General features: G+C 45.9%; 47 protein-coding genes and 3 pseudogenes (2 of these 50 cut by a window edge). 13 read left to right on the top strand and 37 right to left on the bottom strand.

Translation table 11 applies throughout. From position 1 onward, the window contains the following. From MKY97_RS13950 to MKY97_RS13915, 8 genes and pseudogenes are all read right to left on the bottom strand, one after another. A pseudogene (locus MKY97_RS13950) lies at window positions 1-218 on the bottom strand (glycoside hydrolase family 30 beta sandwich domain-containing protein) (its annotated part extends 655 nt beyond the left edge of the window); the annotation flags it as partial. 36 nt (window positions 219-254) lie between these two features. Beyond that, window positions 255-656, bottom strand: a pseudogene (locus MKY97_RS13945) (carbohydrate-binding protein); the annotation flags it as partial. Window positions 657-1058: 402 nt separating this feature from the next. Then, window positions 1059-1979: a carbohydrate ABC transporter permease gene (locus MKY97_RS13940; RefSeq protein WP_342555996.1), complete on the bottom strand. Its 921-nt coding sequence runs from the start codon at window positions 1977-1979 to the stop codon at window positions 1059-1061. Between the two features lie 15 nt (window positions 1980-1994). After that, entirely contained in the window at window positions 1995-2936 is a 942-nt protein-coding gene (locus MKY97_RS13935) for an ABC transporter permease subunit (protein ID WP_342556328.1), read from the bottom strand. A 163-nt stretch (window positions 2937-3099) separates the two neighbouring features. Continuing rightward, the gene (locus MKY97_RS13930; RefSeq protein WP_342555995.1) at window positions 3100-4776 is read right to left on the bottom strand and encodes an ABC transporter substrate-binding protein; all 1677 of its coding nucleotides are present in this window, start codon (window positions 4774-4776) and stop codon (window positions 3100-3102) included. Between the two features lie 120 nt (window positions 4777-4896). After that, a complete protein-coding gene (locus tag MKY97_RS13925; protein WP_342555994.1) occupies window positions 4897-6639 on the bottom strand; it encodes a histidine kinase in 1743 nt (580 codons plus the stop codon). Continuing rightward, window positions 6636-8204 carry a response regulator gene (locus tag MKY97_RS13920; protein ID WP_342555993.1) on the bottom strand — a complete coding sequence of 523 codons (1569 nt, stop codon included), beginning with the start codon at window positions 8202-8204 and terminating at the stop codon, window positions 6636-6638. The genes MKY97_RS13925 and MKY97_RS13920 overlap by 4 nt, the downstream gene beginning before the upstream one ends. A gap of 397 nt (window positions 8205-8601) precedes the next feature. After that, a complete protein-coding gene (locus tag MKY97_RS13915; RefSeq protein ID WP_342555992.1) occupies window positions 8602-10932 on the bottom strand; it encodes a glycoside hydrolase family 95 protein in 2331 nt (776 codons plus the stop codon). 289 nt (window positions 10933-11221) lie between these two features. On the opposite strand from MKY97_RS13915, the gene MKY97_RS13910 reads away from it, so the two are divergent. Together MKY97_RS13910 and MKY97_RS13905 are read left to right on the top strand one after the other, a co-directional pair. Continuing rightward, a complete protein-coding gene (locus MKY97_RS13910) occupies window positions 11222-12103 on the top strand; it encodes an AraC family transcriptional regulator (RefSeq protein WP_342555991.1) in 882 nt (293 codons plus the stop codon). Window positions 12104-12223: 120 nt separating this feature from the next. Next, a complete protein-coding gene (locus tag MKY97_RS13905; protein ID WP_342555990.1) occupies window positions 12224-13513 on the top strand; it encodes a glycoside hydrolase family 27 protein in 1290 nt (429 codons plus the stop codon). A gap of 107 nt (window positions 13514-13620) precedes the next feature. Here the strand turns inward: MKY97_RS13905 and MKY97_RS13900 are convergent, their stop codons facing one another. The 6 genes from MKY97_RS13900 to MKY97_RS13875 all read right to left on the bottom strand — a co-directional run bounded on the left by MKY97_RS13900 (window position 13621) and on the right by MKY97_RS13875 (window position 20907). Next, window positions 13621-15033 (bottom strand): MFS transporter, encoded by a 1413-nt coding sequence (locus tag MKY97_RS13900; protein WP_342555989.1) that lies wholly within the window; start codon window positions 15031-15033, stop codon window positions 13621-13623. Window positions 15034-15105: 72 nt separating this feature from the next. Beyond that, window positions 15106-15696: a TetR/AcrR family transcriptional regulator gene (locus MKY97_RS13895; protein ID WP_342555988.1), complete on the bottom strand. Its 591-nt coding sequence runs from the start codon at window positions 15694-15696 to the stop codon at window positions 15106-15108. A gap of 111 nt (window positions 15697-15807) precedes the next feature. Then, on the bottom strand, window positions 15808-16179 hold the full coding sequence (locus tag MKY97_RS13890; RefSeq protein WP_342556327.1) for a hypothetical protein: 372 nt from the start codon (window positions 16177-16179) through the stop codon (window positions 15808-15810). A gap of 155 nt (window positions 16180-16334) precedes the next feature. Then, window positions 16335-17063, bottom strand: a complete 729-nt coding sequence (locus tag MKY97_RS13885) for an amino acid ABC transporter ATP-binding protein (RefSeq protein WP_342555987.1) — start codon at window positions 17061-17063, stop codon at window positions 16335-16337. Next, window positions 17056-18504: an amino acid ABC transporter substrate-binding protein/permease gene (locus MKY97_RS13880; protein WP_342555986.1), complete on the bottom strand. Its 1449-nt coding sequence runs from the start codon at window positions 18502-18504 to the stop codon at window positions 17056-17058. The genes MKY97_RS13885 and MKY97_RS13880 overlap by 8 nt, the downstream gene beginning before the upstream one ends. Before the next feature lie 330 nt (window positions 18505-18834). Next, the gene (locus tag MKY97_RS13875) at window positions 18835-20907 is read right to left on the bottom strand and encodes a serine hydrolase domain-containing protein (RefSeq protein ID WP_342555985.1); all 2073 of its coding nucleotides are present in this window, start codon (window positions 20905-20907) and stop codon (window positions 18835-18837) included. A 253-nt stretch (window positions 20908-21160) separates the two neighbouring features. Here MKY97_RS13875 and MKY97_RS13870 point away from each other — a divergent pair, with 253 nt between their 5' ends. Then, entirely contained in the window at window positions 21161-22591 is a 1431-nt protein-coding gene (locus MKY97_RS13870) for a PLP-dependent aminotransferase family protein (protein ID WP_342556326.1), read from the top strand. Between the two features lie 69 nt (window positions 22592-22660). Here the strand turns inward: MKY97_RS13870 and glyA are convergent, their stop codons facing one another. The 9 genes from glyA to MKY97_RS13825 form a co-directional block, all read right to left on the bottom strand. Continuing rightward, window positions 22661-23920, bottom strand: coding sequence for a serine hydroxymethyltransferase (gene glyA / locus MKY97_RS13865; protein ID WP_342555984.1), 1260 nt, complete (start codon window positions 23918-23920; stop codon window positions 22661-22663). Between the two features lie 25 nt (window positions 23921-23945). Then, window positions 23946-25151: a benzoate/H(+) symporter BenE family transporter gene (locus MKY97_RS13860; RefSeq protein ID WP_342555983.1), complete on the bottom strand. Its 1206-nt coding sequence runs from the start codon at window positions 25149-25151 to the stop codon at window positions 23946-23948. A gap of 20 nt (window positions 25152-25171) precedes the next feature. After that, window positions 25172-25915: a YggS family pyridoxal phosphate-dependent enzyme gene (locus MKY97_RS13855; protein ID WP_342555982.1), complete on the bottom strand. Its 744-nt coding sequence runs from the start codon at window positions 25913-25915 to the stop codon at window positions 25172-25174. 230 nt (window positions 25916-26145) lie between these two features. Then, complete coding sequence (gene rbsB, locus MKY97_RS13850) at window positions 26146-27078, bottom strand: ribose ABC transporter substrate-binding protein RbsB (protein WP_342555981.1); 933 nt, start codon at window positions 27076-27078, stop codon at window positions 26146-26148. A gap of 15 nt (window positions 27079-27093) precedes the next feature. Continuing rightward, window positions 27094-28065: a ribose ABC transporter permease RbsC gene (rbsC, locus tag MKY97_RS13845; RefSeq protein WP_342555980.1), complete on the bottom strand. Its 972-nt coding sequence runs from the start codon at window positions 28063-28065 to the stop codon at window positions 27094-27096. Between the two features lies 1 nt (window position 28066). Beyond that, entirely contained in the window at window positions 28067-29548 is a 1482-nt protein-coding gene (locus tag MKY97_RS13840) for a sugar ABC transporter ATP-binding protein (protein WP_342555979.1), read from the bottom strand. A 14-nt stretch (window positions 29549-29562) separates the two neighbouring features. After that, the gene (rbsD, locus tag MKY97_RS13835; RefSeq protein ID WP_342555978.1) at window positions 29563-29964 is read right to left on the bottom strand and encodes a D-ribose pyranase; all 402 of its coding nucleotides are present in this window, start codon (window positions 29962-29964) and stop codon (window positions 29563-29565) included. 45 nt (window positions 29965-30009) lie between these two features. Next, on the bottom strand, window positions 30010-30888 hold the full coding sequence (gene rbsK, locus MKY97_RS13830) for a ribokinase (protein WP_342555977.1): 879 nt from the start codon (window positions 30886-30888) through the stop codon (window positions 30010-30012). Further along, on the bottom strand, window positions 30881-31870 hold the full coding sequence (locus MKY97_RS13825; protein ID WP_342555976.1) for a LacI family DNA-binding transcriptional regulator: 990 nt from the start codon (window positions 31868-31870) through the stop codon (window positions 30881-30883). The genes rbsK and MKY97_RS13825 overlap by 8 nt, the downstream gene beginning before the upstream one ends. A gap of 266 nt (window positions 31871-32136) precedes the next feature. On the opposite strand from MKY97_RS13825, the gene MKY97_RS13820 reads away from it, so the two are divergent. Next, window positions 32137-33171, top strand: a complete 1035-nt coding sequence (locus MKY97_RS13820; RefSeq protein WP_342555975.1) for a DMT family transporter — start codon at window positions 32137-32139, stop codon at window positions 33169-33171. Window positions 33172-33418: 247 nt separating this feature from the next. Here the strand turns inward: MKY97_RS13820 and MKY97_RS13815 are convergent, their stop codons facing one another. Beyond that, window positions 33419-34552: a serine hydrolase domain-containing protein gene (locus MKY97_RS13815; protein ID WP_342555974.1), complete on the bottom strand. Its 1134-nt coding sequence runs from the start codon at window positions 34550-34552 to the stop codon at window positions 33419-33421. Window positions 34553-34754: 202 nt separating this feature from the next. Beyond that, window positions 34755-34946 (bottom strand): hypothetical protein, encoded by a 192-nt coding sequence (locus MKY97_RS13810; protein WP_342555973.1) that lies wholly within the window; start codon window positions 34944-34946, stop codon window positions 34755-34757. Between the two features lie 177 nt (window positions 34947-35123). Here MKY97_RS13810 and MKY97_RS13805 point away from each other — a divergent pair, with 177 nt between their 5' ends. After that, the gene (locus MKY97_RS13805) at window positions 35124-35795 is read left to right on the top strand and encodes a cyclase family protein (RefSeq protein ID WP_342555972.1); all 672 of its coding nucleotides are present in this window, start codon (window positions 35124-35126) and stop codon (window positions 35793-35795) included. A 98-nt stretch (window positions 35796-35893) separates the two neighbouring features. Here the strand turns inward: MKY97_RS13805 and MKY97_RS13800 are convergent, their stop codons facing one another. Next, on the bottom strand, window positions 35894-36766 hold the full coding sequence (locus MKY97_RS13800) for a YitT family protein (RefSeq protein WP_342555971.1): 873 nt from the start codon (window positions 36764-36766) through the stop codon (window positions 35894-35896). Window positions 36767-36908: 142 nt separating this feature from the next. Next, complete coding sequence (locus tag MKY97_RS13795) at window positions 36909-37265, bottom strand: MerR family transcriptional regulator (protein WP_342555970.1); 357 nt, start codon at window positions 37263-37265, stop codon at window positions 36909-36911. A 112-nt stretch (window positions 37266-37377) separates the two neighbouring features. Between MKY97_RS13795 and MKY97_RS13790 the strand changes: the two genes are divergently transcribed. Continuing rightward, window positions 37378-38160, top strand: coding sequence for an SDR family NAD(P)-dependent oxidoreductase (locus MKY97_RS13790; RefSeq protein ID WP_342555969.1), 783 nt, complete (start codon window positions 37378-37380; stop codon window positions 38158-38160). A gap of 94 nt (window positions 38161-38254) precedes the next feature. Here the strand turns inward: MKY97_RS13790 and nspC are convergent, their stop codons facing one another. Both nspC and MKY97_RS13780 read right to left on the bottom strand, forming a co-directional pair. Beyond that, window positions 38255-39382 carry a carboxynorspermidine decarboxylase gene (gene nspC / locus MKY97_RS13785; RefSeq protein ID WP_342555968.1) on the bottom strand — a complete coding sequence of 376 codons (1128 nt, stop codon included), beginning with the start codon at window positions 39380-39382 and terminating at the stop codon, window positions 38255-38257. 1 nt (window position 39383) lies between these two features. Beyond that, window positions 39384-40628: a saccharopine dehydrogenase family protein gene (locus tag MKY97_RS13780; RefSeq protein ID WP_342555967.1), complete on the bottom strand. Its 1245-nt coding sequence runs from the start codon at window positions 40626-40628 to the stop codon at window positions 39384-39386. Window positions 40629-41820: 1192 nt separating this feature from the next. Between MKY97_RS13780 and MKY97_RS13775 the strand changes: the two genes are divergently transcribed. Both MKY97_RS13775 and MKY97_RS13770 read left to right on the top strand, forming a co-directional pair. Beyond that, window positions 41821-42438 (top strand): TetR/AcrR family transcriptional regulator, encoded by a 618-nt coding sequence (locus MKY97_RS13775; protein ID WP_342555966.1) that lies wholly within the window; start codon window positions 41821-41823, stop codon window positions 42436-42438. A 66-nt stretch (window positions 42439-42504) separates the two neighbouring features. Next, a complete protein-coding gene (locus tag MKY97_RS13770) occupies window positions 42505-44826 on the top strand; it encodes an MMPL family transporter (RefSeq protein ID WP_342555965.1) in 2322 nt (773 codons plus the stop codon). Between the two features lie 149 nt (window positions 44827-44975). Here the strand turns inward: MKY97_RS13770 and MKY97_RS13765 are convergent, their stop codons facing one another. From MKY97_RS13765 to MKY97_RS13755, 3 genes and pseudogenes are all read right to left on the bottom strand, one after another. Further along, a complete protein-coding gene (locus tag MKY97_RS13765) occupies window positions 44976-45401 on the bottom strand; it encodes a MarR family transcriptional regulator (protein ID WP_342555964.1) in 426 nt (141 codons plus the stop codon). Window positions 45402-45521: 120 nt separating this feature from the next. Further along, a pseudogene (locus tag MKY97_RS13760) lies at window positions 45522-45635 on the bottom strand (helix-turn-helix domain-containing protein); the annotation flags it as partial. 135 nt (window positions 45636-45770) lie between these two features. Beyond that, complete coding sequence (locus MKY97_RS13755; RefSeq protein WP_342556325.1) at window positions 45771-46121, bottom strand: DoxX family protein; 351 nt, start codon at window positions 46119-46121, stop codon at window positions 45771-45773. Window positions 46122-46445: 324 nt separating this feature from the next. On the opposite strand from MKY97_RS13755, the gene MKY97_RS13750 reads away from it, so the two are divergent. Next, window positions 46446-47171, top strand: a complete 726-nt coding sequence (locus MKY97_RS13750) for a DUF981 family protein (RefSeq protein WP_342555963.1) — start codon at window positions 46446-46448, stop codon at window positions 47169-47171. Window positions 47172-47280: 109 nt separating this feature from the next. On the opposite strand, the gene MKY97_RS13745 is transcribed toward MKY97_RS13750, so the two are convergent. Next, window positions 47281-48039, bottom strand: a complete 759-nt coding sequence (locus MKY97_RS13745; protein ID WP_342555962.1) for a gamma-glutamyl-gamma-aminobutyrate hydrolase family protein — start codon at window positions 48037-48039, stop codon at window positions 47281-47283. A gap of 259 nt (window positions 48040-48298) precedes the next feature. Further along, window positions 48299-50719 carry an RNA polymerase recycling motor HelD gene (helD, locus tag MKY97_RS13740; RefSeq protein WP_342555961.1) on the bottom strand — a complete coding sequence of 807 codons (2421 nt, stop codon included), beginning with the start codon at window positions 50717-50719 and terminating at the stop codon, window positions 48299-48301. A gap of 411 nt (window positions 50720-51130) precedes the next feature. On the opposite strand from helD, the gene MKY97_RS13735 reads away from it, so the two are divergent. Continuing rightward, entirely contained in the window at window positions 51131-51262 is a 132-nt protein-coding gene (locus MKY97_RS13735) for a hypothetical protein (protein WP_342555960.1), read from the top strand. A gap of 120 nt (window positions 51263-51382) precedes the next feature. Here the strand turns inward: MKY97_RS13735 and MKY97_RS13730 are convergent, their stop codons facing one another. Further along, complete coding sequence (locus MKY97_RS13730) at window positions 51383-52423, bottom strand: NAD(P)-dependent alcohol dehydrogenase (protein WP_342555959.1); 1041 nt, start codon at window positions 52421-52423, stop codon at window positions 51383-51385. Window positions 52424-52630: 207 nt separating this feature from the next. Between MKY97_RS13730 and MKY97_RS13725 the strand changes: the two genes are divergently transcribed. Further along, window positions 52631-53086: a MerR family transcriptional regulator gene (locus MKY97_RS13725; protein WP_342555958.1), complete on the top strand. Its 456-nt coding sequence runs from the start codon at window positions 52631-52633 to the stop codon at window positions 53084-53086. 102 nt (window positions 53087-53188) lie between these two features. Here the strand turns inward: MKY97_RS13725 and MKY97_RS13720 are convergent, their stop codons facing one another. After that, the gene (locus tag MKY97_RS13720; protein ID WP_342555957.1) at window positions 53189-54229 is read right to left on the bottom strand and encodes an ABC transporter substrate-binding protein; all 1041 of its coding nucleotides are present in this window, start codon (window positions 54227-54229) and stop codon (window positions 53189-53191) included. A gap of 299 nt (window positions 54230-54528) precedes the next feature. Between MKY97_RS13720 and MKY97_RS13715 the strand changes: the two genes are divergently transcribed. Further along, complete coding sequence (locus MKY97_RS13715) at window positions 54529-55341, top strand: undecaprenyl-diphosphate phosphatase (protein WP_342555956.1); 813 nt, start codon at window positions 54529-54531, stop codon at window positions 55339-55341. A gap of 87 nt (window positions 55342-55428) precedes the next feature. Here MKY97_RS13715 and MKY97_RS13710 read toward each other — a convergent pair whose 3' ends face one another. Then, window positions 55429-56118, bottom strand: coding sequence for a hypothetical protein (locus tag MKY97_RS13710; protein WP_342555955.1), 690 nt, complete (start codon window positions 56116-56118; stop codon window positions 55429-55431). 285 nt (window positions 56119-56403) lie between these two features. On the opposite strand from MKY97_RS13710, the gene metE reads away from it, so the two are divergent. Beyond that, on the top strand, window positions 56404-57671 hold the 5' portion of the coding sequence (metE, locus tag MKY97_RS13705; protein WP_342555954.1) for a 5-methyltetrahydropteroyltriglutamate--homocysteine S-methyltransferase. It continues 1030 nt past the right edge of the window; only the first 1268 of its 2298 coding nucleotides appear in the window; its start codon is at window positions 56404-56406; its stop codon lies beyond the right edge, outside the window.

The following is a 57671-nucleotide window of genomic DNA, read 5'->3' as shown; positions in this document are numbered from 1 at the left end:
GATTCAGGAGCAATTACACGATTATGGATGGAACCTGCATTTTCTTTCATAAAACGCAGCATTTCCTCTGGAGACCACCAGGTCCAGTCATGTGCATAGTCCGGTTCGTTCTGTACGGAAATCGCGTAAAGGTTAACCCCATTATTTTTCATAAATGCATCAAATTCATTCAAATATTCAGCGTAGGCTTCATACTTGTCATATTTAAGACGTTTGGCCTGGGTAACCTGCGTATATGCAGTGACGTTGATATTGTCGATGTTCGGGCCACCCGTTCCCGTAGTAACCAGCTTTAACGTGCTTGTACCGTTCACCATCGGCACCTGAATCGACTTATCCTTCCATGTGTTTCCACTTCCAGTCGCTTCAAATGGTACGCCGCTAAGTGCTAATGAACCGTTCACGTAGACATCCAGATTACTGGTTCCTGATGGGAGTGAATATCGAATCTTGATGTTTTTGGTACCTGTGCTGCCAATCAGGATCGTATTCCATTGGACTGCCGAACCGCTTGCATTCTGGAAGGAAGCATAACCCGATCCGGTATAACCGGTAAACGTACTGCCCACTGCAGCATCCGTCAGCGTTGTTGAGGTTTCTGCTTCATAGGTTGAACCACCGCCTGAAGTGATCCCCAGTGTAACCAATTCCGTCATGTCCGCTGGCGGATTCCAAGGAGATGCAAATACAATCGCTCCGTGTTCAATAGCTTTTTTGGCCGTATCCACTTCCCGCTGCCAATTGTTCTTGTTCTCGTCAATCGGAATTCGCAGCACGGAGAACCCAAGCTGATTATCCCCATTGCCAAAAGCCGTCTCACGCTCAGCCGGTGTAAGATCGCCAATCCAGCCGGAATGAGTCATGCCGCCAAAACCACGAATCACTTGTTTGGGCGAAGTTACATTAATAACAGCATCGTTTGCTGCCATCACTTTGGATGAGGCAGGAACATACAACAAGGGTAGTGCTGTCAACGCTGCAAGCATCGTACATAGTGATTTTTTGATCAAAGAATTCACGATTGCTCATCTCCCAACATGTATGATTCGAATGAAGCCTTATCCCTTTACGCCTCCAATAGTCATACCTTGTACAAAATATTTCTGCAGGAACGGATAGACCATCAGGATTGGCACACTCGCTATTATGGTCATCGTTGCTCGAATGGAAGTCGGCGTCACGGATACGCCGCTGTTCTCGGCAGCCTGATACACATCACTTGCTGATGAAGTTGCCGCTGTCGTAGAAGTTTGCAGAATCTTCATCAATTCATACTGCAGCGTGCTGAGTTCCTTATTGGAAGAGTTGTACAGGAAGACGTCAAACCAGGAGTTCCACTGACCGACTGCCACGAAAAGTGAAACGGTAGCCATGGCTGGAATCGTTAATGGCAGCACTACTCGAATAAACGTCGTAAATTCCCCGGCTCCGTCAATCCGGGCTGACTCCAGGATGCCTTCAGGCAAACCTTCTATAAAGGAACGAATGACAATCATATTGAACACACCGATGACACCCGGAATGATATAGACCCAGAAAGAGCCAATCATGCCGAGATCACGGATCAACAGATAACCCGGAATCAATCCTCCGCTGAAGTACATCGTGAAGACAAAAAACATCGTCACGAACTTGCGAAGCACAAATTCCTGCCTGCTGAGAGTATAGGCAAGCATCGCCGTACAGAATACAGACACGATCGTTCCGATAATCGTACGGAGCGCCGAGATCAGCGTGGCATGGTAAATGTCGGATTCCCCAAAGATGTATTTGTAGTTATCCAGTGTCCACTCTCGCGGCCACAGATATATACCTCCGCGAATCGCATCATTCGCATTATTCAGCGAAACGGCAATCATATTAATAAACGGATAAATCGTAACAATCATCAAACAGATCATGAAAGTGATATTGATGGCATCAAACGCCCGGTCCCCGGCACTGCTGTTCCGCAAGCGGGATGATTTTGCTTTTGGCATGGCCTAGGCCTCCTCTTAGAATAGTCTGCTTTCTCCCATTTTTTTGGCGATATAGTTGGCGGTGAAGAGGAAGATGAAGCTGACCACAGTTTTGAAAATCCCTGCCGCTGTACCTAAAGAGAAGTTCCCCATTCCCAAACCATACTTCAATACAAAGATATCCAGGTTCTCTGAATAATCCATATTCATTCCGTTGCCCAGCAAATATTGAGGTTCGAATCCTGATTCGAGGATGCTTCCCATGTTCATAATCAGCAAAATCACGATAACCGGTTTCAAACCTGGCAGTGTAATGTACAGCATGCGTTTGAAACGACTGGCTCCGTCGATCTCAGCTGCCTCATACTGAGCAGGATCGATGGCTGTAATAGCCGCCAGATAGATGATCGTGTTCCAGCCGACATCTTTCCATACTTCGGTGGCTCCCAGTATGCCCCAGAAATACTCCCCTTTTCCCATCCACAGCACTGGACTGTCGATCAAGTGCAGCTTCATAAGGATGAGGTTGATGATACCATCAGGTGAAAGTACGGTAAGCACAATACTTGATGCAACAACCCAAGAGATAAAGTGAGGCAGGTAACTTACCGTTTGTACAAAACGTTTAAAAACGATATTTTTCAGCTCGTTTAACAGAAGTGCCAGCGTAATAGCTGTAACAAACCCGAGTACCAGCTTAATGGAACTCATCACCAGCGTATTTCGCAGCACCCGATAGAACGTATTATCTTCAAACAGGGTTTGGAAATGCTTCATTCCTACCCACTGCTGATCCGCGAAAGCTCTTGCCGGTTTGAAGTTCTGGAACGCCATCGTCCAGCCCCATAACGGCAAATATTTAAATACAAACGCCCAAATTACAAAAGGAATACACATAAATGCCAAGCTGCGCTGCTGCAGCAGTCGTCTGTAGAAGCTGTTTCCTCGATCACCTTTTGGACGGGAAGCCCGCGGAATCGATTGAAGGGGTACATTAGGTTCCTCCACGATGCAGATACTCCTTTCCCTTTTCTGTTATTCGTGCGCGGAGAAAGGTAGTTATAGAGGGCTGTTCCCCTTTTTCTCCAGCGCACGTAACAGTTTGTTTTATATTTTTATATTTTATATTTTTTGGATCTCATCACCACTTGCCAGCAACCCGATTTTGAATGACTTCAGTCATTTTTTTCTCGTAACCTGCTTTATCCAGCTTGCTGAATTCGGCCATGTAAGCATTCCAAATATTGTCGAAGTTGGATGGCGCGCTCAGAATCATCTCAGGCAAATATTTGCGCTGTATATCATCTGATTTGGTGGTGAATACCTGTTCAGGTGAACCCTGCTCAAGAGCAATGGACCATGCCGGGAACCATGGACGCTCTTCCGGCTTGTTGAACAGTTCGCTGAATGTTTTGACGCCATAAGCATCGAGGAGTTTTTTATCTCCTTCGGTATAGGTTGCTGCGACAACTTCCGGCTGATTACCTGGACTGTATGCGTTCCCATCCGACAGCGTGGATTCTGTACCATAACGCGGCCAGTCATTGGCGAAATAAGCAAAGCCGAATTTGCGGCTCAGTTCTACATCGTCATGCATCTTCCGCTGCTCATCATTGGCGTAATAGAAGCGGCCCTTTTCATCTACGCTGTATGTTTGATCCTTGATCCCCCATTGCACGAGGATCTGATTCTCTTCTTTGAGCAAATTATCAAAATACTTAATGATCCGTTCCGGATCTTTCGCATTCACGCTGATTCCGGTTGCATAGTTGTTTACGAAGCCGGGAGGATCAATGTATTGATCCTTGATGTTTTTGTCAAAGACGATTGGCAGAGGTGCGTAACGCTTCTCGTCAATGCCTGCCGCTAGGAGGTTATTGGTTGCATCTCCAACCTGCCATGCGTAGTTAAAATAACCGAGAACCCGACCCGAGGTCAGTTTGGCCAAATACTGATCCTTGTTCATCGTGAATGATTCCGGATCTAGTAAACCTTTTGCGTTAATTTCATTCAGTTTTTTGATCCAGCGTTTCTGTTCCTCTGTGCCCGAAACCGTTCTTGCGACATGGGTTTTCATATCTACCATAACGCCGCCGTCGTTAGGATATCCTGCAAGGTGCATGGCCGGATTCTGCAGGGTGAAGAAGTTATTGGCTACACCAGCAAGGGACACAAAACCGATGGTCTCTGCTCCGTCAACCTTCGGGTGCTTCTCTTTGTAATCCTCGATCAGATCAAAATATTCATCCAGCGTCGTAATTTTAGGATAGTTAAATTCCTTCAGTACAGAACGTTGAATCCAGAAAGCTCCTCCGCCAATGTTAGGGCTGCCTGAATATTCGCCCTGATTGGCCGTATACGGGAGTGCATAGATTTTTCCGTCTTCCGGGTTTCTCATTTTGTCAAAGTAAGGTCCGTATACTTTTTTGATATTCGGACCATATTTTTCAATCAGATCATCCAGTGCAATGTAAGCTCCGGCATCGAGCAGCTTGGACATTTCTCCGCTGGAAGCGATAACATCTGGATAGTCGCCGCTGGCAATCATAACCCCTGCCTTAGTGGCGCTATCGCCAACCAGATATTCCATTTTAAAGTCCACACCCGTCTGCTTCTGCAGCTCTTTACCAATCGCTGTTTCACTTGCCAAAATGTCCTTCTTGCCAGAAGAAAACATATAATACGAGAATGTGACAGGGCTGTTATCATCTTCTTTTGCTGCAGAGTCCCCTGGAGATGAGCTGCCTGAAGTACATCCAGCAAGAAGGGATGCCAGTAATACAGCTAGTCCTGTCGTTTTCAAAAGCGGTTTTAACATGTGTTCTATTTCCCCCTTTTTAATTAAGCGGTGTCTGTAAGCACTCTCAATATATCAAGATAACGCTTTCATAGTTACCCACGAAACTGTACATTGTTCTTTAAAAAGTATATCGGACCATCATTTCCCTTCCATCATTTCGTCTTCATCCAGCGGCAGCCGAATCTGTATACAAGTCCCCCTGCCTTCTGCTGTCTGGATCGAAAAAGAAAAGCGGTCCTTGTAACATAGTTTCAAACGGCTGTAGGCATTCTTCATTCCTACATGCTCGCCCATGTCCGTATTTTGATCCATATATTGCAGTAATTCCTGCAGCTTGGCATCCGACATGCCGATCCCGTTATCCTCCAGCCGGATTTGAAGCTCCTGACCATCTTTTATCACGACCAGTCGAATGATGCCTTCACCTGGCGTGGATTCAATGCCATGAATGCTGGCATTTTCCACAAATGGCAGGATGACCATTTTGGGAATCCGGTAGTTTAAAGCGGTCGGGTCTGCTTCAATATGCACCTGCAGCTTTTCACCAAAGCGGTATTTCTGGATCTGCAAAAAGCTCTCAATCAGCTCCAGTTCCTCTTTCACGGTTACATCGTGCTGGTTCCAGCTGATGGACTTGCGAAACATTTTAGCCATGTGGTGTACAATTTTGGCGGTTTCCTTCTCGCCTTTGATCAGGCTGCGCATCCGAACGGATTCAAGCGTGTTAAACAGAAAATGCGGATTAATCTGACTATGTAATGCATGAAGCTGAGCCTGCTGCTGTTTAAGCTCCAGGTCTTTTTTCTGAATATCTGCCAGGTATACCTCATCAATCAGGCTGCGAATGGTCTCGGTCATCCGGTTGAATTCGGTCGTTAATTGGCCTATTTCATCCCTTGCATCTTCAGGAGGAATGGTCTGAAAATTTTGAGTTTTTACTTTTTTCATATGTTTCAGAATGCGTACCAGCCTGACATGGATCGATCTGGACATCGCCGCGATAATGATTGAAGGCAGCACAAAGTTGATACACGCCAGCCAGACGACAAAGGATCGTGATTTACGCACCTCTTGAAGCACAATCTCTTCATCCATCACCCCTTGCAGCGACCAGCCTTCCAAATAGTTGATGCCGGAATAGACACGTTCAAACCGAATCGTTTTGTTCGGAAATTCTAAATTGCTGTACACCTCTCCGATCGGCGCATCTGCTGACTTCGGATCATTCGAAAACCGGATGTGTCCTCCCGGATCGACCAGATACACTTTGCCATCAAACCCGCTGTTGCGAAATTGTTCTTTGAGCAGATCCATATTAAAGTCAATCTTGAGCAGCTGTTCAACTCCGCCGGTATCCATATTGTTTAATCGCTGTACAAGACTTAACATCTGATCTGTCGCGATCAGCGTCGGGTAAGGTACCGATGTATCCTGCAGCTGCTTGTACCAGCTGGACATGCGAACGGCCTCGGTTAAATGCTCGATGTATCCCGAGGACAAAATGGTTGGATTATCCGTATATACTTGGTACCAACGAATTCCCTGGCTAAGCTGGCCGGAGAACTCTCCTCTGAGATATGAATTGTACGCACGAATGTACTCCGAATGACTGGCGAACGAACGGGATAACGTATCATTAAATACGGGGTCAACATAGAGCGAATAAGATAACCCGACGCCCTGATCAATCGTGACGCGCAGCTCGTTCTTCAAGTTTTGTAAAGCTACACCCGCGTCCCGTGTTTTCTGGCTTCGGATGTTAGCGGTTGTCACTTGATAAAAAACGACGTTTGTCACAACAATCGGAATAAACACCGATAAAACGTACATCAGCAGCAGCTTGTCCCGAAGTTTCATGTAATTCAGATTCCACCTTATCATTGGGCACCCCGCTGTCCATCCTCTTTCAGAAGATTACGATAGGCAGTCGGGCTCATGTTCACGATTTTCTCAAACTGCGTCACGAAATAGTCCGCATTCTGAAAACCGATCCGGGCGGCTACCTCATACATTCGCAGATCCGTCTGGCGGAGCAGCTTCTGTGCCTCTTGAATCCGAAGATTGAGCAGGTACTCATTAAAATACTGGTTGTAACTTTTGCGGAATAGTCGACCAAGATAGACCGGATTCATATAGAACTGGGCCGCTATACTTTTGAGACTGATATTCTCCATGTAATGGGAATCGATATACCGTTTGATTTTGTTAATATCCCCTTTGGACTGCTCCGTCCGCAGCTGCGCAATATATTCCTCGGCTTCCTCCAGTGCTTCCAAAAATGCTCCTTTCAGCAGTCGCAGATTCCAGCCATCCTGATCTTGTTCGGCCAACAGTTTAAGCTGCTGCAGTCCTGCATCTGTACCTCCCATCTCATGAACAACAGACAATATCCCCGTAATACAGCGCAGCAGAGAACCCGTGACAGCCTGAGGCGAAAAACGTCGGGAATGGAACGTATTGAACATTTCGTCCACAATGGTATGACAAGCCGCTCGATTTCGTTCTTCCAGGCTGAGAATCAATGGGTCAACCTCTTCTTGATTAATGTTGAATACGTATAAAGGTCGATCCCTCACTTCGACATAACGTACGATACTTCCCGGTTCAGCAAATTTATGTCTCGAGGCCTCATCCGCTTCTGCATAAGACCGAGGCGCATCGAACAAGTTATTTACCACTGTACCTGCATACAGCCCTATATCTGCATCCAGCTTTTCCATTAGTATTTTCTGAATTGATTGAATTTTGTCTTCGATCTGGCGCTGCGGATAGGGTTCCTTCCATAGAAGAATCAAGGCAAATCTGCTCAACTGTTCCTCAATAACGTATACATCAAAACGATCATCCTTTATGGTTTGAAGCGTATGACTAACCTGCTGCACAGTAACTTTTCTCCGCTCCGAGCCTGTCTGCAGTTCAAACAGCACAATCTTCAACGCCGTCTCGCGGTCAATACCGAGCATTTCGGCATAACGGATCTCATCCTCTGTTCGCACTTGACCCTTAATCATGTCTTTGAGCATAATACGGTTTGCTTGTTCCTCTGCCAGAAAGGCATGTTTTCGCTTGTTTCGAATCGAATGAGCAGCTTTCTGCAGCGTAGCAGTCATTTCCTCGTCATCAATCGGCTTGAGTATATAATCCTGAACACCGTACCTTATCGCCTGCTGCGCATATTTGAAATCATGGTAACCGCTGATGATAATAAAAACAGGCTCCAGAGTAGGAGACTTTTCTACAGCACGGATTAAATCTAAGCCATCCAGAATAGGCATTCGGATATCCGTAATAATAATATCAGGATTCATACATTCCGCCTTGTTCAGCGCTTCCAGTCCATTCTCGGCCTCCCCTGCAATCTCCATGCCCAGGCTCTGCCAATCAATCAGCTCGTACATCCCTTTGCGGATATACATCTCGTCATCGACCAGCAATACTTTTAACATGTTATCTTCCCCTTTCCTTATAACGAAAAATATCCCGCCCGCAGTTGATCAGCTTCAGGCAGAATCCGTTTAAACTACAGTCATATGCTGTGCTGTACTGTTGTTGAACAAATCAACAAATAAACGGTATGCTCTAATTATAATTAGAAACCGCTTACAAATCTGCAGCTGTTTTCACCAGGATTCTTTCCATTCTAAAGTCTGCAGTTTGCAAATTCATTGCACGAATCGCCAAATTTATTGCGCGAAAATACAGCCGGCATGATGGAGATATAAAAAAAGCGAAAGCGTACCGAGTCTAAACCCGGACGTTTCGCTAATGAGATCATTATGAATCAAGTACAGTCTGACGTGTCGTTTGATCCTGATTATGTTTTACAAAAGCATGATTTTCAGCTTAGTTGGCTGCAGATGCTGCTGTCCAGTCCTTCCCTTCTAAAACAATCGAGTTGTGAACATTATGGAACTCCAGTTCCATCTGCTGCTCCTGATAAGAAACACTGATTTTACCCGCCTCACCTGCACGTATGCTGGCATGAAGCAGCTTCCCTCCGGACCACTCCATATCAATCTCGAACCCGCCGCGGGCACGCAAGCCCCGGACCGAACCTTTCGGCCATGCTTTGGGCAGCGCAGGGAGTAAACGAATCTCCCCGCCATGACTCTGAAGCAGCATTTCAGCTATGCCCGCAGTACCTCCAAAGTTACCATCGATCTGAAACGGGGGATGATCACAGAATAAATTAGGCAGTGTTGAGGAACGCAGCAGCTCTATTACGTTATCATAAGCCAGTTCAGATTGTTCCAATCTTGCCCACATATTTAGAATCCAGGCCCGGCTCCAACCCGTATGACCGCCGCCATGCTGAAGTCTGCGATCCAGCGTGATCCGGGCGGCCTTGGCCAGGTCGGGAGTCGATTTCGGGGTGATCTGTGATCCAGGATGAAGTGCAAACAGGTGTGAGATGTGCCTGTGGCCTGGTTCAAGCTCAGCATAATCTCTGCTCCACTCTTGAATCTGTCCATGCTTTCCCACAGCGATGTCTGGAATACGAGTTAACGCTTCGCGCAGCTGTGATGCAAATAATTGATCCTGCTGCAGAATTTGTGAACTTTCGATACAACGTGTGAACAGCTCTCGAATAATCTGGTTATCCATCGATGCTCCATAACAGAGTGCTCCTGACTCGCCATTATCCAAAATGTAAATATTCTCTGGTGAAGAAGAAGGACAAATGGCAAGGTTCCCTTCCGGGTCTTCCACTAGAAAGTCCAGAATAAACAAGGCTGCCTCTTTCATCGTTTCATACACTTTTCTCAAAAAAACCTTGTCCCTGCCGTATTCATAATGGTCCCACAAGTGAAGTGACAACCATGCGCCTCCCATGGTCCAGAAAGTGGACGTCAGACATACATCCTGAGGTGCAGAATCAGCCCATATATCCGAATTATGATGCGCCACGAATCCGCTGCACCCATACATCCTGCTCGCAGTTTCCCTTCCGCGCGCCTGCAGTCTTTCGATAAAATCAAATAGCGGAATATGACACTCCGGTAGATTACAGCTCTCTGCAGGCCAATAGTTCATCTCCGTATTGATATTAATGGTGTACTTGCTGTCCCATACCGGAAGCATATCTTTGTTCCATATGCCCTGCAGATTGGCAGGAAGCGAACCTGGACGACTGCTGGAGATAAGCAGATATCGTCCAAATTGGAAATACAGACTAACCAGTTCAGGATCATCACCGCCTGCCTGAAGCTCTGCCAAACGCTTATTCATCGGTAGATCGATGCAGCTTGTATCGTTATCTTTGCCCTCCAGGTGAAGCTCCACTCTCTTGAACAGTGTTTGATAATCTAATATGTGATTCTGCAGCAGATCGTCATATGACTTGGTTGAAGCTGCATCTAATCTCCGCACGCATTCCGTCTCCAGCTCTTCCATGGCATAGCGAAAATCCGTACATGCAGCAATCAGTACCGTGGCCGCATCCCCCTGAGACAGGGACAGTTGACCACTCGAATACTGCAGCTCTCCTGCTTCATGCATGATCCGGATCGCACAGCAGAAACGGACTCCTTCTTCTCCTCCGCTTCTTCCCCGGATAATCACATCTCCATTGCTGTGCTGCTCGATTCGATCGATCAAAGATTGAAAACCAACCGGATGCCGCAGTGCACCGGTTAACGGAGACCAGTTCAGCACCGAACCTCTCCCGAATAAGGCAGTAAATGATAATTCGCCAGGCTTGCTGGTAGATAAACGAACAGTCAATACCTGATCGACATAACTTGAGAAATATTGACGAGTATATGTAGTCTTGCCTGATGTATACTGGACTTCAACTATTCCCTGTTCAAGGTCAAGATTTCTCCGGTATGCCGCTGTTTCCTCTTCTGAATGATGCATGGCGAGATAAAAATCACCAAGCGGTTCATAGTGCCTCTGCCCATCGGGAACACCTACCAACGACGCAAGTGCAAGCTCCTCTGCTTGACGAATCTGTCCGTTAAACAGCAGTTCACGGATCGTATCCAATGATTGGATAGCCATAGGGTTGTTTCGCTCCATCGGTCCACCGTACCACAAGCTGTCTTCATTTAACTGTACTCTCTCCAAATGAGTTCTCCCAAAAATCATGCCTCCAAGGGTGCCGTTTCCAATCGGAAATGCTTCTTCCCACTGCGATGCAGCGCAATCAAACCAGATTTGATTCGAATTCATCTTATACCTCCAACCGAAATATGTTAAGGTTTGCTGCAGCACCATTAAGATCGACGGTATTACCAAAAGGACAGTATATTACAAAAGTGCAGGCTGCACTATCAGTCTAGCGTGTTCACAGGATGCGCTGAATGCAGAATACTAACCTAAAACTTCACAATTCTAACCACTTGCTCACATCCTGAAGTAAACGCTTGCATTCCTCAAATTAACATGCTAGGATAATACCATTTTATGCCCAAATCTACGATAAGAACACCTAAGTATGATCAGAATCAGGGGGACATCTATGGATATTTCAAAAGGCACCTACGGGTTCCGATTTGCTGAAGATCGTGCACTGGAACTGTGCAAGCTATACGCCGTAGGGTGTGATGTGATCACCGATTCGTCATATCACTGGGACGGAATGGAACGTACCGACGGCCCTCTTCTGTTATTTCAGTATACCTTTTCAGGCGAAGGCATTTATGAAATCAAGGAACGTAAATACCGCATTCATTCGGGACAGGCTTTTCTTGCGGAGATTCCGGGACCCCATCGATATTATTATCCTCCTGCCGCTTCCGAACCGTGGCATTTCATTTTCCTGTTATTCAGGCCCGACCTCATTATGGCCCATTGGCAGCAGTTCATCAGAGAGGCAGGCGAAATCCCTTTTCTTCCTATGGACTCCGCTCCCATTCGACTGCTTCGGATGATTGTAACGGATGCCGCTGCTGGACGAATTACGGACTCGCTGATCGCTTCATCCAGTGTATATCAGTTCATGACTGAGCTGGTCCGGCTGCAGTCCACGACAAGGAATAATCGTGAGAACTGGTCTGAACAGATTCGACTGGCCGCCGCGTACATAGAGAACGATTATGCCAGCATGATCAGCATGGACCAGCTTGCAGAGCATGTTTCCTTGTCCAAATATCACTTCATTCGCAGATTTTCGTCATCCACAGGCCTCACACCAGGAGCTTATCTTACAAGGGTTCGGATCGAGAAAGCGATGGAATTGCTGCGTGGAACGACACGAAGCATTGAACAAATTGCCGCGCAGGTCGGATATTCGAGCGGCAGCTATTTTATCAAAGCTTTCCGGGGCTTAACCGGACTTACACCCGGAGAATTCCGAAGCGGCGGTGAGAGTCTTGTATATCGCAGGTTGTTTTTTGATTGACTTACCGCAATATATTGCTATTGAAGGTTCAACATTACTGTAGATTATTATATTTCTCCTGCTTATGATGAATATAATTGGAGCAATAATTTAAATCAATTACAGTAAAGGAGCATTCAAATGAACCATACCCATGCGGCACCAACGCCCCCTCTCGGCTGGAACAGTTGGGACTGTTACGGCGCTGCCGTTACTGAAGAAGAGATTCGCGGGAATGCCGAGTACATGGCTTCACATCTGAAAGAATACGGCTGGAACTACATCACCGTTGACATTCAATGGTATGAACCTCTAGCCGTATCCTCTCAATACCGTCCCTTTGTTCCGCTTATTATGGATGAATACTCTCGCCTCATGCCTGCCGAGAATCGTTTTCCCTCAGCTGCAGGGGGCCGCGGATTTAAACCTCTAGCTGACTATGTACACAGCCTTGGACTGAAATTCGGCATTCACATTATGCGCGGAGTTCCAAGGCAGGCGGTCCATGCAGGTACAGATCTGCTGGGTTCCAAGGCGACCGCTCGCGAGATCGCTCATACCAACTCCATCTGCCCGTGGAATACGGATATGTATGGCGTGGATCACAACAAAGAAGGGGCACAGGCCTATTATGATTCGCTCTTTGATCTATATGCCTCATGGGGCGTTGACCTGGTTAAAGTGGATGATATCGCAGCCTCCAGATTATATGATACACATCAGCCGGAGATCGAGATGATCTCGAAGGCGATCAAGCGTGCAGGGCGGCCCATGGTTCTTAGTCTTTCCCCGGGTCCTGCTCCGGTAGAATATGCTGAATTCTTCGCCGAACAAGCTAACATGTGGCGTGTCACCGATGATTTCTGGGATCAATGGCCGCTGCTGCGGGACATGTTCGAAAGGTGCCGCACTTGGCAGGGGATTCCTAAAGAAGGATGCTGGCCGGATTGCGATATGCTGCCGCTCGGCCATATTGGCATTCGCTCTGTCGATGGGGACGGAGCCGACCGCTGGACAAGGTTCACTAAGGATGAGCAGTTGACAATGATGTCGTTGTGGAGTATTTTCCGTTCTCCTCTGATCTTTGGCGGCGAGCTGCGAGATAATGATGACTGGACGCTGTCTTTACTGACGAACCGTGAGGTTCTGCGCATGCATCGTGAAAGTTACGGAGCAAAAGAACTACTGCGTCAGGGAGATCTCATCGTATGGACCGCAGCACATGCGGATGGATCAACTTATGCGGCAGTGTTTAATGTAGGCGAGCAGCAGATGCTTCCTGTGGAACTTAATCTTGAACTTGTCGGTTCAAGCACTTCAGTTGTAAAACAGGGTACTGAATTATGGAGCGGTCAAGCGGCAGTAGTGGACGGGAACACATTACGTACAGATGTCCCCTCTCATGGTGTTCGTCTGTACCGTTTCAGCTGAACCCATTCATGTAAAAGAGGCCTGTCATTGAAGACAGACCTCTTCTTTTTTATTTTTGCAATTCTACGGATGTAAATGATTGGATGGAGAATGCACTTTGGGCTTCATCAGACCCAAGTGCCCGGTTCATTCACCTGCGCATGGGATTTACGATCAAACTGCCACCGATACAGAAAAGTCATCAATACAATCAATACAGCAAGCAAAATAAACAGATTACTATATACAAATGCAGATGACAGGCTGATAAAAGGATTGAAATGCAGCTGCGGCGCTCCCCCGTCGATGACCTTGCTAAGAACGGTTGTAGATACTGAAGCCGCGATGAAATTGAACATGGATAGCAGCCCCATGCCAACGCCAACCTGTTCTTTGGAAAGCGTCTGTGCGATCGTATTAGAAAGCGCAATTTGCATATAGGATTGACCAAGAACCGCCAAGATTAGAAAAGATGAAATATAAAACAGAGCCAAGCCGGCTGCAAACGATAGACTTATAAAGCCGATAACAAGCATCGTCGAAGCCGTATATATCAAATATGCATTTCCTTTCTTATCAGCCAATCTTCCTCCACGCCTTCCCAGTAGTGCTGCAGTCAGCGCAGACGGCAGCATGGTTAGACCTGCCAGAGCCGGATAAGCATCATACACATGGGTTAACAGCTGCGGGATAATAAATGGAATGCTGAATCCACACGCCACCAATATAAATGAGATTAACATTCCCCACGTATAAGATCGGTTGCGAAATACAGCCGGCTCTACAAACGGTGATGCTGCATGGAGAATCCGAAGGATAAACAGGATCAACACGGCAATGCCCATAAGCAAGTACCACCAATTCAAATTCGTCAGTGCAAGCAGCATGGCTCCAATGCTTCCCGCGAGCAGCAATCCTCCGAGATAGTCCATCTTATCGTAGACTCCCTCTTCATGATTTAGATACTTTCGATAGAAGGGCAGAGTCAACAGTGACAGCAGCGGTATCGCAAATAAAAACTTCCAGTCAAGTGCACTGGAGATTAGTCCGGCAGCGATGGGACCTAGAGCAGATCCCAGGGCAATGCCGATCGCAGAAGTACCCAGTGCCTGACCACGCTTGTTCGGTGGAAAATATCGAACCGGTATAATCATTGCAAGAGCTGGAATAACAGCAGCTCCGGCGGCTTGAATGAGCCGTGCCAGAATAATCATAAAGTAGGACGTCGAAATAATGCCCACAATGGAACCTAAACCTAACAATAGGAGTCCAAAAGTGATTAGATTTTTAATGCTGTATCGATCGGTTAGTTTTCCGTATGTGACTGTAGCGACGGCGTATACGATTAAATATCCGGTGACGATCCAACTCGTCTCCGAAGCGGATCGTTCAAATTGTTCCCCTATGACCGGTAAAACAACATTAAACATCATCCCGTTCATTACAGAAATGATAAGTGTAAAGACCAGCACGCGAAGCAGTGCCGTTTCTTTACCTGTTGAAGGTGTATCGTGGGTATCCACGCTCTTTGTAAGCTTCATGTTTTTTCCTCTTTTCAAGTGAACTGTCATTTTGTCTGTCAGTACTTACTGACATCCATTTGCTTAAAAAAACTAGGGCGTTAGAGCCCTAGTAAAGGTCCATACACTTTCGGCAATCACATCTTCCAAAGAAATCCACGGAAAATGTACATGATCCTCCATATGATTAATAAACAATCCATAATTTAATGCCATGAAGGAAAAAGCCTGTATTTCAGCGTTGATCTGAACCACCTTTCCCTGCTCGTACATCGTCTGTAAATATCCGGTTAAAAGCTCAAGCAACTGCTGCGGATGTCGTACCGTTCGTGTTCTTAAATCCGGCAAATGATTCATTTCCTTCAGACTGATCATAAACAATTTGCGATTTTTATGCATAATTTCATGATAGGTTCTGCTAACCAGCAATAAATCTGAATGCAGATTCCACACCAGTTTTTCTTCGAAAAGACGTGTCATTTCTGCTGCATAATGATATTCATCGAATGCGCTCTCAAGCAAATTTTGTTTCGTACCAAAGTGGCGAAATAGAGTTTTCTCACTTACGCCCGCGGTTAAGGCAATCTCCTGCGTTGTAACACTTTTATATCCTTTTACCGAGATCAGATCAATCGCCGTTAACATCAGCTTTTCTTTTGTGCTCCGTTTAATTGAATTGGACATGAAGCTCTCCTTTTACCAATGTCAGTGACCACTGTCATAAATGAAGACTACCTTTTGAATCAGTCCTTGTCAAGTATAAATTTGAAAGTTCGTAATTGGGGGGTATGCGTTTTAGAGAATGCGCCCAACTTCATCCATCGCCTGCACGGCGAGCTGAAACGCTCGAATTCTTCTCTCGAGCAGGGTGCGCTGAGGTGTTCCTGCTGCAGTCTTTTCTATCATTTTCTCCACCGATGCCAGAAGTTTGTTCATCACCTGACGTGCCTCGGTAATCTCCAGCCTACTGTATACTTGTTCAGGTATCCTGTTCCAGATATATTCCAGAACATGCAGACTCACGCATAGAGCATGAAGTCTTTTCTCAAGAACAGACGTATTTGCCCCTTTCTCGGTCATATTCTGCAGCGCGTTCTCCGATTTGCGAATCACCGATTGGAAGGCTTCAATGGATTGCATTTGTTCCGTTTCAGATACCGTTTCCATCATGGATACACTCTCCTTCTGTTCAAATAAGTATACTGCATGTTCATGCCTGCGCCGCGTTCCGAAAACCTATTATAGTGTCTTCAGCTTAAATGTACCAAACAAAAAAACCGCAGTTCGCGGCTTTTTGTGCTGCACCAAATATTTGCTTGTCGTTAAAGTACCTTTTCCAAAAAACTGATCGTCCGTTCATGCCGAGGTTGGCCGAATATTTGCTCAGGATTACCTTCTTCCACGATATATCCGCCATCCATAAAAATAACCCGATCCGCAACTTCGCGGGCAAAGCCCATCTCATGCGTAACAATAATCATCGTCATACCTTCGCGGGCGAGGTCCTTCATAACACCAAGCACCTCTCCAACCATCTCCGGGTCAAGGGCCGATGTCGGCTCATCGAACAGCATGACATCCGGGTTCATCGCGAGTGCACGTGCAATGGCTACACGCTGCTTCTGTCCGCCGGAGAGCTGGCTTGGGAAACTGTCTGCTTTATCTGCCAGACCGACGCGATCCAGCAGACGAAGAGCGGTCTCTCGTGCCTGTGCTTGATTTAATTTGCCAAGTTCCATTGGCGCAAACATTATATTTTTAAGTACGCTAAAATGCGGAAACAGATTGAAATGCTGAAATACCATGCCGATGTTTTCACGGGCTTTGTTAATATTGGTATCTCTGCTGTTCAAGTCCTGATTATCGACAATCACGTGACCTGCCGTAATCTCCTCCAGACAATTGATGCAGCGCAGAAATGTACTTTTCCCCGACCCGGACGGGCCTATGACACATACGACTTCTCCTTCGTTTACCGCAACGTCGATGCCTTTCAGTACCTCATTCGATCCAAAGCTTTTTTTAAGACCTTCTACTTTAATTTTACCCACGGCGCAACTTCACCTCCAGATAATCAGCAATTCTTGTCAGTATAATAATGACGATAAAATACATTGCCGCAACCGTTAACCAAATGTCAAATGAAGCAAATGTTCTGGCAATAATGATTTTACCCGACTGTGTAAGCTCAACCAGCCCGATGACAGAGAGGATTGACGTATCCTTCAGCGTAATCACCATCTGATTAATAAATGACGGGATCATTACACGGATCGCCTGTGGCACGACAATTTTCATCATGGCTTTACGATATGGAAGACCCAGTGAACGAGCTGCTTCCATCTGTCCTCGGTCAATCGATTGAATCCCTCCGCGGATAATCTCGGTGACATATGCTCCGGCATTTAAACTCAGCGTCAGAATTGCTGCAAGGAACAGCGGCATCGTAAAGCCAAACGCTTGAGGAACACCGAAGTATATGAAATAGGCGAGAACCAGCAGCGGAATGCCTCGGAAAAAATCGACGAAAACCATAGCGATGCCGCGCAGTATTTTATTACGTCCCACTTTCATGAAGGCAAAGATCAACCCGAGAATAAAGGCAAAGAACAGCGACACAAGGGTATACCAAAGCGTCTTGCCCAACCCTTTCAGCAGTGCTGGTAGAGATTTGACTATAAGTTCGAAGCGTCCCAGACTTTCAGCAGTCTCCGCATTTTCATCCAGATATTTGTCTCGAATGCTCTGGTACTCGCCACTTGCCTTGATGTTGGCAAGTCCTGCATTAAACTTCTGCAGCAGCTCCTCATTTTTACCTTTGCTGACGGCAAAACCGTAGGGTGCACCTTCTTCTGGTTCAGTTACAACTTTCAGTCCGTTGTTCTGCTTCTCCCCATATCTCAACACAGGATAATCATCGAAACATGCGGCGGAATTCCCCGTTTTTACATCATCATACATCTGCACGGATTCATCAAAAGGTACGATGGTGAACCCGTATTTGGACGCGTTCGCTTCAGCAAAACGGTATCCTTCCGTCCCCGTTTTCACAGCTACTTTTTTGCCGCGAAGATCCTCGTAACTTTTAACGGAATCATTGTTCGCTTTGACGCCCATAACGACACCTGATTCAAAATAAGTATCCGAAAAGTCGAATTTGGCCTTCCGCTCATCGGTGATACTCATGCCCGCTATAACGCCATCCACTTGGTTCGATTCCAGCGCCTGGACGGCAGCATTAAATCCTAAAGCTTTGATTTCATATTTAAAATTTTGATCCTTCGCGATGGCTGCCAGAATATCCATATCGATGCCGACAAAATCACCGTTTATATCCTCAAATTCAAACGGCGCAAAGGTAATGTCGGTACCGATCACATAGGTTTTGCCCGAGTCCGATTGTGCCTGCACACTTCCCGTCCAACCTGTAAAACCGGACACCAGAAGCAGCAGCATGGTAAGTATAAGTAATGTAATCCTGTTATTCTTCATATGTCCTCCTCGTCTTGACGTCATGCCATACTTAAGTTTCCAAACTTGCTCCAGTTATTATTCTCAGCACTTAAACAATCAATGCTCTTTCTACCCACCTTCATCTTTTGTTTCCATGGCATTTCTTCAATGAACTTGTAAAAGTCCTCTTATACTTACCCTGGAGGCCAAGCTCGCGAAACCTGAATTTAAAATTTGAAATATTATACGCAAAAAAAGCCGCAAAATGCGACCTTTGAGCGATCTCGTTAATGAGCTGTGTTTATGTTTCATAAAAATTCTGTTTCTTTTTTGAAAAGTTCCTATCGTTTTTGAATGAAATTTAAGCGTTTATTTTAACGTAATTTCAAAGGTGGATCCCGCTTCACCAGCAAATACGATACTGCCTTTCTCCGGGAGTATCATTGTCGTTTGACCACTGACTAGGCTGTGATTCAGGCTGACACCGTACTGGTCGTAGACAACAAATGAGGCATTTGACGGCACGTTCACGTTCATTTCTTTCCCTCCAGCAGAAGACGGGATGGAGTACCATTTGGCGTAACCATTCGACTGAATCGTCGTCTTCGATTGCTGACCTGCATAGATCGGTTTAATGATGTCCTGGCTGGCATATACATTGCCTCCTTGAGACACATACTCCACACCATCTTGTTCATAAAAGTTGAATTCCATCGTGTCCCGTCCTGCGACACCAGGGATTTGCAGGTGATTCACAGCCTGGTCCGCATCCGTGATGGCATTTGTGTAAATATAACCTGGCAGCTCACTGGGCAATTGAATTGGAATAAGCGGCATGGCCGTATTATATAGAGTCGAGGTATGTTTCTCATTCACGAGCACATACGCTTTGCCCACTCTTGCCTGCCACGCAGCTGCGGTCTCTTCCGACAAAGGATTAGCTTCCAGCTTCTCTGCCTTGTATTCCGAGGAAGCCAGCTGCCCGAGTCCAGGCACCGATTGATATGAACGTGTCCAAAGATACGTATTTCCGTTACTCTCTTGAACAAACTTCACTTTCTCCGTACCTGCTTCATTCACAAACGAACCATCCGCAGTGTAGATGTACGTCTGTTTCGGGCTGTTTGGAACGCCCAACATCGTCGTCGTGAGCTGTCCGTTCTCCTGCACATCCAGTTTCAGCAGCATGTTGGCACCGCCGCCATAAATTCCCGAATGATCCATCTCTTCCTTCGGCATTTCCGCTTTCACGGGAATCCCGTGTGACTTCTCCGGTTTACGCTCAGGAATCAGCTTCTTTTCTTCCAGCGCACGGAGTAACAGCTCTGATGCAATCAGTTGATTCGTTGAACTGGAACCTCCAGAAGAAGTAACGGCTGCGGCCATGTTATGCTCAGGCAGTACAATTAGAGAAGAATGATAAGCAATCGTATTGCCTCCTTTGGCCCATGCCTTGATCCCGTATTGATTGAAAGGGAACAGATTCACGCTGTCCCATCCAAGTCCGTAAGCAATAGAGGAATCTCCATCCTCCGGCCACATTCCCCGCTTGTATTCTTCCTGTCCGGCAGCTTCCGCTGATTCTTTGGATAGAACACCATTCTTCTCGTTCGTAAATACTTGTGACAGCTTCACCAAATCTTCGGCTGTGGAATAGATGCCGCCCGAAGCAATCATATTGGTTGTCTCCAAAGGCTGCTGTTCCTTCTTGGCGGAGTACGTCGCTGCCATTTGTTGAAGATTTAACGGATCTTGTGGCGTTTTGGTATGATTCATGCCAAGAGGTGTTGTAATATTACGGTGCATAAACGCTGTAAAACTCAAGCCGCTGACTCGCTCCACCAGAATCTCGGCTAAAGAGAACCCGTCATTGCTGTAGACCGAATAAGCTCCCGGGTCTGCTTTCAGATGCTGTGATGCCAGTTGTTCCAATAAAGTATCATGTGCGTATGTATCCGGGTCTTCAAATAGAATCGCACTGTTACTGGATGTGCCCAGCAGTCCGGATGAATGATTCAGCAGCATGCGTACTGTAATCTGAGTATAGCGATTGTCCTTCATTTTAAATTCAGGAATATAGCCCACTACAGGATCGTCCAGTTTCACTTTGCCCTCGTCGACCAGTTTCATAACTGCGGTTGTCAGGAACATTTTACTGGTTGAACCGATGCCATACATGGTGTCTGACGTGAGAGGCACGTTCTCCGCAGGATCATTCATACCCGTTTGTCCGGAAAGAACAATATTTCCTCCATCGATAAGCGCGTATTGAACACTGGTAACACCGTAATTTTCGGTCAATGTTTTCGTTTTTGCAGTGACGGCTTTTTGAGTTATTGCCAAACTTGATTTACTCGGAATCTCGGCTGCATATACAGCCGTGGGAGTTAACATCGCCAGCACCAAGGTCATAGCGATTATAGACGTTCTTTTTTTTCTCATCTTCATCTTCTCCTATTCTGCTGTGTGATCGTCATGTTGTGCTGTTTCCTAACTCAGTATAGAAAATGAAAATGAACTACCCACGAACTTCATATGAACTTAAGATGAACAGTCAAATTAATATATTAATCGCGATTTATCGTTGCAGTTTGAACCGTTGTCATGATAACATTCCCTACAATGGAACGCCCGAAATTTTATCATGTTCAAGTATTATGCAATCCATAATTTCAACAACAACGGAGTTGTTATGATGTTAAAAGTGAACCGAAATGATGACCGTCCGATCTGGCAGCAGCTGCTCGACCAGGCTATTCACAACATTACAACCGGGAACTGGCCACCAGGTGAACTGCTTCTTCCGTCACGTGAGTTAGCCGGACGGATCGGTGTTTCACGGTCTACAATTCAGATCGTTTATGAGGAATTATTCAGCCGGGGTTATACGGTAACCTCACGTCGCGGTGGAACAAGAGTCAGCAGCTCGATCCAGGTGCTCCGTTCTTTAGAAGAGGAGCCGCCGTCCGGGCCTGTACCTCCCGCACTGCCCGTAGTAAACGAATCCATTGCCAAACTACAGAGCTGGTTTGGAGATCAAGATGCACCGCAGGTGGACATAGATTTCAACCCGCACGAGCCTTATATCGATGAGACGTTCACCCAATCCTGGAGAAAATCATTTTTGCAGGTGTCTGCTGAACCCGACCTTGATATCTGGTCGTATGGGGATGCCAGAGGTTTCCTGCCGCTGCGAGAACAGATTCAGCGTTACCTGTCCCTAGAACGAGGAATTCATATTGAAGCTGATCAGATTTTGTTAACTTCAGGCGCACAGCACAGCATTGATTTAATTACTCAGGCACTTCTGAGCGAAGGGGACAGAGTATCCGTGGAGGACCCGGGCTTTCCTGCTGCCTGGACCACCATGAAATACCGCAAAATGCAGATCGATGCCGTACCTGTTGATGAGCAGGGACTATGTGTTGATCGCATCCACCCCGAATCCAGGCTCGTATTTGTGACTCCTTCGCACCAATGCGCCACGGGAATCATCATGTCAGAGCCGCGCAGACAGCAATTCATGCAGTTAGCCGGAAAACATGGAATGTGGATTATCGAGGACGATTACGATAGCGAATTCAGATACCGTGGAGACCCGATTCCTACCCTGTTCAGCCAGCTGCCTCAGAATACGCTTTATATGATGAGTTTCTCCAAAATGATTGCGCCCGGTATACGTTTATCCGCAATTATAGGACCTCAGGCAGCGATTGAGCGGCTTACCCAGATTCATGAACTGACTTATCGCCATTTACCCATCATGGAGCAGTTAACGCTGAATCATTTTATTGAGCGGGGGCAATTTATGCGCCATATGAGAAGGGTTCGTAACATTTATCGCCGCAGACACGAGGTCATGACCAAAGCGATCCATTCTTCCGGTCTTAGTTCACGTTATAGATTAAGCGGAGTAGAAACCGGCTTACATATTCTTCTTGAAGCAGATGCGTCATGTGATGAAACAGCAATAACCTCTGCCGCCCGCAGGCAGGGGGTCTGTGTTTATCCGCTGAGCAGATACTGTCTGGAGAGTGATCGTAAGGGGTGGGTGTTAGGTTTTGCAAAAGTAGATGAGGAACGAATCGAAGAAGGCATCTCCCGATTTGCCCGGACCGTATTATAACAATTGAACAGAGCCCGTCAGCATTGCAAAATCGATAAGAAGATTGCAATGCTGACGGGCTGTATCTATTTATGAGGTGAACGAGGCCCCTGCTTCGTACAGAGGAAATCGTGATGTGATCTCGCGCACACAACCGGATATGTGCTGCTTTACTTTAGTATTCGCTGGATTTTTAAATGCAAGTGCGATCAGCTCGGCAATTTCTTTCATCTCCCCGGCGCCAAGTCCTCTGGTTGTCATGGCCGGAGTGCCGAACCGAATACCGCTTGTAACTAACGGACCTGCTGTATCATGAGGAATCGAATTTTTGTTTGCCGTGATGCCTGCTTCATCCAGCATGATTTGTGCGTCTTTACCCGTAAGGCCAACACTGCGCAGATCAACGAGAATGAGATGATTATCGGTACCTCCAGAAACAAGAGAAAGTCCTTCATTAATTAGCGTTTCCGCCATTACTTTGGCATTATTCAGAACGTTTCTCATATAAACAGTGAAATCAGATTGCATGGCTTCCCCAAAAGAGACCGCCTTTCCCGCAATAATATGCATAAATGGACCACCCTGCGTTCCCGGAAAAACGGCTTTATCGATGGCCCTTGCCCAGGATTCTTTACACAAAATAGCACCTCCGCGCGGACCACGCAGCGTCTTATGTGTCGTCGTGGATACAATATGTGCGTGCGGTACAGGGTTAGGGTGTAATCCTGCTGCAACAATGCCCGCGATGTGTGCCATATCTACAAAAAGTAAGGCTCCCACCTCGGAAGCAATTTCAGCAAAAAGTTCAAAATCAATACGCCTCGGGTATGCACTTCCGCCTGCAACGATCATTCGCGGACGATGTTTGTGAGCCAGTTTTCGAACTTCGTCAAAATCAATAAGACCTGTTTCTGGATCAACACCATAGGGAACAAAGTGATAAAATCTTCCTGAAAAATTAACAAGATTTCCATGTGTCAGATGACCGCCATGAGAAAGATTCATTCCAAGAATCGTATCACCCATCTCTACTGAGGCAAGATATACAGCCATATTCGCCTGTGAACCGGAATGCGGCTGCACATTCGCATGTTCAGCACCGAATAGTTGTTTCAGGCGATGATTAGCAATATCCTCTACCGTATCAACATGCTCGCATCCACCATAATATCTTCTGCCCGAATAACCCTCAGCGTATTTATTGGTTAATACGCTGGCTGTGGCCTCCATTACGGCTTGGCTCACAAAATTCTCCGAAGCAATGAGTTCTATCGTATCCCGCTGTCTCGCAAGCTCGTGACGGGCTGCTGCTGCCAAAGCTTTATCTTGACTCTCTATATGTTTTAACATCCTGATCATCATCCCTTCCGGTTTCTTAACCATTCGTTCCAAGTTGTTTTTTTGCAAATTTATGATGAATGAGAAGATGCGCCATAACTCCAGCCACAAGTCCCCAAAATGCACCGCCGATGCCAAACAAAGTTACATTAGCCGCTGTTGCTAAAAATGTAATCAATGCCGTTTCCCGTCCGTTCGGGTCCGCCAGAGCGTTAGCCAGGCTGCCGCCGATCGTTCCAAGCAAAGCCAGCCCTGCTAGTGTGGCGATAAAAGCTGCTGGAAGAATTAAAAATAACGCTGCTAAGGTTACCCCAAAGATTCCGACAGTTATGTAGAAGACTCCGCAGGCAATGCCTGCTATATAACGCTTGGATGCATCTTCATGCGCATCTTTCCCCGTGCATATGGCTGCGGTAATGGCTGCCACGTTAAATGCATGTGAGCCGAATGGTGCAGCGATAAGTGAACCCAGGCCGGTTACCGTTAATATAGGGTTGGCACTCGTTCGAAAACCATCATTGCGAAGAACCAGCATACCTGGCATGTACTGTCCCGTCAGCGTAATAATAAATAACGGCAGAGCCACACCGAGCAGGGCCTGAATTGAAAATTCGGGAGCTGTGAATACGGGTAAAGCGACCGCGAGCTGAATGGAGCTGAAATCGGTTTTCCCCATAATCACCAGGTAGATCAGGCCGAGAACCAATATACCAACGATGGCATAGCGAGATGTAAACCGCTTTAACACGATATAGGCGGTGAACAATAGAATAACCAGTGCAGGTTCGACCTTGGCCCCTTCAAACGCGGAGATACCAAACTGAAGTAAAATTCCTGCAAGTAAACCAGAAGCGATCCCTGGCGGAATTAATCGGACGAACCGTTCAAACAAGCCAGACATGCCCAAAATGACAAAACCAACGGCGGATATCATATAAGCACCTATGGCTTCAGAATAAGGAGTTACAGCCAGCATGGAGACAAGGAAGGCTGCAGCTGGAGTAGACCACGCTGTAATGATAGGTTCTTTATAGCGGTAACTAAGCCAAATCCCCGTGATCCCGACCCCTATCGATATGGACCATATCCAGGAAGCGGTCATTTCCGGGCTTAACCCTGCTGCTTTAGCCGCTTGAAACACAAGAATGAAGGTCCCTCCATAATTGACAATGACAGAAATTAAAGCCGCAGTCACTGGCGATATCAAATCGCGCCCACGAATCCTATAAGATGCTTTTTTCAATGTAAACCCCTGCCCCTCAACTAATCTTCTATCTTTGTATGTTCGTTCCAGTAGTATTCATCGGGCAGATAACGTGGGCCAAATACATTGGTTCCCACACGAACGATGGTCGCTCCCTCTTCAATCGCCATACTGAAATCACCCGACATGCCCATCGATAACATTCCCATGTCGACACGCGGGATGTTTCTCTCTCTAATCTGTATACTGAGCTGTTTCAACAACCGAAAACATTGACGGGTCTCTTCAGCTGATGCATGGAGTTTCCCAATCGTCATTAACCCTTTTACATGCAGCGTTTCAAATTGAGACAATTGTTCAACGAGCTCCACTGCTTGCTCTGGAGAAGCACCGAATTTACTTTCTTCATAGGACGTATTGATTTGTACTAGAATGTCCATTGTGCGCTGTTCTTTGACAAGCTGGTCATGTAAGACCTGCCCGAGCTTCAGACGATCCACCGAATGGATCATGGTCACATACTTAATAACCTCCTTTACTTTATTCGTCTGCAGATGTCCGATAAAATGCCATTCCACCGCTTTGGACTGCTCCATAAGAGGATATTTATCTCGCAGTTCCTGCACCTTGTTTTCTCCAAACAGCTGTTCACCTGCCTGCACAGCGATCTGTAACTTCTCAAGCGGCACCGTTTTCGTCGCTAAAAGCAGCTGCACATCGGTAACGTTTCTCCCAGAAGCCTTGCAGGCCAGAGCCATTTGTTTTCTAACCATTTTCAAATTTTCTTCAACCGGATAATCCAAGCAAGATACCCCTTTCTACTCGCCATTTGAATGACAGTATAACAACCTATGGACTGAATATGTATATCCAAAGATATTGTTTTTGTCCAATCCAAAACGTTGTGATGTGCAATTGGATTCAGGTACGAGTCTGGTTCGAGCTCAATCAACTATGATTTCCACGAAAAAAAAATCCCGTTCCGGCTTTTTCGCCAGAGCGGGATTCATATATTACTTATTAAATATTGAATTTATTGATTTACGTTTTCCTTGGTAACCAGCTTCAATTCAGCCGGGATGGATTTCTCAACCTGTTTACCGCTCAGCACATCCAATGCCGCCTGCAGCGCAAGCTGTCCGATTAGTTCGGGCTGCTGAGCTACGGTCGCTGTAAGTTTGCCATCCTGAATCGATTTAATGGCATCATCGTTACCGTCAAATCCGATTACCGGGATATCTTTACCTGAGCTTTGAATCGCTTCGATGGCACCCAGAGCCATCTCGTCATTGTGTGCAAATACGGCTTGTACTCCCGGATTCCCCTGCAGCAAGTTCTCCATAACATTCAGACCTTTGGAACGGTCAAAGTCAGCAGATTGTTTGGCAACCACATCCAGCTTCTGATCTGCAATCTCATGGAATCCTTTGCCCCGCTCCCGGGTAGCAGATGCACCTGGCACACCTTCAAGTTCAATAACTTTGGCCCCCTCACCCAGCTGCTTCACGATATATTCGGCTGCCATACGTCCACCCTTCGCATTATCGGATGCAACGAGAGCTGCAACTTCACCTTTATCTGCCGAACGATCCAGCGTAATTACCGGAATGCCAACACTATTAGCGGATTGAACCGCTGTAGAGATCGCTGCGGAATCTGCCGGGTTGATGAGTAAGGCGTCTACACCCTGCTGAATCAGATCGTCCACATCATTCGTCTGTTTCGCGGAGTCATTCTGAGCATCCACCACGACAACCTGAATGCCTTGTTTCTGAGCTTCTGCAACGACACCATCTTTCAAGGACACAAAGAACGGATTATTTAGTGTCGAGATCGACAAACCAATCTTTTTCTGCTCTTTGCCTCCCGCCGTCTTCGGTTTCGCCCATCCTGGTGGTTCCAGCGAGCATCCGGCGAGAACAACAATCAGCATCATACTTACCAGCGTTAATATCCATTTTTTCATGTTGAATTCTCTCCCTTACGCAGTTTTCTTGCGGTCCAGCAGGACAGCGATAGCAATAACGACACCCTTCACAACCATCTGATAAAAGGAGTTCACACCGAGCAGGTTCAGACCGTTATTCAGTACTCCGATAATCAACACACCAATCAATGTACCTACAATGCGTCCCCGACCGCCGGAAAGACTTGTTCCGCCGAGTACAACTGCGGCGATAGCGTCCAGTTCGTATGATGTACCTGCCGTAGGTTGAGCAGAATTCAGACGGGATGTCAGAATTGCACCAGCAAGCGCTGCAAGCATACCTGCGAGGGAATAGATCATAATTTTCACACGGGATACCTTGATACCCGAGATAATGGAAGCTTTCTCATTACCGCCGATAGCGTACGTTTTGCGGCCGAAGGCCGTTTTATGCAAAATGGTCCACAGAATGACAAAGGTAATCAGCATCGTAATCGCTGGTACCGGAATGCCAAGCAGGTAACCGCGTCCAAACAACTGGAACAGCAGACTGTCACCCAGACCTGTTATCGGGTTACCGTTGGTGTATACCAGCGTCAAACCTCGGAAAATAGTCATTGTAGCAAGGGTTGCGATAAATGGCGCCATGTTCCCCTTGGTAATCATCAGTCCATTCACCATACCCATGACTCCACCAAGGGCAACCCCGATGATAATAGAGAGAATCGGATCAAGACCGGATAACATCATATTGGCTACGAACGCACTGGATAGTGCAAGTATAGAACCAACCGACAGGTCAATCCCGCCAGTGAGAATAACAAACGTCATCCCAAACGCAATCAGTGCATTAATGGAAACCTGACGGAGCAGATTCAAAATGTTAAGCGGTTCCAAAAAACTTGGATTAAGCACGGAAACGATAACAATCAGGATGATTAATCCGAGTAATGGTCCGAGTTTCTGCGTTACGCCTGACAAGCGGAAACCACTTTTGGCTGTTTTATTGTTCTGCATCGTTGTCATGTTACTGTCCCCCTGTAGCTAGAGTCATAATGTGTTCCTGTGTCGCTTGTTCCTTCGGCAGCACGCCGGTAATACGCCCTTCATGCACAACCGCAATGCGGTCACTCATGCCCAGCACTTCAGGCAGTTCGGACGAAACCATGATAATCGCTACCCCGCGGTCCGTCAGTTCGTTCATGAGCTGATATATCTCACGTTTTGCACCAACATCCACCCCGCGAGTAGGCTCGTCCAGAATGAGAACACTCGGACCAATACCTACCCATTTGGCAATAACGACCTTCTGCTGGTTCCCTCCCGACAAGTTACGAGCCGCGGTTTCCGAGGATTGCGTTTTGATCTGCAGCCGTTTAATCAGTGTGTCCACAAACTCCTGCTCTTTGGAGGTCGAGATGAAACCTTTGCTTGAAAAGCTGAACAGATTCGTCAGTGCCATATTCTCACGGATGGAAAAATCGAGCACCAGCCCTTCATCCTTCCGGTCTTCCGTAATAAAACCGATGCCATGCTTCACCGCATCGGATGGTTTGCGAATGTTCACCTTTTTACCGCGAATATGGATCTCTCCACTGTCTAGACGGTCCAGACCAAAGATCGCTCTCATGATCTCTGTTCGCCCCGAACCCATCAGACCAGAGAAACCTAATACTTCGCCAGCTTTCACATCAAAGCTGACATTTTCGAACAATTCTTTGCGATTCGCGTTTCGAACTTCCAATATCACTTCACCATATTTCGGTTTACGGGAAGGATAACGCTCGGTCAGCTCACGACCAACCATCTTGCGCACAACTTCATCGAAGTTTGTATCAGGAATCGCTTTGGTATCAACGGTACGTCCGTCACGCATAATCGTGATGCGATCACAGATGGTGAAAATCTCCTCCATCCGGTGTGAAATGTAGACAATCGATACACCGTTCTTACGTAAAGACCTGATGACCTCAAACAGCTTCTGAATCTCACGTTCCGTTAAGGCTGCTGTAGGTTCATCCATAATAATGACTTTGGCATTGGTCATCAGCGCTTTGGCAATCTCAATCATCTGCTGCTGTCCAACAGAGCACTCTCCGGCAGGACGTTCCAGAGGAATATCGACCGACAGTTTGGCAAACTGCTCACTGGCAAGCGCTTTCATTTGTCTTGTATTCAGCAGACCCATGGAGGACGATATCTCCTTACCGATAAACAGGTTATCCAGCACCGTCATCTCCGGCCAGACATTCAGCTCTTGGTGAATGAACGTAATACCGAGCTGCTCCGCTTCTTTCGGACTGCCAAAATACGTTTCCTTCCCATCTATCTTGATCGTTCCCTGATCACGCTGGTGCAGGCCAATCAAAATGTTCATCAGTGTTGACTTACCAGCGCCGTTTTCTCCCATCAGGGCATGAACCTCACCGTCTTTTAATTCGAAATCCACGCCGCTCAGCACTTGATTGGTGCCAAACGCTTTGTGAATGTTATGCATCTGAATGTGCATAGTGCAGCCTCCCTTTAACCAAAATAAACCCCCGATTGTAAAATGCAATTGGCATACGGCGCAGCCTCGCCAGTGCGTATAACCGCCTTTACCTGCCGGGTTAAGGCTTTGAATTGTTCATGATTCACGCTGTCATCGATAACTTCTGTCCCAAACTTCTCTTTCAGGTAGGTGAGTGTCTGGGGATTGCCTTCTTGAATCTCACTGGCTATGATGACCTTCTCAATCACCATGTCGTCCGCAATGACGTCCAGCACTTCGCGGAAGCTCGGTGTACCATACTTAAGTGCAAGGTCAATCTTGAGTACACCATCCGGAACGGGCAGGCCCGCATCCGCAATGGCAATCTGATCGGTGTGACCCAGGTCAGACAAGATTTTAGAAATGTGACTGTTCAAGATGCCGTTTCTTTTCATATCAAGTTCCCCTTTATTTCATTTGCAGACTTCTCTTTAGTTGGTTTATAGAGTCTCCTCTACTTCGTCCCGAGTTGGCATACCGCCCTGAGCACCAAACTTGGTTACGGATAGAGACGCTGCCCGATTGGCAAAACGTACACTGTCCTGAATCGATTTGCCTTCAGCCAGAGCGACTGCAAATGCTGCATTAAACGTATCACCTGCTCCGGTTGTATCTACAGCTTCGACTTTGTAGGTTGGCACAAGCACTTCTTCATGACCATCAAAATATCGAACCCCTCTGCTGCCTTCTGTGATAAACAGCTTGTTCGGATGCTGACGGAGTGCTTCTGCAGGCTTCATATCTCGAAATAAAATTTCGGCCTCATGTTCATTCGGCGTAATATAGGCTGCGTTATCAATTACTTCTTGCGGTACTTCACGGGCCGGAGCGGGGTTCAACAGTAATGGTGTTTTGTATTCCGCACACAACCGGCTAACATGAAGCACCGTTTCCTCCGGGATTTCCTGCTGGATGAGTACAATGTCCGCGTTACGGATCGCTTCGGCTGCTTGATCCACGTAAGCAGGGGTCACTTCGCGATTGGCTGCTTCAACAACAATAATGCTATTATCTCCTTCGGCCAGGATGATATGAGCAGTGCCGCTTTCTGAATGTGTAACCGGTTTCACATTATCCGTATTTACACGATTAGCTTTAAAATTCTCTAAAATTTCTGTACCGAATGCATCATCGCCAACGCGGCCGATCATGATAACTTCAGCTCCCAAACGAGCTGCTGCAACGGCTTGGTTAGCACCTTTCCCGCCGGGTACGGTTTTGAAGCTCTCGCCAAGCACGGTTTCACCCGCGCCTGGTCTTCTGGAGGATGTCACGACCAAATCCATTGAACTGCTGCCAATTACACATATGTTAGCCATCTTTTCTCACCTTTCTCGTTGTTCCCCGTTCAATGAACGACACGGGAAGCTGTATGTTTTTGTTCTCCATGTTATTTTGCTCTACTAATTGAATAAGTAATCCTGCTGCTTCTCTGCCCATCTCATATGCTGGCTGACGAATCGTAGATAAGGCCGGTGACAATAACCCGCTCATCGGAATATCGTCAAACCCGATAACCTGCACATCATGCGGGACACTCTTTCCGATTCGATAGGCTTCATGCAGTACCGCCATCGCGGCTATGTCATTACTGGCAATAACGCCATCCGTGTCCGGATATTTACTGAACAGCTCTTCTGCCCATACCCCCGCCTCATTGAATGAGAAAGAGGTCGTTTGAATGACCTCATAACCGAGCCCCGCTTCACGGATGACTTCAACTGCGCCTTCAAAACGATCTTGAGCTGGCCGAATATGGGAAGGTCCCTGCATCACAGTAATACGCCTGCTGCCGCGCTCAATCATTTCCTTGGCAGCGAGTCTTCCGCCTTCTCTGCCATCGGCATAGACCGAAGGTCGATCCAATGAAGTTCGATCTAGAAATACGACAGGAATCTTTAGTTTTTCATATATTGAAGAGTGAGGATAATTGGTGGAAGAGATCACACCCACCACGTTATTCTGGATAAACGTCTGGATGTAATCCTGCTCCTTCCGTTCATCCTCATCGCTGTTTCCAAATATTAATCTGTAATCCTGTTCCTGCATGCGATCCTCCACACCTCTTGCAAGCTGCGGAAAATAAGGATTCGCGATGTCTGGAAGCAGTAACCCAATCAATTTTGACTTGCGTGTGTATAGTGAGCGAGCCACTTCATTTGGCGAAAAGTGAAGTGCTTTCACTGCTTCTTCCACTTTCTTGCGTGTATCCGCATGAACATAACCCCTGTCATTAATCACTCTGGATACTGTGGCTACCGATACACCCGCCAGATTCGCTACGTCTCTAATGGTTGTCATGAAAAGTTCTCCTTATGTGTAACCGGTTACACACATAAATTATCACATTCTTTTCGGTTTGGCAAGTCATCGCTTGCTGGAAATATAAACCACACGTTTTTTTCCCAATGCTCTTTAGTCTCTCTCTCATTTGCAGACATAACGGCGGATACCTGATTCAACCTTTTTTTCTTCCAACACAAACTCTCGGATTTATGATATGGTCTATATGGCATGACAATAATTATACATAAAGATGTGCACAACAAGCGAGGAGAAGATTAAGCGTGATTCAAAGAGAAACAAAATCCAAAAGTTCAACGAATGCAGAATATACAGAAAGTGACACAATAGCAAAAGGAAACAAAAATCATGACGCACAGGAACATCGCAGCAGATTTAGTGATCCATTCATCGTCATGCTCGTTGCGGGTCTATGCTGCCTGTTGTGGGGAAGTGCCTATCCCTCAATCAAACTTGGCTATGCTGCTTTTCATATTTTGCCTGAAGATATTGCTTCAAAATACGTTTTTGCAGGTTATCGCTTCAGCTTGGCCGGCATACTGCTGCTGCTTCTATACCGTGTCGGTTTCAGACGCAAGCTGAAGCTGCGTGGACGTGAATGGGCCAGTTTAGGTGTACTTGGTGTTCTGCAGACAGGCCTGCAATATATGTTTTTTTATGTCGGCGTTGCGAACACAACGGGTGTTAAAGGTTCGATCATGAATGCAACAACGACGTTTTTCAGCGTGGTGCTGGCTCATTTCATTTATAAAAATGACAAGCTGAGCCGTAACAAAATCATCGGCTGTGTGCTCGGATTCATCGGTGTTATTATTGTAAACTTTCATGCAGACCTGCTCACGTTTTCCTTCTCTTTTACAGGTGAAGGCTTTATCATCATCGCAGCACTCGTTTTCTCCATAACAGCCATTTATGCTAAACGCTTAACTGCATCCATTGATGTTATGATGATTACAGGTGTGAGCTTACTGGTTGGCGGACTTGCCCTCACGCTGCTGGGTCTGTCATTCGGCGGCAGGGTAACTCATTTCACTTGGGAATCAACGATGAATCTGGTCTACCTCGCCCTGCTGTCATCCGCCGCCTTCTGCTTGTGGAATGTGCTGCTGAAATACAACAAAGTGGGTAAGGTATCGGTATATAATTTTTTGATCCCGATCTTCGGTGCATTATTATCCGCACTGTTCCTTGGTGAGACAATCTGGGAATTGAAAAATCTGGCTGCGCTGCTACTGGTGTCGATGGGCATTTATTTGGTGAACCGGGTAAACGCTTTTCGAATGACAAAAAGCCGCTAATTAGCGGCTTTTCTTGCTGTCATGATGACAAGATCATATCAAATTAGAGTAAGATCCTTTGCTACCTTTCACCTTATCTTATCATCTGCTACCGAGTTCATATACCATCTCATATCCGCCAACGGATTTATTGTAATATTCCGAAGAAGGTTTTCCAAGCCACAACTTCGCCTGTTCAAAAAACAAATAAACCCTACTGTTCTTACACAGCAGGGTTTGAGAATCAGCTAATCGTTATCACACCAGCTTACAAACAAGAATAGACCGCATTACGAAGACGACGCTGCACATAATGCTCCTGACTGTTCAGCAGATGCTGCGCATACATTACCGTTAGACCGGAATCCGGATCCATGATCGCCATGCAGCCAGCCGCACCGCTCCAGCCAAATTCGCCAAGTGGACTCAATGATCCGCTGCCCGCCTTCGAGATATGTGTACGCACCCCCAGACCATATCCATAACCATACATATGGTCCCATGAAAAGTCCGGTCTTGTCATGTCATTAAGGTGATCCGTTCTCATTAGGTTTACAGAAGCTGGCGATAGAATACGTACCCCCTCTGGACTTGTTCCAAGTCCGGTCAGTGCGTTCAAGAACTTGGCATAATCATTTACGGTAGAGAGCAAACCTGCACCGCCGCTATCCAGTTCTGTACCCACACGGAAACCATTGCCATCCATCCGTACCGCTTTATTTTGTTCTTCGTCAAAAATGTACTGCGGGATCAAACGCGACTGCTGTTCTTCATTCAGATCAAAGGCCGTATCGTGCATACCGAGCGGTTTAATAATCTCATCCTGAAGGTATGTACCGAACCGCTTCCCGCTCACCACTTCGATGAGAGCGCCCAGCACATCATGACACATGCTGTAATTCCAGTGTGTACCTGGTTCAAACATCAACGGTTCTTTCGCGAATGCTTTTGCAAATTCCCGTGTTGGCAGCGCACCATTCGTGCATTCTACTGCCTCCTTGATACTGGGAGCGTTCACATTGTATGAAAAACCAGCCGTCATCGTAAAGAGATCTCTTACTGTAATCGGTCTTGTCGCTTTCTCGTAGTACACCTCTCCATTCGGAAGTGTTTTTCTCACCTGCATATCTCCATACTCCGGCAAATACTGAGACAAGGGATCAAGCAGCAGGATATCTCCCTTTTCAACCAACTGCAGTGCAGCAGCACAGGTCATAATCTTGGTCATGGAGTACAGATTCATGATCGCGCCATCCCGAATCGGCGTTTTCTCTTCCAGGTTTTCATATCCGTTACGGTATTGGAAAACGATTTCGTTATGATGCATAACGAGCACTTCTGCCCATGGAATTCTCCAAGAGGTTAGACGATCAATTAATGAAGCAACCGGTTTAAAGTCCATATTTCCCCATCCTTTTATGCGCATCGTTTTGTTGTTGATCTTAAGACCAGTTCGCGCAATTAATTTCTTCCATTTCACATATACTACTATACGACCTTTTAAACGCATTGACCAGTTCGATGAAAAATCAAAAAAAGCCGATCCCTCTTCGGATCAGCTTGTATCCTGCCGCAGCAGGATGAGAGAAAGGCTTGGGGTTGAATCACGCTCTCTTATTCTCAACCGATTTCATTCGGTTCTGGTCGTCTGGCACGCGATCTTCACTGAATTCCTGTCCTGCTTCCATCTCACCGTGGCCGGATACATTGCGGGAGAAATTCGTGAATTGTCTTTTGTGCTCGTCCTGTTCGTGCTTCTGCTTCAAAAGCTCCTGTGGGTCCTGTTTCGTCATCATACTAACCTCCTTTATACAAAATCCTATATTCTTCACACTACACAAGTTTTCCTTAAGGAAGCAGCACTTATGCATGAAAAGGAGATGCAGCACGTAAACCACTTAAACCCATGCTGCGGTTATCTCAATAAAATGAAGATCAATTACGTTATTTCATAGAAAAGGAGCAATTCGAATATGAAGCGACTTCTTTTGTCTTATCCCCTCGGTGTTCACACACCGGTCTACAAAGACAACCCTCCAGTTGTCATCGAGCAGCAGTCAAGTATTGATCAAGGTGACCCTTATAACCAGTTTATTATTTCCAGTCTTAATCATAATGGGACGCATATCGATGCTCCCTGGCACTTTAACCCTAAAGGCAGGAAGATCAGTGAGATTCCGATTGACGAGTTTATTTTTACACACCCTGTCATTATTGATATCCCTAAACGTGATGATGAGTTAATCACCAAAGCGGATCTCGTACCTTATGAACATCAGATCGCTGGAGCTGACCTGCTGCTGATTCGCACGGGATTTGGCAGCATTCGCTCATCTGATCCTGAAAGATACGCTAACCATAACCCGGGTTTATCCGCCTCGGCAGCACAGTACCTGATGATTTTTGACTCCCTGCGTGCCATTGGTATCGATATGATTTCCGCTGGTGCAGCGAATCATCCAGAGGAAGCCGTGGCTTTTCATCAAACGATTCTTGGCAAAGGCCGCGTGGACGGCAGGTACGTTATGGTCATTGAAGACCTGAATCTGAATCAGGATTTGTCTAATATTCACAAGGTATACGCGATACCATTGTATATTGAAGGTGTTGACAGCAGTTTTGCTACTGTTTTTACGGAAGATTAATTGCTGGCTGATTAAAAGAGCGGGTTGATTGATTTTGTTTGCCAAAAAGAGATAAGAAAAAGCGCTGACAAGAGGGCTGCTCTTATCAACGCTTGTTCTTAGTGAATGTCCTTCTTCTTGAAATTTCCGCCCTTCACTTCGGCTACGTCGTAGACAACAACAAAGGCTGCAGGATCAATCTCGTTAATGATATCCTTGATTTTACTTTCTTCCATCCGGTTGATGACACAAGTAATTTCCTTGAACTGCTCGTTGGAATAACCGCCATACGCATCCGTATACGTTGCTCCACGTCCAAGTCTGTCACGAATGGTCTCCACCATAACTTCCGGCTGTGTGGTAATAATTTTAAACGTTTTGGAACCGCTGAGACCTTCTTCGACAATATGTATCACTTTAGAAGCAATGAAATAGGCGAGTCCGGACAAAATAGCTCCCTGCAGGCCAAATACAGTCGAAACAACGATGAATACAAACATGTTCAGAAAAAGGATTAAGTCACTCGTTCCGAAAGGCAGCTTACGTGATAACAGCACAGCAAGCATATCAATTCCGTCCAATGCTCCGCCGTTACGCAGTGCAAGACCCATACCAAAACCGATAATGATACCACCCACTACCGTAACCAGCAGGGTATCTCCTTCAATAATCGTTGGCACATGATGCATTAGACTTGCACTAATAGCAAGTGAGGCAATGCCTATTACGGAGTATAACGCAAAACTTTTACCAATCTGCTTGTAACCAAGCCATACAAACGGGATGTTTAACAATCCGATCAGTAAGCCCAGCGGCAGTCCGAACAGATTCGAACCTACGATGCTGAGTCCGGTTACCCCTCCGTCCGATACCTTGTTTGGAATCAATATGGCCTCCAGGCCATATGCCGTGATGAATCCTCCAATAATGATCAGCAGCACTTTGGAGAGGATTTTAAGCTGGTTTGACTTGTGCACTTTTGGTTGATGCATTCCATTTCCCCCTTGATGAACGATGAACAGCATAAATTTTAACAAACATAAAAAATAGTCTATAACAAAAATCGCACATTTGGCAATAGAATGTGATATATAACTGCCATTATATGCTGTTCATCATGTCGACTTCATACCATTATCTCCCGATTAATGACCGATATGCCTTAATTTTAAGTTCAAGCATCTCGCTTGCGGCATAAAGGGTGTTCATCTGGTGTTCAACGGATTGTTTATGATCTTCCAGCAGCTTAAGTCGTTCTGCAGCCGTATGCTCACCCTCCTGAAACAAGGAAGCATACTGTTTGATCACTGCAATCGGCATTTGGGTTTCCTTTAATTTGATAACAAACTGCAGCCATTTCAGGTGTGACTCATTATAACGTCTGTCACCGCTGGAGTCTCGCAGGGGTATGATGATCTGTTCCTTTTCGTAATAACGAAGTGTATGCGCACTGATACCCAGCATCTGGGCCACTTCTCCGATGGTATGCATTATGGTCTTCACCTCCTTCATCCAAGTACTTGACTTAGAGTAAACTCTAATCAGTATAATCAATTCGTGGTCACCCCACAATAAGAATAGAACTGATCCGGGAGGAATTCACATGAAATATACCGTCATCACAGGGGCTAGCTCAGGAATAGGTTACGAAGCCGCTTTGGCCTTTGCAGCCAGAGGCAAACATCTGGTTCTCGCCGCCCGCAGAACAGAAGCACTGGAACAGCTGAAAAATAAAATCGCTGAACTTAATCCGACACTCGATGTTGTTATTCGCACAGTAGATCTGTCCATTACCGCAGATGTATATGCGTTCTATGAAGGTTTGAAAGGTTACTCCATTGAAACGTGGATCAACAACGCAGGCTTTGGCAATTTTGCTTCAGTCGGTGAACAGCACCTGCCCAAGATTGAACAGATGCTGCATCTTAATATTGAAGCACTTACGATTCTCTCCACTCTCTATGTTCGGGATTATGCGAATACTCCGGGTACGCAGATCATCAACATCTCATCAGGAGGCGGCTACACCATCGTTCCTGACGCGGTGACGTACTGTGCCACCAAGTTTTATGTCAGCGCCTTTACCGAAGGGCTGGCACAGGAACTCCGGAGCAAAAACGCTCCAATGCAGGCCAAAGTACTCGCACCAGCAGCCACGGAGACCGAGTTCGCTGAACGTGCCTTTGATCTGGATCAGTTCGAATATGAAGGCCGAGTGGCCAAATTTCATACTGCCGACCAGATGGCCGGATTTTTACTTGATCTATATGACAGCGAGAATGTCGTAGGGATTGTAAATGGGCTGACGTATGAATTTGAACTGAAAGACCCGATCTTTCCCTATGCTGCAAGAGCGGCCTCCAAGCCAGTGGATTCTCCAGAATAAATAGGAACTGTATGCCAAAAAAAGCTGTCCCCGATCACATGAATAGTGAGAAGGGACAGCTCTTTTTTACTTGTATCTACATTATAATAAAATATTAAGCCAGACGCATTTTGAAATCCTGATATCCGAATTCACGAACAATTTCGCAATCGCCGTCTTTGCGTTTAACCGCAATGGCAGGCAGAGGCATGCCGTTGAACGTATTGGTTTTCACCATGGAGTAGATTGCCATGTCTTCAAATACAAGACGGTCGCCCTCTTTTAAAGGTTCATCGAATGAGTAATCACCAATCACGTCACCAGACAGGCACGTTTGGCCGCCCAGACGATACAGATGTGGTTTTTCACCCGCTTCTCCTGATCCGATCAGTGGCGGACGATAAGGCATCTCCAGCACATCCGGCATGTGGCATGTCGCGGAGGTATCCAAAATGGCAATATCCATACCGTTTTTGTGGAAGTCCAGAACGGAAGTCACCAGATACCCTGCATTGAGAGCAACCGCTTCTCCCGGTTCCAGATACACTTCCAAATTGTAATCGTTCTGCATCCGTTTAATGCATGCTTCCAGTTTTGGAATGTCGTAATCTTCGCGGGTAATGTGATGCCCCCCGCCAAAGTTGATCCATTCCATCTGCGGCAGCCACTGTCCGAACTTCTCTACAACGGCGTTCAGCGTCGTTTCCAGATCGTCCGAGTTTTGCTGGCACAATGTATGGAAGTGAAGTCCTGACACACCTTCAAGCAGTTCTGCACGGAAGTCTTCCTGCTTGGCACCAAAGCGCGAACCTGGAGAACACGGATCATAGATCTCGTGTCCTTCCTGCGTAGAGCATTCCGGATTTACCCGCAAGCCAACCTTACAGCCGGCCTGCAGTGCTTTATCTTTGAATTTGGCCAGCTGCGAAAAGGAGTTGAAAATGATGTGATCACAGATCGAAACGATCTCATCTATCTCTTCCTCGCGAAAAGCCGGAGCAAACACATGATTTTCTTTACCCATCTCTTCATATCCGAGACGAGCTTCATACAAACCACTCGCCGTCGCACCATTCAGGTATTCTCCAATAAGCGGATACATCGCCGTCATGGAGAACGCCTTCTGAGCAAGAACAATTTTGGCACCTGTACGCTGCATTACACCGTTCAGGATTTTCAAGTTTTTCTCAATCAAAGCTTCGTCAACAACAAAACAAGGCGTAGGCAGCTGTTCGAACTGCATATCAGCGAACAAGTTCCGATTCTTTAGCTTTGGACTCTTCTGGCAGTTCATCCACGAGAACCGGGTTGAAATCTTCTACCCAAGGAAGTCCCCATTTGTTCAGTTCTTCCATGAACGGATCCGGGTTGAACTCTTCTACATTGTATACGCCTGGTTTGTTCCATTTGCCTGTCATCACCATAGCTGCACCGATCATTGCCGGAACACCCGTTGTGTAAGAAATTGCTTGGGAACCTACTTCTTTATAGCACTCTTGGTGGTCACAGATGTTATATACATAATATGTTTTGTCTTGACCATCTTTTTTACCTTTGAAGATACAGCCGATATTTGTTTTACCTACAGTACGAGGTCCAAGGGACGCCGGATCAGGCAGAACTGCTTTCAGGAACTGCAGAGGAATGATTTGTTTTCCTTCGAACTCAATAGGCTCGATCGAAGTCATGCCCACGTTTTCCAGAGCTTTCAGGTGAGTCAGGTAGCTTTGACCAAATGTCATGAAGAAACGGATACGTTTCAAGCCAGGGATGTTTTTCGCCAGGGACTCCAGCTCTTCGTGGTACAGCAGGTACATATCTTTCTCGCCAACTTCTTTGAAGTCGTACACACGTTTGATTTCCATCGGTTTCGTTTCGATCCATTCACCGTTCTCCCAGTATCTGCCGTTTGCAGAAACTTCGCGAATGTTGATCTCAGGGTTGAAGTTGGTAGCAAATGGGTAACCATGGTCGCCGCCATTGCAGTCGAGGATATCGATATATTCGATTTCGTCAAAATAGTGCTTCAATGCGTATGCAGAGAATACGCCAGTTACACCCGGGTCAAAGCCGCTGCCCAGCAGTGCCGTAATACCTGCTTTTTCGAAGCGTTCTTTGTAATCCCACTGCCAGCTGTATTCGAATTTCGCCGTATCTTCCGGCTCATAGTTAGCTGTGTCCATGTAGTTTGTTTTCGTTGCAAGGCACGCATCCATGATTGTCAGATCCTGATAAGGCAGCGCCAAGTTCATTACGATATCCGGTTGGAACTCGTTGATCAATGCGATCAGTTCTTCCACATTGTCCGCGTCGACTTGTGCAGTTGTAATTTTTGTTTTGCCGCCATCCAATTTTGCTTTCAGTTCATCGCATTTGGATTTTGTGCGGCTTGCGATACAAATTTCTTCAAAAACCTCGCTGTTTTGAACGCATTTGTGTACCGCTACAGAAGCCACGCCGCCGGCGCCGATGATTAGTGCTTTTCCCATTTTCTCATTCTCCTATCCCCGTAATTAGGTTTTTTTGTTTTAGTTTTTTTCGTAAAATTCCGAGACGTTCGCAGTTATACTGTTTCATTATGCAGCGTCCACCCGCTCCTGATACAATAAAAAAAGCAAGGTGAAAAATGTCGCGTTTGCGCACACCATCACACTTGCTTGTCGATATACATCATAAAAAAGACGTGAAGACTCTATGACCAAAAAAGTCCAAAAGAACCCCTTCGGCGGAAAGCTTCTTCATGTATATCAATATTGGATCAGAGTCTATATAGCAAATAATTCGCCTTTACCACTCTTATTGACCGTTTCACAAGTTGATGTGCAGATGCACTGGTTGTAAAGTAACCAACTTATAAAATTTGAGCTTTGAACTCAATCAATAAGGCAACAGAAGTTGCCAATCGGCATTTGACCCGGCTGTCCGTATGGCCTTAACTCCTCGGTAGAAGTGGTCAAAAATTATCTGCTGGAAAGCTCTAATTCATATTGATAAATCAACTTTCCAAAATCACAGGTATTACACTATCAGACGTTTCCCGAAAAATCAAGGGATATTTCAAAATTTATTTTTCAACTTTATTTTAATCTTGAATGAAGACACCCCCACGATCTATCCAAACGATATATCTTCTCCTTCCTTAAGCAGCATTTATCCTGCCTCCTTCTAAAAATTAAAAGCTGTACCCCAACGCAGCGCCCCTCATCATATCCATACTATTCCTGCATAATTATGCTTTCGAATTTGGTTAAGTACAATCTTGAGATTGTGCACTTTGTGAATTGCTCCGTAATTTCAATTAGCCTTATATGATCGGTGCCCGAGACATTGTGTATAGATTTAATCGATGCCTTTTTCCATTCGTATTATCTTTTTGGGAAAAGGTTATTTTTTCACTCTCGTTTATCTTTTTGTTCGGTTCAAGCATAAATCCCGTGCACTCGTTTGCAGCTGGGCATAATATCCAGATACTCCGTCAGCTGCAATTACAAGCTGCATATCCACTTGTTTATAGTGTATATTCATAAGTTCAATTTGGATATTCATTCACAAAATTAAAATGCGCAATGAGTAAATTTGCACAATGAGCAAGTTATTGATATGATGATTTCATTCCTTATAATTCCCTTTGTTTTTTCATTTAATCCACCAAAAGGAAGTGAACGCATAGGCGGTAAAACCATGAAACGAACACTGCGGCACCTTAAAAAAGAAGCTACGGAGAAAGCACTCGCCCGAGTCGCTTTTGACCTTACGATGGAGCATGGACTTGACGGATTCACGGTAGAAGAACTCGTACAGCAGGTTGGATGCTCGCGCAGAACATTTGCTAACTACTTTACATGTAAAGAAGAAGCGGTTGCCCTGGGAGCCATTTCTGTTACAAATACAGCTGAACTTGAACGGCTGCTTACCCAACTTCCGGAGAATGCTTCGTTACTGGACCTGCTGTACGAGCTGGTAAAAATGCAGCTCACGTCGGAATTGATTGGCAGACTGCATCAGCTCGTTATCTTATCCCGGACCTATCCCGTGCTTGAACCTCATTATTTAGCTGCCATGCACCGACTGCAGACGCAGGCTCAAGAAACGCTGCTCGACTTGTCGAATGGACAATACGACGAGATTTATACGTACCTGCTGATCAGCGCGATCTACGGTACCGTGCTTCCCTTAATTGAAGGAAGACTTCACGTTCTGCTGCCTGGGCAGCATATCGCTTCCCATGATCGATCCGATGCAGTTTCCTTTGATCATTTTATGGAAACGGTGTTTGATCATTTGCGAAAAGGGTTTTAGCCTTTCCACTCATTCTGCATCATCACAACTCACATACTTATAATAGAAGGAGTGCAAACTAGAGAAATGTCTACCTTATTATACAAAATAGGAAAAACCGCTTTTCGCAAACCCGGTTATTTTATTATTGGCTGGGTTCTCATTCTAGGAATAGTGATCTCTATGATCAGCATGAACGGTATTCACATCAGTTCGGAAATGAAGATTGAGGGCACCGAATCACAGAAGGTTCTGGATCAGCTCGCAAAAGAACTGCCTGCCGCCTCCGGCGGTCAAGGAAGCGTTGTGTTCAAAGCGCCGGATAACGAGCGGCTGGATACACCTGAACGACTAGCTGCCATTATGAAAGGCGTCAGCGAAGTATATGGGCTGGACAAGGTCATTAACCCTGCCGACTATGCGGCAGCACAAGCAAGCGGTTCAGGTTCATCTGCCGAAGCAGCTCAATCCATGAACATGGCGCAGCAGGGAGCGGCTTCTCCGCCTCCATACGGTCCTCTAATTGTAAACAACGTGCCTGTTCCAGGGGTATTGATTGCATCCGATGGAAGTACCGCCTTGTTTCAGTTCCAGTTCACGATTGAACAGTCTGCCATAACTCAAGATGTGTTCGATTCCGTCATTCAATCGGTGATGAAGGTTGAACAAGGAACACAGATCAAAGTACTGCCTGGTGAAACGCTTAAATCGGTATCCATCGGTGTGGGTTCAGCCGAGATTGTCGGACTGGTCATTGCTGTAATCGTATTGCTGATTACTCTCGGGTCCGTTGTTGCAGCGGGTCTGCCCCTGGTTACAGCGCTGCTCGGTGTGGCCATCGGAGTTGGGGGAGCATTCTCGATCTCCAAATTTGTTGACATGCCAAGTGTTACCTCCGTTCTGGCTCTGATGGTGGGTCTGGCTGTCGGCATTGACTATGCGCTCTTTATCGTCAATCGCCAGCGCCGGATGATTATCGATCAGCGCCTGAGCGCACAAGAAGCTGCTGCACGTGCAATCGGCACATCAGGGAGCGCCGTGTTCTTTGCAGGTTTAACCGTTATTATTGCCCTCTGCGGTATGCTTGTCATCGGACTGGCCTTCTTGTCGACGATGGCTTTAGTCGCAGCGGCCACAGTGCTCATTAATGTATTTGTAGCACTAACGCTGCTGCCTGCCCTGCTTGGTCTTGTAGGTGAACGAATCTGCTCCAAAAAAGCCCGTGCCAAGGTGGTCAGCTCATCGGAATCGTCAAGTCATGGTGTGGCTGATCGATGGGTGAAATTCGTTATCAAAAACCGCTGGGCTGCTGTTATTGCGATTGTTCTCATTCTTGGATTTGCCGCTATCCCCATTACCAAGATGGATATGGGTATTCCGGGAGCTTCCTCGGCAAATCTGGATACGGATGCAAGACAGAGTTATGATGCGATCTCGAAAAGTTTTGGCGAAGGTTTCAACGGACCACTAATCCTTGCAGCCGAACCGCGTAATCCTTCTGCAAAAATGACGCCAGAGCTTCTGGGCGGACTCGCCATGGAGCTGCAGGGCCAGAATAATGTGGCACAAGTTTCACCTTTAGGCATGACAGAGGATCTAGCTATTTTCAGTCTCATACCCAAAACAGGTCCTAACGATAACTTGACGAAAACACTGGTGAACGATCTTCGTTCGAAAGATTCAAGTATGGCCAAAACGTATGACGTCAAACTCGGGGTTACTGGTCTGACCGCCGTAAATATTGATATGTCCGCGAAACTGGCTCAGGTTTTCCCGATTTATGTAGGCATTATCATCCTGCTTTCATTAATTATCCTGCTGCTTGTGTTCCGTTCCATCATCGTTCCTATTAAAGCAACCATTGGGTTCCTGCTCAGCATCCTGGCTACATTCGGGATCACGACAGCTGTGTTCCAATGGGGCTGGCTGCATTCCCTCTTCGGTTTCGATACAGGCGGCCCCCTGCTTAGCTTCATGCCGATTATCGTCACGGGGATTCTCTACGGTCTTGCCATGGATTATCAGGTCTTTCTGGTGAGCTCCATGCGTGAATCGTATGTGCATGGTCACCGCGGCACCGAGTCCGTTGTGCATGGCTATAATCAGGTCAGCCGCGTCGTCGTTGCTGCAGCAGTTATCATGGTCTCGGTATTTGCCGGTTTCATCTTTACCGATGATGTGATGATTAAACAGATTGGGTTCACGCTTGCTGTCGGCATTCTCATTGATGCTTTTGTCATCCGAATGGCGCTCGTACCTGCAATTATGGCGATGTTTGGCGACAAGGCTTGGTCACTTCCGAAATGGCTTGATCGCCTGCTGCCTAATCTGGACGTTGAAGGTGAAAAGTTAATTGAGACTCTTAATGCTAAAAACGAAGTGAACATCAAGTCTGATATGAAGTCATAACCTATGCTCAACAAAAGACCTCCTCATGAACTGAGGAGGTCTTCACATTTTGCAAAAGGTACGACATAGCTTTCCCCTTCTGAATTCGTGCTTTTACATACATGCTATAGCATCTTTTATGTGTTCTCGAATCACTATCTCAAATTCACTTAATCCTCTCGCACATTCATATATAGTTTCTCTAAAATTGCTTTTAGCTGTTCCAGTTCCTCTGGCGGTATACCGCGTGTAACATAATTATGGGCCTCTTGGACCGTTAACAACAACTTTTGTTTCACTTCTTCTCCTTTGGGAGACAAATATAAATGATGCGAACGTTTATCTTGATCATTTACTATACGTCGAACCATTTCCTTACGCTCTAATGAATGAATCATTCGAACGACAGTGGTCTGATCCCGATCAATAGCCTCTGCGAGTTCTTTTTGAGTCGTAGCTTTATCGATATCCATATACGAAATAATACTCCACTGTTCAGGGGTGACTTTGTATGGCTTCAATTGTTTGATAAAATAATTGGTTAGTTTCAGGTCCGTCCGGTGAATCAAAAAACCAGTCACATTGTATAAGTCCATTGCTGTACCCTCATTCATCATTTTCTTATACCCAATTATAGGTGATCTGAACGAATGTTACAAACGGCACGCTTTAAGAAATGAGGCGGCTAAAAGTGATTATTTTAATCGAGTTCTCAGCTAATGAATCTGCAATTTATATCCCAATCCCCATACGGTATTGATCATGGAGGAGGAATCAGGAGAAATCTCATCCAGCTTTTCCCGAATTCGTTTGATGTGCGTGTCTCCTGTGACAGCTTCTTCAACAAGGAAACCTTCCTTCTCTAAATACAACCTTAGAAGATTACGAATTCGCAGCTCATCTTCAACAATTAAAATTTGTTGTGAATGCAGTAGTTCCATCTTCGTCTCCTCCCTATGCAGCGCTTAGAAGAAAGGGTACAGGGATACCATCAAGCTGAGAACAAACAAAACGATTGCAGGAATGGCCTTCTGTATTGGATCTTTGGCCAAAACAATCAATGTGAATGCACCAGCAAACATCGTACCGCCCAGAAGCAGACCTGCCCAAAATGCAAGATCAGGGATCCATATTCCAGCAATCATCCCCATGGCTCCAACGATCTCAAACGATCCTGTCAAGACATTAAAAAAAGAGGGCAGGCCAAAACGTTTGAATTCATCGGCCATCTTACCCGAAATAATTTTGCTTCCTGTAACCAGGAAAAACAGACCTAATAGAACCTGTAAAACCGTAATAAAAGTAAACACAGCAATCCTTCCCTTCCATCTTACATTGGCTTATACATATAGGTCGCAGATCATATACATGCTGTACCATGTATTCGGCCCATGAGTCTGTAATTACACTGGATTTGTTTCATTCTCTGGCCGATCACATATTCACACCGTGTCATCACCATCTATATGCTATAGCATATATTTTATTTTAAATTTTACATATTGTCAACCTTCAAATAAAACTCTTTATACTGCCGCCATATTATATCTCTTTATTTCTAAAAAAAAAGGATTTGAAATTTCACGAATTAAGTTATATGCTAATGCATGTTCATTTTAATATAAGGAGTTTGATATTACATGATTATTGATTGGTCAGCAACTTCAATGTATAACACATTGATGTCTGTTGCTGCAGGAGCTGCATTGTTAATGATTCTTAAATTCAGTGCAGATGTGTTTCGATCCAAGGTAACTCACTTGGAAGGCTGGGCTGTCGGGTTCGGGATTACGGGTTTCATTTTAATCCTGACGGGTGCGCACATGACATTGACATGGCCTTTATCCAAGGTCGGGTTCCCTTTCGACGATATTATTTTCGGTGAACCCGTTTTAGCTTTTGGTGCTTTATTATGGGGGGCGACGATCATTCTTTGGAGAAAATCCAATCAATATCACAGAGCCGGTTTGAACTTAGAAGATTCAACGTTAATATCCGGAAAACTTCGGGCTGAACTGCCATACCTTCTCCGACCGCTTTCCTATTTTGCTGCTGCTATGGGTATGGCTCTCATCTCCATCAGCTTCGCAGGTGTTGGTTTTCAATTATTCGCAGCTCCTCCGGAAGAACCCATTTCAGGCTGGTTTGCTGATTATCCGATGATCGAAGCATCATTCATGTCTTTATTATTTGCCATTACAGGGGTTGGAGCATGTATTTTCCCCTTTCTTCTTAAAGATAATCCTAATCCGAAGCTCATGCGCACTGTGAAGTATTTGTGGCTTATTGCAGGTATTATTTTTGTTGGTTTTGGGGTACTCAACTACTTCACTCATATTGGTTTGATTGTTCACACGATGAAATAATGCATACCCTGTGATCGTTCAGAGAAAATGTGAACCACTTTCAAGTACATGCTATAACATATACTTGAAAGTGGTTTTTAATGATCTATCCCCTTTTTGTGTATTAGATTCAGGCTGTAATATCCTTAATATCCTGTTTAAGACTCTTGAATCGAGCTGGGCTGCAGGCGCTCACGAAAGCAGCAAACAGCTGCTGACTGTACCCATCCACTGCATAACTGTACTCCGGATGCCACTGAACAGCGAGTACAAATGAACTGCCCTGCATAACGACGGATTCAACCAATCCATCCTCCGCAATTGCTGCAGCTGTTAATTGATCGGATAACGTTTTGATGCCCTGATGGTGATAACTGTTCACCTGAATCTGCTCGGTCTGAAGGATATGATGAAGTATCGTATTCTTTTCAATATGTACTGAATGTACAAGATGGCTATAGGGTGGCCTTTGTTGATGATTAACCTGCGGATCCGTATTAAGCGCTGTAGGAATGTCCTGATATAAAGTTCCACCTAATAACGCGTTAAACAGCTGCAGCCCGCGGCATATGCCGAAGGCGGGTTTATCCAGTGTAATCACTTTTTTAAATAGAAAAGCCTCCATCATATCCCGCTCCGTACACAACTCGCCACAAACACTCAGCATCTGCTCCTTGTACAGTTCCGGGTTAACATCATGTCCGCCGGTAAACAGAAATCCGTCAAAGGTGTTCGCCAGCGTTGTGATGATATCCTCGTCCGTCGTTAACGGCAGCATGACCGGTATCCCACCTGAATCTTCAATAGCTTTCATATAGTCAGGGAGCATCCAATAACTACTTTTGTCCGTATCATATAAAGGCAGTACGCCAATCATCGGTTTGTTCATCCCAAGCCGCCTCCTGTTTCACATTGGTTTTAACGCTTATGCATCCTTTATATTATCCCTGAATTTATATTCAAGTTTGCTTTATTTTACCAGACTTCCAGTTGTACTACATGCACAAAATCTTGCATTCTTCTACCTATTACATCGTTTGTTTAACACGAAAACTCATTGAACAACTCCAAAAAAAACATACATACGCCCAATCAAATGTTGAGCATATGCATGCACGGTATTCCGGTTCCCATTCAGTAGAGTTGATTTATACATCTTTCAATTCATACAGATGTGCAGGCATGGCCTGAACAAATGGAGACCAGTCCAACACCGTATATAGATGCAGCCGATGCATGGCGCGAGTACAAGCCGTGTAGAGGAGTTTGCGGTCATACTCTTCTCCATATCGATTCGCTGAGGCATCATATACAAGCACCGCATCGAATTCAACACCCTTGGCAAGGTAAACGGGAATAACCATCAATCCTTTTTCAAACTGTTCGGTCTGTCTTGTAATCAGCAGTAGGTCTTTCATGCCCTGTTTTTGTAAACGCTCATAGGCCATACGGCTCTCGGCTGCCGTTTTGGTTATGATCGCAATCGACCGATATCCATCCGCTTGAAGCGCTGCGATATCCGCTTGGATGAACTCGTCACGATGCCGCTCACCAGCTTCTGCATGGATCAGAAGCGGCTTCTTATCCCTTCTGTCAAAAGCAATAATCTCATGACCGCCTGGCAGCATCTCCCGCGTAAATTCAACAATCTCTCGTGTCGAGCGATAACTCTGCACCAGTCTGATCAGTGTTGTATCCTTGGCTCCGTACAGCTTGGTTAGAGGAGAATCCGCAGCGGCAAGTTCCGTAGCCTGCATGTAGATGGCCTGCCCAAAATCTCCCAGTACCGTCATGCGGGCACGTGGAAACAGTTTTTTGAGATATTCATACTGAAAAGCAGAATAATCCTGCCCCTCATCCACAAACACATAACGGATATCCGAGTTGATGCGCAGACCTTCAATCATTTCTTTTACATATAAATACGGAGCGGCATCTTCATGGAACAGTTTATTCTGCTGCAGCATGTCTCTCGTTTGGCGGCAGATTTCATTCCAGTGAGGTGGAACAGCAGCACCGTTGGTTCGCTCTTTATATTCAGTCTCGTCTACAAATAACTGCTCATACGCCGCCTGCACATTCACAAATTTAAATTTACGCACACGCCGTCTCATCGGCTTAAACTTCTCTTTCGCAATTTTACGGCGAAGCAGTTCTTCCTCCCGCTCCATATAATCATGTGCTCCTTCATCCAGACCAGGATGTTTACCTGCATTTTCACGGGCTGCATACTGCTCCGCTACTTCGAATACAGGCTTTTCCTTGTGCAGTTTGCGGTAAACATCCGCATAGTCATCCATATCCAGATAATTCATTTCCTCTTCAACCCAATCAGCAGCCTGCTCGCGATGTTCCAATAGAGCCAGTTCTTTCAGCATCCATTCCTGTAACAACAGAATCCGATTCGGTAAAGACAAACGGTCATCATAACTTGAAAATTGCCTTTTCATTTCTTTCGAAGTGATTAACTCCCGTTCCCGAAATCGGATGCCAATAAATTGGATGCCTTCCCTGCCCAGCCATTCCCCGTAACTTTTAAGTGCCTCCAGAAATGGTGTAGATGCCTTATATCGAATCCCTTCCATTCGTGCGGCATATCCAGCTTCTTTCTCTGCGGTTAACACATATTCCATTTGGTCAAGGGGGTCCTCCAGATCCAAAGCGGAACCAAGCCAATAGTTTAAATATTCCTGGAACGTTGTCTGCTGTATATTCTCTTCACCTAATTCAGGCAGCACTGTCGAGATGTAACTTGCAAACATTGGATTAGGTGAGAACAGAACCATCTGATCGGCCTTAACAGTCTGGCGATATTTATATAACAAATAGGCCACTCGCTGCAGCGCTGCAGACGTTTTACCGCTGCCCGCTGCTCCCTGTACAATCAGCATTCGGCTCCGATCATCCCGGATAATGGCGTTTTGTTCTTTTTGAATCGTCGCTACAATACTTTTCATCTGGGAACTTGCACCTTTGGAAAGCACCTCCTGAAGAAGCGCATCTCCAATCGTCTCACCCGCGTCAAACATGCCTTTCAGCTGACCATCCTGAATTTGAAACTGGCGTTTCAACTCAACGGTTCCTTCAATTTGCCCCATGGGTGTTTCGTAATTCGCAGGGCCGGAACCATGATCATAATAGAGGCTAGCGATTGGCGTTCGCCAATCATAGATGAGGAAATTCAAACCCTGCTCATCCGTAAAAGAAGATACTCCAATGTATATTTGCTCTGTATATCCCTGCCCCTTCTCTCTAAAGTCAATGCGCCCAAAATAGGGCAGCGGAAGTAAGCGGTTTACGTTTTTCCACTGCTGCAGCAAGAGCTTGTGACCCCGCTCCCGCTCAGCCAAAACCCGTGATTGCTGATTAATCGTATAATAAGCTTCTTCAAAGTCCGTATACGAACCAGTATTTATCGTCACTTCTTCCCAGAAACGCTTGCGAATCTCGGCGGCCTGATCTGCCAGTCCTGAAACCTTGGGTTCAAGTGCCTCAAGTCTTGTCTGCAGTTCTTTCCGGACATGAGCCAATCTTTCTTTTTCAATCAACCACTCATCTGCTTCTGCCATAAGCTCAACCACCCCTAAACCCATATATTGGAATAAAAAAGCGCGTTGACAAATCGAAGAATTCCTTGTATCATTATTGTAGGAGAAAAATGATTCAACATTTGAATTACATTCAATTTACAACTGCGCTCATGATTATATCACGGCGAATTTTTACGTTCAATCTTTTTCTTTTATACTTTTCATGTAATCTCAATTTCAAATATAGTTATACACAAGTCCCTTATTAGTAAGGGGCTTTTTTTAGTACCTCCTCCTTTATATTTACGATCCCTTTCACGTTTGGATTGACTCAGGCCAACTTTTGATCGAAATAAACTGCAGTTTCATTCGGAGAATATGACATAATAGAGAAGACAGTACTCCGATCTCTATTTTTGAAACCATCTGCAAATGGAAGGAAACGTGAATATGATGGAATACGTCAAACTTGGCAGCACAGGAATGGATGTATCCCGGTTTTGTCTGGGAAAGCTGTCCGCAGAGGACATCGCCTTTCTGGAAGAACCTTATATTCCTCACGCGGTTGTAGGTGCCCTATAAACTCGTATATGGCCGAAAAATAAAAGCATACAGGAAAAAAAAGCCCCTCTCTCCGTCATGGAAATAGGGGCTTATAGCTGCTGTTTTAACTATTGAACGCCTGAATAACGTTTTCCCTTCTTATATCGTGCTGGTATCAATAACAAACCGATACTTCACATCTGACGCAAGCACCCGTTTGTATGCTTCATCAATCTGATCGGCCGAGATGACTTCAATGCTGGGTGCAATCTCATGCTTCGCACAGAAATCAAGCATTTCCTGTGTCTCCCGAATCCCGCCAATCATTGAACCGGCGAATGAACGGCGATGACCGATCAGCGAGAACACATTTACGGCAAGCGGCTCTGGCGGAGCCCCTACATTGACAAGTGTACCGTCCAGTGTGAGCAGCGAGAAATAGGCATTGATGTCGATGCTGGCACTGACCGTATTAATGATCAGGTCGAATGTTCCTGCCAGTTTCTCAAACGTTTCCGGTTCACTCGTTGCATAGTAGTGGTCTGCACCAAACTGTAAGCCGTCCTGCTTTTTACTGAGAGTTTGAGAAAGTACCGTCACTTCGGCTCCCATGGCATGTGCAATTTTAACCGCCATATGACCGAGGCCGCCCATCCCTACCACAGCAACCTTCTTACCCGGACCAGCGCCCCAGTGATGCAGTGGAGAATAGGTGGTAATTCCGGCACACAGCAGCGGTGCCGCTGCATCCAGCTCGATATTATCGGGGATCCGCACGACAAACTCCTCGGTTACCACGATATGTGTGGAATAACCACCTTGGGTTGGCTCACCGTATTTGTCTACTCCTGCATACGTTGGAATGTTACCCTTCAGGCAGTACTGCTCTTCTCCTTTACGGCAATTCTCACATTCACCGCAAGAGTCGACCATACATCCAACACCTACACGATCGCCTACTTTATATTTTGTTACACCACTACCAACTTCGGTTACAATACCGGCAATTTCGTGGCCCGGTACGAGTGGATAATTGACTGGACCCCACTCCCCATGAGCAGTATGAATATCCGAGTGGCAGATGCCGGCAAATTTAATCTCAATCAATACATCCGTGGTGTCCAGATCACGGCGGTTAATCTCTGCGGAACGAAAGGCTTGATCGGGTCCGTCCACGGCTCTAGCTTTAGCTGTAATCAATGTAATAACCTCCTCATGATTTTGGATACCACTTGATCTTAAGCCCTATAGTTAACTCTAAGTCAAATGTTTTAGCCCACTTTATTAAAAAGTTCATGTTTTGACAGCGATCCTGACCGCATGATAGAATTCACTGCGCTGTAGAATTCATACCTATAACGGTTGTTTATTACAATCTGATCCCGAAGCGAAAGGAACATCTGAGCCATGACCTATTCGATTGGTGAAGTCGCCAAAAAATTGAACCTGACCGTATATACACTTCGCTACTATGACAAAGAAGGTCTGATGCCTTTCGTCGAACGTAATTCGACCGGAACAAGGCAGTTCAAAGACTCGGATATCGATTTTCTAAAGATTATTCAGTGTCTGAAGGCAACCGGTATGCCAATTAAGGATATCAGAGACTTCATTGCCTGGTGCTCCGAAGGTGACGCAACACTGAAACAAAGATACGACATGTTTACTGAGCGCAAAGCCAGCGTTGAAGCACAGATGGAGGAACTCCGGAGAACGATGGAGGTTATCGAACATAAGCGCAGCTATTATCAGCAGGCCATTGAAGCCGGAACGGAAAACATTCATAAATTCGCATTGGCTCCTAACGCTGAGCACGCGGTAAGCTCCCAGAACAAGAGAAAGGACTCCTCATCTGTCTGTTGATGATCCCTTTCCACGCAAAGAGGCTCCACCATAGACGGTGAGAGCCTCTTCCCTTTTTTCAATGATCTATATTTCTATCATCGAAGTCTGCTTTCAGAAAAACTACTTGGATGCCGAAAGCAAGCTATCCGTAATGAATTTAAGCTGTCCTTCCAGCGATACAGGATCATTATAGGTGTCAGACGATGGATCTAGCTGAAACACATGATTGGCTTTGACTGCCGGAAGGTTCTTCCATAGTGTATTCTCGTATACCTTTTTGGAATCACTCGTATCCCCGGACCACGGGCTGGTAAAAATAATGTCCCCTGCATAGTCCGGCAGCACTTCAACCGAAATGGAAGCCCAGCCTGTTCCGCTGTCAATTGCTTCTGCCTGAGCCTTGGCTGGGGCTTTTAGTCCAAACTCGCCATAAATAATCTCTCCCCCGCGGCCATAGTTATGACCGAAGACATACAACCCTTTATCATACGGATTCAGGATCGATACGGTACGATTACCTACAGCTGCTTCTACCTTTGGTTTCAATTCGTTAATCTGAGTTTCCCACTTGCTTATCCAGGCTTTAGCTGCATCTTCTCTGTTTGTAAGTTTGCCCATCTCCAGCATCAAGTCTTTGTAATTGCGCTTACCATACTCGATCTGAACCACAGGTGCAATCTGTGACAGCTTGTCGATGCCTTCTGTACCAGTGTACACAATAATCAGATCCGGTTTAAGAGCCAGCAGCTGCTCTGGTGTTGGCGGCTGATCACCTAAATCTGCTGTTCCTTGTGCAGCAAGCTGCTCTTTGATGTATTTGTTGTTCATTGCACCTGCAGCTGCCCCCACCACTGGAGCATCCAGTGCGACAAAGTATCCCGTAGAGAAGGCCGTCAGATCCACAATCCGTTTAGGATCTTTCGGCACTTTCACTTCACCGGCATCAGACTGGAATGAAACCATCTCATCTTCTGCACCTGCTCCTGTGTCTGTCGTACCATCTGAATTGTTACTGGTTTTGCTTCCCGCATCGGATGATACAGTAGTCTTCCCCGCCCCATCTTTAGCTGTATTTGAAGCAGACTGACCACATGCACTCAAGATCAGCATGAAAACAAGCGCCATCATGATCCATATTGAACTTCTTTTTGTACTACGCAAAAATAACCCCACCTTTAATGTATTGGATTCTATAAATCAAATGATATTGATAATCGTTATCAACGATATCACGACTCTAGCCTTTTGACAATACAAGTTTAATATATTCATTCCAAACTTCGTCTATTAAGTGAGAAAAGAGAATATACATCCCATTTCCACTGACAATTTCATTCCAAACTTGCCATCTGGTAAGTTAAAAGGCTATCATCATTAGAGTGGATAGAGAGATTTAACAAAGAGAATGATTTTAGAACATGATTTTTGAGAATGTAGAGAAATGTTTCAAGGAGGACAAGATGGATCAGATTATACTGTGGTTAAAGTACTTTTTTTTGGGTATTGTTCAAGGGGCAACGGAGCCGATTCCGGTCTCCTCCAGCGGCCATTTAATTATTGCCCAGCGGCTAATGGGACTGAAGCAAAATGGCCTTTCATTTGAAATTTTGACGAACACCGCCTCATTAATTTCCATTGTTTTTATTTTTCGGAAAGACATCATGAAGCTGATTACCGGTGGATGGGGTTACTTAACAACTCGTAAACCGGAATATCGGGCTGACTTTATGTTTTGCTTATATATCGTCATCGGTACGATTCCAGCTGCCGTTGCTGCTGTGCTGTTCAAGGATCAGATTGAGAGCATCTTCTCATCTGTTTATACGGTTGCGGTGGCCCTGCTAATTACGGGTGCAGCGCTCTGGCTTATTCGTAATCTGCGCGGTCGCAAACAGGACGGTGATTTAAAAACAAAGGATGCCGTGCTGGTTGGACTCGCTCAGGCCGTTGCTCTTATTCCGGGCATCAGCCGTTCGGGGGCTACCGTCATTTCGTCTATTGCAGTCGGCATGAAGCAGGAAACGGCGTTAAAGTTCTCCTTTATGCTCTACATCCCGATCAGTATCGGCGGCGTGATTATGGGTGCTTCAGATATAGCGCATGATCCTAATCGTGCTCAGCTCGCTATTCCTTACCTGATCGCGTTTATTACGACGCTGGTCGTTACCTATTTCTCGATGAGATGGTTTATGGGCATTATGGCCCGAGGCAATCTGAAGTATTTTTCTTATTACTGCTTTGCGGCAGGAACATTGTTACTTATCTTTTTATAAAAGAGATTCTCTATACACAGCAAAGGGACAACCATGGCGGTTGTCCCTTTTATTCTATAACTTCAACGCCCCACATTGAAGATGGGATTATGACTTAGCATATTGCAAAATCGCGGCTGCCGCTTGGACTCGCAATTGTTCATCTTTGCTCTGCAGTGCTTCTTGAAGTACATCCAGTGCGGCCTCAATCATGGATTGCTCCACTCGTGGAGTTGTATGTTCATGTGTTAGCGTTTTGAATGATTCTGGTGCTGCGGGCTGAGTTTCTTGGTTTAATGCTGTCCCAATAGTCTCCGCTGCAGCGCTATTCCCCTTAAGAACCTGATCCAGCCTCGCCTGCGTTACAGGCAACCTGAATTGGGCAGCTCCGTTTGGTTCTTGAAGCAAATTTTGCATATGTTCATTAATATCCTCCAGCGGTACCCTACCAAGCCAGGTTACGCCCCTGCGGTGGCAAATGAAGTCGTCGCTGGTGCCAATGGAGTCGTCATAATAATAATCACCAAGGTCTCCGACATACATCCAATCCTCATCCTTCATAACGACATAGTCGCCGTCGTTCATTACGTCTGCAAACAGCTTAATCGTCTGCGCAGCTTCACTCCGCTCATCACCAGCAAGTCCATAGCGCTGCTCCAACAGCTCGTGCACCTGCTCCAACGATATCTGCTCCAGATCTCCCAGTGCTGACCACGGGATGCCCACATAGTTGTCTTCCAGAAAACTTTTCACTTTACTGACTCCACCTACAATCGACTGAACGTAAAACAGATTCACAGATGCCGCCTTCCCTTCCTTCTTGCCATAAGCCTAGTTAACCATTGGAACGCTCCTATGTCTACTTCCACAGCAGATTATCTTCTTTCAATGGTGGCATCTACTGCTTTAAATCACCTTCGCTATCAAACCTTCCCTTTTAACTTCCTTGTCCCCACTCCTCTATCTTTTAGTCCTCTCTTGTTATAGCACAAAGCTATAGCTGGATATAATTTAATGGAATTACTTAATAACCATGCTTCTGTGATACCTTGTTGTTAACACATTGCAGAGGGGTAATGGCAAATGACAAAAAGCAGCGTATTGGGGTATCCGCGGATCGGAGCCGATCGGGAATGGAAAAAAGCACTGGAGGCGTTCTGGTCAGGAAAATTAGAAGAGAATGAACTTCATGCGAAGTTGCAAGAGATTCGTTTAGACCACCTGCGCAAGCAGCAAGCCAAAGGTATCGACCTGATTCCGGTAAACGACTTCAGCTATTATGATCATATTCTGGACACAGCCGTGATGTTTGGTATTGTGCCAAAACGCTTCGCTTATAACGGAGGTACAGTACCTCTCTCCGTCTACTACGGCATCGCCCGAGGAACGAAAGATGCCGCCGCTAGTGAAATGACCAAATGGTTCAATACGAACTATCACTATATTGTACCTGAACTTAACGAGGCTGCGCCGGTTCTAACCGAGAATAAACCGCTAATCGCCTATCTCGAGGCCAAAGAGAAACTAGGCATTGAGGGCAAACCGGTTATCGTTGGACCGCTGACCTTCCTGAAGCTCTCGAAAGGCTACAGTGAATCCGAAACGGACGCTTGGCTTGATCAGCTGCTTCCTCTCTACACTCAAGTACTGCAAGAACTTGCAGACGCTGGCGTACAGTGGGTACAGATTGATGAGCCGGTCCTCGTCACCAAACTGAAGGATGCAGATATCCAGCGTCTGAACAGAATCTATGCAGCCTTTGCATCCGCTGTTCCGGGTTTGAATATTGTACTGCAAACGTACTTCGAATCTGTGGAAAACTATACGCAGATCATCACATTACCGGTTCAAGGCATCGGTCTTGATTTCGTACATGGTCTTGAAGGCAATCTGCAATCCATTCAAACTCATGGTTTTCCGGCAGACAAAGTGCTTGGAGCAGGCATCATTGATGGTCGCGGCATCTGGAAAGCATCCCTTCAGGACAAGCTGACACTGCTGGGCACCCTGACTTCACTCGTTACCCCTGAAAGGTTAATTGTGCAGTCATCCTGCAGCCTGCTGCATGTGCCTGTGACAACCGAGCGGGAAGCAAAACTGGCTCCCGAGCTGAAAAACGCCCTTGCTTTTGCAGATGAAAAGCTGGATGAGATCGTTATTCTGACAAAAGCACTGTCACACAGTGATGCTGCCATTACCGCTAAAATTAACGAAGCGGAGCTGGAACTGCAGGCGCTGCAGCGTTCTGAAGATCGCAATCGCAAAGCGGTACACGAAGCTGTTGCTTCCATCCGTGTACAAGAGCCTAAACGCTCACGCCCATTTGCTGAGCGTCATGCTGCCCAACAGGA

The sequence above is a fragment of the Paenibacillus sp. FSL R7-0652 genome (genome assembly GCF_038595045.1).
Taxonomy (GTDB): Bacteria; Bacillota; Bacilli; order Paenibacillales; family Paenibacillaceae; genus Paenibacillus.
Note: the sequence above shows the minus strand (reverse complement) of the source record. Positions and strands in the feature narration are given on the sequence as shown.

Bases quoted from the DNA above. Each gene is read 5' to 3' on its own strand.
- MKY97_RS13940 (WP_342555996.1), bottom strand. From the start codon at position 1,979: ATGCCAAAAGCAAAATCATCCCGCTTGCGGAACAGCAGTGCCGGGGAC.
- MKY97_RS13930 (WP_342555995.1), bottom strand. From the start codon at position 4,776: ATGTTAAAACCGCTTTTGAAAACGACAGGACTAGCTGTATTACTGGCA.
- MKY97_RS13925 (WP_342555994.1), bottom strand. From the start codon at position 6,639: ATGATAAGGTGGAATCTGAATTACATGAAACTTCGGGACAAGCTGCTG.
- MKY97_RS13920 (WP_342555993.1), bottom strand. From the start codon at position 8,204: ATGTTAAAAGTATTGCTGGTCGATGACGAGATGTATATCCGCAAAGGG.
- MKY97_RS13915 (WP_342555992.1), bottom strand. From the start codon at position 10,932: ATGAATTCGAATCAAATCTGGTTTGATTGCGCTGCATCGCAGTGGGAA.
- MKY97_RS13910 (WP_342555991.1), top strand. From the start codon at position 11,222: ATGGATATTTCAAAAGGCACCTACGGGTTCCGATTTGCTGAAGATCGT.
- MKY97_RS13905 (WP_342555990.1), top strand. From the start codon at position 12,224: ATGAACCATACCCATGCGGCACCAACGCCCCCTCTCGGCTGGAACAGT.
- MKY97_RS13900 (WP_342555989.1), bottom strand. From the start codon at position 15,033: ATGAAGCTTACAAAGAGCGTGGATACCCACGATACACCTTCAACAGGT.
- MKY97_RS13895 (WP_342555988.1), bottom strand. From the start codon at position 15,696: ATGTCCAATTCAATTAAACGGAGCACAAAAGAAAAGCTGATGTTAACG.
- MKY97_RS13890 (WP_342556327.1), bottom strand. From the start codon at position 16,179: ATGGAAACGGTATCTGAAACGGAACAAATGCAATCCATTGAAGCCTTC.
- MKY97_RS13880 (WP_342555986.1), bottom strand. From the start codon at position 18,504: ATGAAGAATAACAGGATTACATTACTTATACTTACCATGCTGCTGCTT.
- MKY97_RS13875 (WP_342555985.1), bottom strand. From the start codon at position 20,907: ATGAGAAAAAAAAGAACGTCTATAATCGCTATGACCTTGGTGCTGGCG.
- MKY97_RS13870 (WP_342556326.1), top strand. From the start codon at position 21,161: ATGTTAAAAGTGAACCGAAATGATGACCGTCCGATCTGGCAGCAGCTG.
- glyA (WP_342555984.1), bottom strand. From the start codon at position 23,920: ATGTTAAAACATATAGAGAGTCAAGATAAAGCTTTGGCAGCAGCAGCC.
- rbsB (WP_342555981.1), bottom strand. From the start codon at position 27,078: ATGAAAAAATGGATATTAACGCTGGTAAGTATGATGCTGATTGTTGTT.
- rbsC (WP_342555980.1), bottom strand. From the start codon at position 28,065: ATGACAACGATGCAGAACAATAAAACAGCCAAAAGTGGTTTCCGCTTG.
- MKY97_RS13840 (WP_342555979.1), bottom strand. From the start codon at position 29,548: ATGCACATTCAGATGCATAACATTCACAAAGCGTTTGGCACCAATCAA.
- rbsD (WP_342555978.1), bottom strand. From the start codon at position 29,964: ATGAAAAGAAACGGCATCTTGAACAGTCACATTTCTAAAATCTTGTCT.
- rbsK (WP_342555977.1), bottom strand. From the start codon at position 30,888: ATGGCTAACATATGTGTAATTGGCAGCAGTTCAATGGATTTGGTCGTG.
- MKY97_RS13825 (WP_342555976.1), bottom strand. From the start codon at position 31,870: ATGACAACCATTAGAGACGTAGCGAATCTGGCGGGTGTATCGGTAGCC.
- MKY97_RS13815 (WP_342555974.1), bottom strand. From the start codon at position 34,552: ATGGACTTTAAACCGGTTGCTTCATTAATTGATCGTCTAACCTCTTGG.
- MKY97_RS13810 (WP_342555973.1), bottom strand. From the start codon at position 34,946: ATGATGACGAAACAGGACCCACAGGAGCTTTTGAAGCAGAAGCACGAA.
- MKY97_RS13805 (WP_342555972.1), top strand. From the start codon at position 35,124: ATGAAGCGACTTCTTTTGTCTTATCCCCTCGGTGTTCACACACCGGTC.
- MKY97_RS13800 (WP_342555971.1), bottom strand. From the start codon at position 36,766: ATGCATCAACCAAAAGTGCACAAGTCAAACCAGCTTAAAATCCTCTCC.
- MKY97_RS13795 (WP_342555970.1), bottom strand. From the start codon at position 37,265: ATGCATACCATCGGAGAAGTGGCCCAGATGCTGGGTATCAGTGCGCAT.
- MKY97_RS13790 (WP_342555969.1), top strand. From the start codon at position 37,378: ATGAAATATACCGTCATCACAGGGGCTAGCTCAGGAATAGGTTACGAA.
- nspC (WP_342555968.1), bottom strand. From the start codon at position 39,382: ATGCAGTTCGAACAGCTGCCTACGCCTTGTTTTGTTGTTGACGAAGCT.
- MKY97_RS13780 (WP_342555967.1), bottom strand. From the start codon at position 40,628: ATGGGAAAAGCACTAATCATCGGCGCCGGCGGCGTGGCTTCTGTAGCG.
- MKY97_RS13775 (WP_342555966.1), top strand. From the start codon at position 41,821: ATGAAACGAACACTGCGGCACCTTAAAAAAGAAGCTACGGAGAAAGCA.
- MKY97_RS13770 (WP_342555965.1), top strand. From the start codon at position 42,505: ATGTCTACCTTATTATACAAAATAGGAAAAACCGCTTTTCGCAAACCC.
- MKY97_RS13765 (WP_342555964.1), bottom strand. From the start codon at position 45,401: ATGGACTTATACAATGTGACTGGTTTTTTGATTCACCGGACGGACCTG.
- MKY97_RS13750 (WP_342555963.1), top strand. From the start codon at position 46,446: ATGATTATTGATTGGTCAGCAACTTCAATGTATAACACATTGATGTCT.
- MKY97_RS13745 (WP_342555962.1), bottom strand. From the start codon at position 48,039: ATGAACAAACCGATGATTGGCGTACTGCCTTTATATGATACGGACAAA.
- helD (WP_342555961.1), bottom strand. From the start codon at position 50,719: ATGGCAGAAGCAGATGAGTGGTTGATTGAAAAAGAAAGATTGGCTCAT.
- MKY97_RS13735 (WP_342555960.1), top strand. From the start codon at position 51,131: ATGATGGAATACGTCAAACTTGGCAGCACAGGAATGGATGTATCCCGG.
- MKY97_RS13725 (WP_342555958.1), top strand. From the start codon at position 52,631: ATGACCTATTCGATTGGTGAAGTCGCCAAAAAATTGAACCTGACCGTA.
- MKY97_RS13715 (WP_342555956.1), top strand. From the start codon at position 54,529: ATGGATCAGATTATACTGTGGTTAAAGTACTTTTTTTTGGGTATTGTT.